This is a genomic window from Chitinophaga dinghuensis, from assembly GCF_003259435.1.
Lineage (GTDB): Bacteria > Bacteroidota > Bacteroidia > Chitinophagales > Chitinophagaceae > Chitinophaga > Chitinophaga dinghuensis.
Genome location: NZ_QLMA01000002.1, coordinates 807,402 through 865,072, shown reverse-complemented (window position 1 = coordinate 865,072; position 57,671 = coordinate 807,402). Strand labels below are relative to the sequence as shown.

50 protein-coding genes and 4 tRNA genes (2 of these 54 cut by a window edge) are annotated in these 57,671 nt (G+C 44.5%); 33 read left to right on the top strand and 21 right to left on the bottom strand.

Annotated elements, in window-relative coordinates:
- On the top strand, window positions 1-350 hold the final stretch of the coding sequence (locus CLV59_RS08955; protein ID WP_111591656.1) for a GAF domain-containing protein. It extends 1,999 nt beyond the left edge of the window; only the last 350 of its 2,349 coding nucleotides appear in the window; its start codon lies off the left edge, out of view; its stop codon occupies window positions 348-350.
- Here the strand turns inward: CLV59_RS08955 and CLV59_RS08950 are convergent.
- Entirely contained in the window at window positions 333-3,980 is a 3,648-nt protein-coding gene (locus tag CLV59_RS08950; RefSeq protein ID WP_111591655.1) for a BamA/TamA family outer membrane protein, read from the bottom strand. The genes CLV59_RS08955 and CLV59_RS08950 overlap by 18 nt on opposite strands.
- Window positions 3,977-4,828, bottom strand: coding sequence for an SdiA-regulated domain-containing protein (locus tag CLV59_RS08945; RefSeq protein ID WP_111591654.1), 852 nt, complete (start codon window positions 4,826-4,828; stop codon window positions 3,977-3,979). The genes CLV59_RS08950 and CLV59_RS08945 overlap by 4 nt, the downstream gene beginning before the upstream one ends.
- Before the next feature lie 71 nt (window positions 4,829-4,899).
- Here CLV59_RS08945 and CLV59_RS08940 point away from each other — a divergent pair, with 71 nt between their 5' ends.
- From CLV59_RS08940 to CLV59_RS08920, 5 genes are read left to right on the top strand one after another with little or no spacing between them, the layout of a single operon-like run.
- Window positions 4,900-6,147, top strand: coding sequence for a Pycsar system effector family protein (locus CLV59_RS08940; protein WP_111591653.1), 1,248 nt, complete (start codon window positions 4,900-4,902; stop codon window positions 6,145-6,147).
- Between the two features lie 6 nt (window positions 6,148-6,153).
- Window positions 6,154-8,133, top strand: a complete 1,980-nt coding sequence (gene ppk1 / locus CLV59_RS08935; protein WP_111591652.1) for a polyphosphate kinase 1 — start codon at window positions 6,154-6,156, stop codon at window positions 8,131-8,133.
- Window positions 8,134-8,157: 24 nt separating this feature from the next.
- Entirely contained in the window at window positions 8,158-8,661 is a 504-nt protein-coding gene (locus CLV59_RS08930; RefSeq protein ID WP_111591651.1) for a thioredoxin family protein, read from the top strand.
- Window positions 8,654-9,181: a DUF4442 domain-containing protein gene (locus CLV59_RS08925; protein ID WP_111591650.1), complete on the top strand. Its 528-nt coding sequence runs from the start codon at window positions 8,654-8,656 to the stop codon at window positions 9,179-9,181. Before CLV59_RS08930 ends, CLV59_RS08925 begins: the two co-directional genes overlap by 8 nt.
- 22 nt (window positions 9,182-9,203) lie before the next feature.
- On the top strand, window positions 9,204-10,607 hold the full coding sequence (locus CLV59_RS08920; RefSeq protein ID WP_111591649.1) for an MBL fold metallo-hydrolase RNA specificity domain-containing protein: 1,404 nt from the start codon (window positions 9,204-9,206) through the stop codon (window positions 10,605-10,607).
- A 36-nt stretch (window positions 10,608-10,643) separates the two neighbouring features.
- On the opposite strand, the gene CLV59_RS08915 is transcribed toward CLV59_RS08920, so the two are convergent.
- Window positions 10,644-13,817 (bottom strand): ligand-binding sensor domain-containing protein, encoded by a 3,174-nt coding sequence (locus CLV59_RS08915; protein ID WP_111591648.1) that lies wholly within the window; start codon window positions 13,815-13,817, stop codon window positions 10,644-10,646.
- A gap of 187 nt (window positions 13,818-14,004) precedes the next feature.
- Here CLV59_RS08915 and CLV59_RS08910 point away from each other — a divergent pair, with 187 nt between their 5' ends.
- Window positions 14,005-16,269 (top strand): patatin-like phospholipase family protein, encoded by a 2,265-nt coding sequence (locus CLV59_RS08910; protein WP_111591647.1) that lies wholly within the window; start codon window positions 14,005-14,007, stop codon window positions 16,267-16,269.
- 54 nt (window positions 16,270-16,323) lie between these two features.
- Here the strand turns inward: CLV59_RS08910 and CLV59_RS08905 are convergent.
- Window positions 16,324-16,395 (bottom strand) — tRNA-Glu (locus CLV59_RS08905).
- A gap of 136 nt (window positions 16,396-16,531) precedes the next feature.
- Complete coding sequence (locus tag CLV59_RS08900; RefSeq protein ID WP_111591646.1) at window positions 16,532-17,782, bottom strand: MFS transporter; 1,251 nt, start codon at window positions 17,780-17,782, stop codon at window positions 16,532-16,534.
- Window positions 17,783-18,021: 239 nt separating this feature from the next.
- Here CLV59_RS08900 and CLV59_RS08895 point away from each other — a divergent pair, with 239 nt between their 5' ends.
- On the top strand, window positions 18,022-18,597 hold the full coding sequence (locus CLV59_RS08895) for an ester cyclase (RefSeq protein WP_111591645.1): 576 nt from the start codon (window positions 18,022-18,024) through the stop codon (window positions 18,595-18,597).
- A 42-nt stretch (window positions 18,598-18,639) separates the two neighbouring features.
- On the opposite strand, the gene CLV59_RS08890 is transcribed toward CLV59_RS08895, so the two are convergent.
- Window positions 18,640-18,711: transfer RNA gene (locus CLV59_RS08890), tRNA-Glu, on the bottom strand.
- Between the two features lie 140 nt (window positions 18,712-18,851).
- Between CLV59_RS08890 and gap the strand changes: the two genes are divergently transcribed.
- From gap to CLV59_RS08875, 3 genes are all read left to right on the top strand, one after another.
- Window positions 18,852-19,868: a type I glyceraldehyde-3-phosphate dehydrogenase gene (gene gap / locus CLV59_RS08885; RefSeq protein ID WP_111591644.1), complete on the top strand. Its 1,017-nt coding sequence runs from the start codon at window positions 18,852-18,854 to the stop codon at window positions 19,866-19,868.
- A 165-nt stretch (window positions 19,869-20,033) separates the two neighbouring features.
- Window positions 20,034-21,227: a phosphoglycerate kinase gene (locus CLV59_RS08880; RefSeq protein WP_111591643.1), complete on the top strand. Its 1,194-nt coding sequence runs from the start codon at window positions 20,034-20,036 to the stop codon at window positions 21,225-21,227.
- 113 nt (window positions 21,228-21,340) lie between these two features.
- Entirely contained in the window at window positions 21,341-22,756 is a 1,416-nt protein-coding gene (locus CLV59_RS08875) for a cation:proton antiporter (RefSeq protein WP_111591642.1), read from the top strand.
- A gap of 82 nt (window positions 22,757-22,838) precedes the next feature.
- Here the strand turns inward: CLV59_RS08875 and CLV59_RS08870 are convergent, their stop codons facing one another.
- From CLV59_RS08870 to CLV59_RS08830, 9 genes are all read right to left on the bottom strand, one after another.
- Window positions 22,839-24,125: a lytic transglycosylase domain-containing protein gene (locus CLV59_RS08870; RefSeq protein WP_111591641.1), complete on the bottom strand. Its 1,287-nt coding sequence runs from the start codon at window positions 24,123-24,125 to the stop codon at window positions 22,839-22,841.
- Window positions 24,126-24,135: 10 nt separating this feature from the next.
- A complete protein-coding gene (gatA, locus tag CLV59_RS08865; RefSeq protein WP_111591640.1) occupies window positions 24,136-25,581 on the bottom strand; it encodes an Asp-tRNA(Asn)/Glu-tRNA(Gln) amidotransferase subunit GatA in 1,446 nt (481 codons plus the stop codon).
- Window positions 25,582-25,636: 55 nt separating this feature from the next.
- The gene (locus CLV59_RS08860) at window positions 25,637-25,894 is read right to left on the bottom strand and encodes a Sec-independent protein translocase subunit TatA/TatB (RefSeq protein WP_111591639.1); all 258 of its coding nucleotides are present in this window, start codon (window positions 25,892-25,894) and stop codon (window positions 25,637-25,639) included.
- A 157-nt stretch (window positions 25,895-26,051) separates the two neighbouring features.
- Window positions 26,052-26,399 (bottom strand): 50S ribosomal protein L19, encoded by a 348-nt coding sequence (gene rplS / locus CLV59_RS08855; RefSeq protein WP_111591638.1) that lies wholly within the window; start codon window positions 26,397-26,399, stop codon window positions 26,052-26,054.
- A 118-nt stretch (window positions 26,400-26,517) separates the two neighbouring features.
- Window positions 26,518-27,189: a tRNA (guanosine(37)-N1)-methyltransferase TrmD gene (gene trmD, locus CLV59_RS08850; protein ID WP_111591712.1), complete on the bottom strand. Its 672-nt coding sequence runs from the start codon at window positions 27,187-27,189 to the stop codon at window positions 26,518-26,520.
- A 47-nt stretch (window positions 27,190-27,236) separates the two neighbouring features.
- On the bottom strand, window positions 27,237-27,758 hold the full coding sequence (gene rimM, locus CLV59_RS08845) for a ribosome maturation factor RimM (protein ID WP_111591637.1): 522 nt from the start codon (window positions 27,756-27,758) through the stop codon (window positions 27,237-27,239).
- A gap of 74 nt (window positions 27,759-27,832) precedes the next feature.
- The gene (gene rpsP / locus CLV59_RS29425) at window positions 27,833-28,285 is read right to left on the bottom strand and encodes a 30S ribosomal protein S16 (protein WP_111591636.1); all 453 of its coding nucleotides are present in this window, start codon (window positions 28,283-28,285) and stop codon (window positions 27,833-27,835) included.
- Between the two features lie 104 nt (window positions 28,286-28,389).
- Window positions 28,390-29,718, bottom strand: coding sequence for a signal recognition particle protein (ffh, locus tag CLV59_RS08835; protein ID WP_111591635.1), 1,329 nt, complete (start codon window positions 29,716-29,718; stop codon window positions 28,390-28,392).
- A 459-nt stretch (window positions 29,719-30,177) separates the two neighbouring features.
- Entirely contained in the window at window positions 30,178-31,047 is an 870-nt protein-coding gene (locus CLV59_RS08830; protein ID WP_073083942.1) for a sigma-70 family RNA polymerase sigma factor, read from the bottom strand.
- A 363-nt stretch (window positions 31,048-31,410) separates the two neighbouring features.
- On the opposite strand from CLV59_RS08830, the gene CLV59_RS08825 reads away from it, so the two are divergent.
- Window positions 31,411-31,791 (top strand): START-like domain-containing protein, encoded by a 381-nt coding sequence (locus CLV59_RS08825; RefSeq protein WP_111591634.1) that lies wholly within the window; start codon window positions 31,411-31,413, stop codon window positions 31,789-31,791.
- On the opposite strand, the gene CLV59_RS08820 is transcribed toward CLV59_RS08825, so the two are convergent.
- The gene (locus tag CLV59_RS08820; protein WP_111591633.1) at window positions 31,792-32,403 is read right to left on the bottom strand and encodes a hypothetical protein; all 612 of its coding nucleotides are present in this window, start codon (window positions 32,401-32,403) and stop codon (window positions 31,792-31,794) included. It lies immediately after the preceding gene.
- 81 nt (window positions 32,404-32,484) lie between these two features.
- Here CLV59_RS08820 and CLV59_RS08815 point away from each other — a divergent pair, with 81 nt between their 5' ends.
- Genes CLV59_RS08815 through CLV59_RS08805 form a run of 3 tightly spaced genes read left to right on the top strand, consistent with a single transcriptional unit; the run spans window position 32,485 to window position 36,261 of the window.
- Window positions 32,485-33,924 (top strand): LptF/LptG family permease, encoded by a 1,440-nt coding sequence (locus tag CLV59_RS08815; protein ID WP_111591632.1) that lies wholly within the window; start codon window positions 32,485-32,487, stop codon window positions 33,922-33,924.
- An 11-nt stretch (window positions 33,925-33,935) separates the two neighbouring features.
- The gene (locus CLV59_RS08810) at window positions 33,936-34,610 is read left to right on the top strand and encodes a phosphatase PAP2 family protein (protein ID WP_111591631.1); all 675 of its coding nucleotides are present in this window, start codon (window positions 33,936-33,938) and stop codon (window positions 34,608-34,610) included.
- Between the two features lie 19 nt (window positions 34,611-34,629).
- Window positions 34,630-36,261, top strand: coding sequence for an ArnT family glycosyltransferase (locus tag CLV59_RS08805; protein WP_111591630.1), 1,632 nt, complete (start codon window positions 34,630-34,632; stop codon window positions 36,259-36,261).
- A 65-nt stretch (window positions 36,262-36,326) separates the two neighbouring features.
- Here the strand turns inward: CLV59_RS08805 and CLV59_RS08800 are convergent, their stop codons facing one another.
- Window positions 36,327-37,064 carry a superoxide dismutase gene (locus CLV59_RS08800; protein WP_111591711.1) on the bottom strand — a complete coding sequence of 246 codons (738 nt, stop codon included), beginning with the start codon at window positions 37,062-37,064 and terminating at the stop codon, window positions 36,327-36,329.
- 271 nt (window positions 37,065-37,335) lie between these two features.
- Between CLV59_RS08800 and CLV59_RS29295 the strand changes: the two genes are divergently transcribed.
- The 7 genes from CLV59_RS29295 (at window position 37,336) to CLV59_RS08770 (ending at window position 43,265) form a co-directional block, all read left to right on the top strand.
- The gene (locus tag CLV59_RS29295) at window positions 37,336-37,470 is read left to right on the top strand and encodes a hypothetical protein (protein WP_262511896.1); all 135 of its coding nucleotides are present in this window, start codon (window positions 37,336-37,338) and stop codon (window positions 37,468-37,470) included.
- A gap of 97 nt (window positions 37,471-37,567) precedes the next feature.
- Complete coding sequence (locus tag CLV59_RS08795; protein ID WP_111591629.1) at window positions 37,568-38,293, top strand: hypothetical protein; 726 nt, start codon at window positions 37,568-37,570, stop codon at window positions 38,291-38,293.
- 5 nt (window positions 38,294-38,298) lie between these two features.
- A complete protein-coding gene (locus CLV59_RS08790) occupies window positions 38,299-39,417 on the top strand; it encodes a ThiF family adenylyltransferase (RefSeq protein WP_111591628.1) in 1,119 nt (372 codons plus the stop codon).
- Between the two features lie 14 nt (window positions 39,418-39,431).
- Window positions 39,432-41,603: a sensor histidine kinase gene (locus CLV59_RS29290; protein ID WP_111591627.1), complete on the top strand. Its 2,172-nt coding sequence runs from the start codon at window positions 39,432-39,434 to the stop codon at window positions 41,601-41,603.
- A gap of 22 nt (window positions 41,604-41,625) precedes the next feature.
- The gene (locus CLV59_RS08780; RefSeq protein WP_111591626.1) at window positions 41,626-42,723 is read left to right on the top strand and encodes a sensor histidine kinase; all 1,098 of its coding nucleotides are present in this window, start codon (window positions 41,626-41,628) and stop codon (window positions 42,721-42,723) included.
- On the top strand, window positions 42,707-43,126 hold the full coding sequence (locus tag CLV59_RS08775; RefSeq protein WP_111591625.1) for a response regulator: 420 nt from the start codon (window positions 42,707-42,709) through the stop codon (window positions 43,124-43,126). Before CLV59_RS08780 ends, CLV59_RS08775 begins: the two co-directional genes overlap by 17 nt.
- Before the next feature lie 66 nt (window positions 43,127-43,192).
- Window positions 43,193-43,265: transfer RNA gene (locus CLV59_RS08770), tRNA-Ala, on the top strand.
- Window positions 43,266-43,306: 41 nt separating this feature from the next.
- Here CLV59_RS08770 and CLV59_RS08765 read toward each other — a convergent pair.
- Window positions 43,307-44,443, bottom strand: coding sequence for a hypothetical protein (locus CLV59_RS08765; protein ID WP_111591624.1), 1,137 nt, complete (start codon window positions 44,441-44,443; stop codon window positions 43,307-43,309).
- A 102-nt stretch (window positions 44,444-44,545) separates the two neighbouring features.
- On the opposite strand from CLV59_RS08765, the gene CLV59_RS08760 reads away from it, so the two are divergent.
- A complete protein-coding gene (locus CLV59_RS08760; RefSeq protein WP_111591623.1) occupies window positions 44,546-45,130 on the top strand; it encodes a YdeI/OmpD-associated family protein in 585 nt (194 codons plus the stop codon).
- 47 nt (window positions 45,131-45,177) lie between these two features.
- Here CLV59_RS08760 and CLV59_RS08755 read toward each other — a convergent pair whose 3' ends face one another.
- Both CLV59_RS08755 and CLV59_RS08750 read right to left on the bottom strand, forming a co-directional pair.
- On the bottom strand, window positions 45,178-45,597 hold the full coding sequence (locus CLV59_RS08755; RefSeq protein WP_111591622.1) for a VOC family protein: 420 nt from the start codon (window positions 45,595-45,597) through the stop codon (window positions 45,178-45,180).
- Between the two features lie 62 nt (window positions 45,598-45,659).
- Complete coding sequence (locus CLV59_RS08750) at window positions 45,660-46,883, bottom strand: ROK family protein (protein WP_111591621.1); 1,224 nt, start codon at window positions 46,881-46,883, stop codon at window positions 45,660-45,662.
- Between the two features lie 203 nt (window positions 46,884-47,086).
- Here CLV59_RS08750 and CLV59_RS08745 point away from each other — a divergent pair, with 203 nt between their 5' ends.
- The 7 genes from CLV59_RS08745 to CLV59_RS08715 all read left to right on the top strand — a co-directional run bounded on the left by CLV59_RS08745 (window position 47,087) and on the right by CLV59_RS08715 (window position 54,165).
- Entirely contained in the window at window positions 47,087-48,958 is a 1,872-nt protein-coding gene (locus tag CLV59_RS08745) for an FAD-dependent oxidoreductase (RefSeq protein ID WP_111591620.1), read from the top strand.
- A gap of 5 nt (window positions 48,959-48,963) precedes the next feature.
- Window positions 48,964-49,656 (top strand): GDSL-type esterase/lipase family protein, encoded by a 693-nt coding sequence (locus CLV59_RS08740; RefSeq protein WP_111591619.1) that lies wholly within the window; start codon window positions 48,964-48,966, stop codon window positions 49,654-49,656.
- 24 nt (window positions 49,657-49,680) lie between these two features.
- Window positions 49,681-50,613, top strand: coding sequence for a DUF4434 domain-containing protein (locus CLV59_RS08735; protein ID WP_111591618.1), 933 nt, complete (start codon window positions 49,681-49,683; stop codon window positions 50,611-50,613).
- Window positions 50,614-50,618: 5 nt separating this feature from the next.
- Window positions 50,619-51,818, top strand: coding sequence for an AGE family epimerase/isomerase (locus CLV59_RS08730; protein WP_111591617.1), 1,200 nt, complete (start codon window positions 50,619-50,621; stop codon window positions 51,816-51,818).
- Window positions 51,819-51,823: 5 nt separating this feature from the next.
- A complete protein-coding gene (locus CLV59_RS08725; protein ID WP_111591616.1) occupies window positions 51,824-53,050 on the top strand; it encodes a sugar MFS transporter in 1,227 nt (408 codons plus the stop codon).
- Window positions 53,047-53,940 (top strand): DUF1501 domain-containing protein, encoded by an 894-nt coding sequence (locus tag CLV59_RS08720; protein ID WP_111591615.1) that lies wholly within the window; start codon window positions 53,047-53,049, stop codon window positions 53,938-53,940. Before CLV59_RS08725 ends, CLV59_RS08720 begins: the two co-directional genes overlap by 4 nt.
- Before the next feature lie 143 nt (window positions 53,941-54,083).
- Window positions 54,084-54,165, top strand: a tRNA-Leu gene (locus CLV59_RS08715).
- A gap of 35 nt (window positions 54,166-54,200) precedes the next feature.
- Here the strand turns inward: CLV59_RS08715 and CLV59_RS08710 are convergent.
- On the bottom strand, window positions 54,201-54,647 hold the full coding sequence (locus CLV59_RS08710; RefSeq protein ID WP_146616150.1) for a hypothetical protein: 447 nt from the start codon (window positions 54,645-54,647) through the stop codon (window positions 54,201-54,203).
- Between the two features lie 436 nt (window positions 54,648-55,083).
- Between CLV59_RS08710 and tig the strand changes: the two genes are divergently transcribed.
- From tig to clpX, 3 genes are all read left to right on the top strand, one after another.
- Window positions 55,084-56,463 carry a trigger factor gene (gene tig, locus CLV59_RS08705; protein WP_111591613.1) on the top strand — a complete coding sequence of 460 codons (1,380 nt, stop codon included), beginning with the start codon at window positions 55,084-55,086 and terminating at the stop codon, window positions 56,461-56,463.
- On the top strand, window positions 56,453-57,154 hold the full coding sequence (clpP, locus tag CLV59_RS08700; RefSeq protein WP_111591612.1) for an ATP-dependent Clp endopeptidase proteolytic subunit ClpP: 702 nt from the start codon (window positions 56,453-56,455) through the stop codon (window positions 57,152-57,154). The genes tig and clpP overlap by 11 nt, the downstream gene beginning before the upstream one ends.
- Window positions 57,155-57,322: 168 nt before the next feature.
- Window positions 57,323-57,671: the 5' end (the start) of an ATP-dependent Clp protease ATP-binding subunit ClpX gene (clpX, locus tag CLV59_RS08695; RefSeq protein ID WP_111591611.1), read on the top strand. The gene runs 896 nt beyond the window's last position; the window shows 349 of its 1,245 coding nt (coding positions 1-349); its start codon is at window positions 57,323-57,325; its stop codon lies beyond the right edge, outside the window.

Here is a 57,671-nt window from a genome sequence, read left to right as displayed (position 1 = left end):
TCCTCATGCACAGCGCTCCTATCACCATCAGCTTCCGTAATGACGAACGTAGATTTGATGTGGAAGGCGCTTATAATATCCGTTATGAGATCATTAAAAAACGGATTGATAAGGTGCATGTGAAAGAAACCGGTGAAAGATTAACACAACCAGGAATGATTGCGATTGTGTATTCCAACGTGAGAGAGATGGAGGAATACAAGAAATATATATCCTTCTTACAGAGCAAAAATATTCTGCTGCCAGACCTGGAAATGCTAGATCTGGAAGAGCTTCAAGGCGTCAGCGGCCTCAAAGCTCTTCGTGTGAAAGTAAATTTAGAGGAACTGTCATCAGAACTTAAAGCCTAATGAAAAGTATGGCAGGGTGCCTTCATTGGAATGACCCAGTACAGCCGTAACAATAAGGGCATTTACTGGCGACAGGTACAATCCGCCACCATAGCCATCATGCCATACATGCGATTTTTCGCCGGAAGCCCATACACGGCCTACGTCGTTGAATAATAAAAGTCCTACGCTGGCAGGCAGGAGATAAGTTTTAACATCGAAGAGTTTTAAACGTACTTCGGTATTATTATAGGCTCCTGCCTCGCCTGCAAAGCGGTAGTTGCGGAATCCGCGCAGGTTCTGACTTCCTCCTACTGTATACGCCTGGAAGTAATCAAAGTTCCCCCAAACCTTTCCTCCGCCGAAACGACTCACCAATACAAAACGATCCGGATTACTAAAGCTGAGATAAATACTCAGGTCAGTTTGTAATGTAGCCGTGTTGTTACTGTAATTATTCAAACCGCCAGTACCGGTGAAAGTGGTGGTCCACAGTACTCCTCTGGTCGCAATCAGTTTGTTGTTCCTGGTATCCAGCTGGGCAACTATTTTACCGCCCAGATAACCTTTTTTGTTTACAATGCTGGCAGAGTCCAGTCCATTTTGTGCAAAGTCTGTGATAAAGCGTCCTTGATTCTCCTCCTGTTCAAAGGAATAAAATGAACCAGTCGGGCCATAAGCCACACTGAACTTATTACTCAGATTCGTTTTCAGCAACAGATCTGCACTGTACAATGCAAACCTGGCTCTGTAATACCGAATTTTGCCTGGCTTATCTTTATCATAGATGCTTTCATTGCCATAGCCAAAGAAATTGATGGTGTTGTTGGGCGCTTTGGCGGTGGCATGCACTTCGAGATCCGATTTCCCTATCACATCTGTAAACTCACCGATGTATCTGAAGTTCCACGCTTTGGTAGACAGTGCATGCGTGGCTGCAAAGATCTGTCTGGAAGCAAACGGTTCTTTTCTCCAGCCCTGGTGGAGGTATTGTCCTCCCAGTCCTAACAGGATACCATCATCTTTGTTGAAACCTGCTGCCAGCATAGGCAGGAACTTATCGTATTTATAGTAATTACGTTTATATGCTATATTTTCCGGGTCATCGGATAGTTTGAGAGACGCGTTTCCGTCTACATTAAAGGTGTCTTTGCCGCTTCGCTGATCGTATATGCGTATACGTTTGCCGCCGCTGGCACTTGAGCTATCGGTGTATGTATCTGCATCCGGGCCACCGATAAGGCGGATTCGTATAGGCGTGGCGTAATTTCCCTTTATCAGCCATTGGTCTTGTCCACCGAGACCATAAATATTCAGTTCCTTCGTTACCCTGGGATCAAAGGTTCTGCTGAAGATGTTTTGCTTTACTTCTCCTTTTTTGCTGATTTTATATATGTTGAGCGCAACGCCGCCATTTGCTTGTTTATCCAGTTCTATCAGTTCATTCTTTGCAGTAGCTGGCACGTATACCACTTTGGAGAGGAAGCGGTAATATTTCAACATCACATCTTCCATCACTGCCCTACGTGCTTTCAGCGTATTTAACATGTATGGATTTACCAGATGACGAATCGTATCTGGTAAAGCGTTTACTGATGCTTCGAGAACGCTGTCTGTCATACGATCTACAAACTTGCGGGTTTGTTTTCTCCATTCTGCCTCGTCGGGTTCAATGAGGAAAGTACGATCGAAGTAACGTGTGGAAAAGTTCCAGCCATTATACCAGGGTCCGGTACGACGGAAGCCATAAAATTGTGGCATAAAGGAAGGCGTAGCCACCACCCGGGGTAAAAATCCTTCATTTATAAAGAACGCCTGATCCCTGTCGCGGGGAACCGGATAGTAATATTCTACTCCTTTATGTTTTTCACGATACCATCTCCACTGGTCATCATGACGATCATAATCCGTAATATAAGTATCCAGTATTCTGGCACGCAGGACTGATTTCTGATCAACTACGTAGTCGTTATCACCTTGTGTTTTAGCCAGTACTTTCAGGGTATTATAGGATTTATCTTTATCTCCTGTTTCGGGTTCTCTCTCTTCAAACAGGTATACGTCTCCACCGAAATCATTGGCGTAGATACCCAGCATCGTGTCTTTAGGTAAATAAATAAAGGTTGGATTGGTATGAGGCACTTTTGCAGCTTCTGCCAATACGGCTACCGACAGTGTTGCATAAGGATTGGAAGCTGAAATCTGGTCCTGTACTACTTCGCGGGCAATTGTTTCGCGGAGAATAGGAGGAATAGCCGCCAGTGGGTATTTCTTCAGAGAGCGCATGGTGTACTCCGTTCCGGAGCTGTCGGCTACACGGAGGGAGCGTGTCTGCATACCACCGCCTCTCTGCAATATTTTTAATCCGCCTTTTGCAGTACGCAGGTCCAATACCGGGAAATTCAATGGGGTAGCCCATATCTGACGGTAGTTATTCCCCAGCAGCCATCGATGAAAGCGCCCGACATCATTGTATTGAGAATCGGGTACGAAACTGATTACTTTAGGTAAAGTGTCAGGTTGCTGGAAGGTTAACCCTTTTTCTTTGAATTCGGAGAAACGGAGCAGGTTATCAGTATAAGCAGGTTTCTCGAGACTGTCAGCCAGGAAAAATTGCACGCGCACGGTACTGTCGGCCATCAGTTCCAGCACGCTGAAACCGTTCTTACAGGTAGCATAACTGGATTTACTGCCCATTTTCACCCTGTTATTTTTAGCGCCGCTACCACTTACTACGTAGCTGTTGCCGTCATCTTTAATCAATTGCAAGGTATGATCATGGCCGGAAACGAATATAACCGGGCCATGTTGCTTAGTGGCAGCTTCCACGCCGCTCACCATATCTTTGTACAATGGATGTGGCAGATCTTCCGGCGTACCGAAAACCCCTCTTGTCAGTGGGTAAATAGATCCAATTACCGGCAATGGCAGGTACATCCAGGGTTTCATATCTGTCAGCGGGAAGATATGTTGCTTAATCGTGTAATAGCCGCCATGGATACCATAACTGCGGAAAGGATGGTGGGTAGCGAAGATGATGAGTTTATTGCGGTTTTTGGCTACTATCTCGGAGATCTTCACCAGCACTTCATCTTTTGTTTTGCAGTCACAATCGGATTCCACACCTGGCTTTTCATAGGGAAACAGCCACCACTCGCTATCCATGATAATCAGGGTTACATCCTTGGAAAGGTTTACTTCTTCCGGCCCAGGGCAACCTTCTTTAGGGAAAAAGGTCACATTAGGCAGATGTAAAGAATCCACATATGCTTGTTGATTACGGATCGTGGCCCAGCCATCGGGTTTACTTTTTTCCCAGTCGTGATTACCGGGAATAATAAATCCACGGGCATTGGTACCACGTACCAGGTTGATTTGGTAATCGAGGATCTGTCTGGCTACAGGATATCGTTTAGACAGCGAGTCGGGTAACCCCAGCGGATATACGTTATCTCCCAAGAAGAGCACGGTGTTTCGTTTATCCTGCATATCAAACCTGGAACGCACCGCATCGATCACAGGATTGCGGCCATTCTCATGTAACTCACCCGCATCGCCGATGAGGATAATTCGTTGTTTTACTTCCCCGGACTGAGCCAGTAACGTAAATGGTAACAACATCAATAGGATCGACAGATATCTTACGCTCATTTTTTCTTATAGGTAAATTTGAGAATATTAGCTACGCCATCGTAGCCGCCTTCATTGGAAATATACATATCGCCATTCGCGGTAAAAGAAATACCTTCTGGTTGACGGAATAGCCGATGCTTTAAGTTATGCGTTTCCTGCACATGTCCATCCAGATCTGCAATCACTAACAGTTGGTTAACAGATGCCACCATATACAATCGCTTTTCTAACGGATGAATAGCGGCGGCACTGGGCTTGAAAAATCGCATATCATTTCCTGCCAGCGCAGCTATTTCCTTAGCGCTGAACTGAAAGATAGGTTTATAATCAAATGCCATACTATCCAGACTAAACTGATAGGCACTAGTCAGTCCCACCTTTTTATCATCTTCACAATTCTTACAGATGATAATCACACTATGTCTGTTTTTATCGAAGTAAGCGGATTCAAATTCAACATCCTGTTCTGTATTAAACTTATAGTGAATCGCTTTAACAGAATCCTTGTCGAGGGCACGGACCTGATAAAGGCCGCCACTACTTTTCAGCACAAACCAGCCGCTATCTGTATGACAGATGTCTTCATAATCTCCATTCTTCGCAAATTTCCAACTGGGATAAGCCTTTGTGGCATTGACATCTACTTCATAAATTCTGCCTTCTTCATCGTTGACAGCAATGATACGATGTTCATCAGGATACATGACAATACCTGAAATTTCCTGCATAGACTCGCGTACGCGATACCTGACAGGCGAACTCAGATCATAACCTTCCGGAGACGTGTAGGTCTTCTGCGTTCGGTCAGGGAAATAATTGCAGGATATCAGAAAAAACAGGAAGAACATTAGGATACGTACATCCATAGCGATACTTTATACCTTAAATTTAACTCAAAAATACAGTAACTTCAGATTGGATTTAATCATCTTCGAATATGCAAAATTCAGCCCTCATAGATGCAGCCAGAGAATATGTACTGGCAAAGTACAGGGAACTTCCGAAACCGGCATTGGTTTATCATAATCTGACCCATACCGAGGGCGTTGTGGATGCTGTTGGTCAGATTTCCGCCCATTACCGCTTACAGGATGATGAACTGACGGCTGTTTACATCGCTGCCTGGTTTCACGATGAAGGCTATCTGCTGGGAGAAGGAAAGGTACATGAAGAAACCGGCGCTGCTGCCGCAGTTAGTTTCCTGCAGGAACATGGCGCCTCCGAAGCATTACAGCAAATGGTGAAAGGATGCATTCTTGCTACCAAAATGCCGCAGTCACCGAAAACCCTCATCGAACAAATAGTTTGCGATGCCGACCTGTTTCATCTCGGCACAAAGGAATATCCGGAAAGAAGTAAGCTACTCCGTCAGGAAATAGAAATGGTTACCCAGAAAGAGATAGACAGAATTGCCTGGTTACAAAGTAATATCCGCTTTCTGACCGAACATCACTACTGGACTGACTACGCGCAGACAAGACTCCGGCAACAGAAAGAAGAGAATATTCAACAGATGCAGAAAAAACTGGAAAAAAGACTCGCCGCCCAAACAGAAAACAACGAAACTCCCCCCGCGCCTGCCGCTCCAAATGACAGCACCCATTTGCTGGCCACGAGCAAAAAGAAAGAGAAAGAAAAGAAGGCCATCAAACCAGAGAGAGGTGTGGAGACAATGTTCCGCATTACCTCTACCAATCATATCCGCCTCAGTTCCATGGCCGACAGCAAGGCACATATCATGATTTCAGTGAATTCCATCATTTTGTCTATCATGTTGTCTGTGCTGCTTGGACGTTTGGAAGACTATCCCAATTTCATTATTCCATCGCTGATGTTCATCTTTACTTCGGTGACTACAGTGATTTTTGCGGTACTGGCTACCAGGCCCAATGTGACCAGTGGTACTTTTACCAAAGATGACATCGCCCGTAAAGATGCGAACCTACTGTTCTTCGGGAACTTCTACCGGATGAAACTGGACGAATATGAATGGGGTATGAAGCAAATGATGAATGATGCCGATTTCCTTTATGGCAGCATGACGAAGGATGTATATTCTCTTGGCGTGGTGTTGGGTCAGAAATACCGATTGCTCCGCATTTCTTATAATGTGTTTATGTTCGGACTGATTGCCTCCGTACTGGCTTTCATAATAGCAGCTATCTTCTTCCCAGTAAAAGCTTAAGCACATATGACCATTCCTTTGTTTAACCGGGATCTGAGCTGGCTGTCGTTCAATTATCGGGTACTTACCATGGCACAGGACCAACAGGTACCCCTATACGAAAGAATCAAATTTCTATCTATATATTCTTCCAATCTGGATGAATTTTTCAGGGTGAGAATGCCAGCCATCCTGGCTGTGAATAAACTGCTGGAAAAGGAACCTTATGCCGGTGGCGATGAAACCGTGAGCCCGGATACTCTCCGTCAGGTACTGACGGAAGTCAACCGCCAGCAGGAACACTATGGTCAGATACTCACCACAGATATACTACCCGCCTTACGCGAAAACGGGATACACCTCTGTTATAATGAGGCCTTTACCGCCTTTCAAAATGGTCTTACCCGCGAATATCTGCTCACTACTATTCTTACCTGGTTACAACCTTTATGGCTGAAGGATTCCGACAAACTTTACTTTCCGGAAAACAACGCCCTTTACCTGGCGGTGTCCCTTTCTTCAATGGAGCAACCAGATAAGCAGGAATATGCTATTCTGAACATTCCCTCTTCCCTGCCCCGTTTCCGGCAGTTGCCAGCAGAAAACGGCCTCGCCCAGATCGTACTCCTGGACGATATTATCCGCAATCACCTGGATTATATCTTCCCTGGATATACTGTCAACGGCAGCTACAGTTTCAAACTGACCCGCAATGCCGAAATGGACATGGACGAATTTAAAGGAGATATCCTGGAAGAAATAGAAACAGGTATACGCAAGCGGGAACTTGGCGTACCTACCAGGTTCCTCTATGATGCAGCAATGCCTTTACCATTGCGTCACCTGCTGGCTGCCCGTTTTAATCTCAGCAATGAGGAAATGGTAGCCGGAGGCAGATACCATAACCTTAAAGATCTGGCAGACCTTCCCATGCCAGTGGCTATCGCCAATGCCCTTTATCCGGCATATACTCCTACGGCCATTGCAGATGCTCCCGCTACAGATCATATACTGGACCTTATACAGCAAAAAGACCTGGTAGTGCATGTGCCCTATCAACGATATGATTACGTACTGCGCTTCTTTAACCAGGCAGCTACAGACCAGGATGTTGCAGAGATATACATCACTCTGTACCGCATCGCCTCCGGATCGCAAATAGCGCAGGCATTGATTACCGCCGCTAAGAACGGAAAACAGGTAACCGTATTCGTGGAACTGAAAGCCCGCTTCGATGAAGCCAATAATATCCGTTGGGCAAAACGTATGAAGGAAGCAGGCGTTAAAATCGTTTATAGTATTCCCGGCATGAAGGTACACGCAAAAACAGCCCTGGTAAAGCGGAAACGGGGATATCACTCCGATTATTCCGGATTGATCGCCACAGGGAATTTTAATGAGTCGACTGCCAGGTTCTATGGTGATCATGTGTTGTTTACCTCTCATGTGGGTATTACCCGCGAAATGGAACTACTTTTCCTCTACCTGCAAAGCAGAGAGCAGCCCGGCAATTATAACTTCCTGCAATTCCAGCACTTACTGGTAGCGCAATTCAATATGATGGATAAGTTCCTGGCATTAATAGACCGGGAAATTCAACATGCGAAAGCCGGTAAACCCGCGAAGATTACCATTAAGTTGAATAACCTCCAGGAGAAAGCCATGATCGCCAAGCTGTATGAAGCCAGTGAGGCCGGTATTCAGATAGACCTGATTGTGAGAAGCATCTGCTGCCTGATTCCAGGCACAAATATCCGCGTGATCAGAATAGTGGATAGATACCTGGAACATGCCAGGGTATTCATTTTCCACAATGCGGGCCAGGAGGAGGTATACATGGGTTCCGCCGACTGGATGAACAGAAACCTCTACAGGCGCATAGAAGTTTGTGTCCCGATATACAATCCTCAGATCCAGCAACAGTTGAAAGATATAGTAGCCCTGCAATTAGCTGATCCTACCAATGCACAGACAGCCATTACGGGGTATATTCAGAAAATAAAGTAAATTACAGATATAGATATATTATTTATGAAGAAGTATGTATGGACGCTGATTTTAAGCCTGGGATTCATTATTCCCGCTGCCAACGCTCAAACGCTGGATTTACAACACATCTATAATCCGGAAGCCAACGCTAAAAAAGATATTTCCGAAGCGATCGTCAAAGCCGCCAAAGAGAAAAAACATGTGCTGTTGCAGATTGGCGGTAACTGGTGTATCTGGTGCCGGCGCTTTTATAAATTCGTGGAAGATGATGCAGAGCTGAAAACCACCATGGACAAGAACTATGTGGTTTACCACCTCAATTACAGCAAGGAAAATAAAAACCTTCCTGTGTTAAAAGAACTGGGATATCCACAACGATTCGGGTTCCCGGTATTTGTTATCCTGGATGAAAAAGGAAATCGTATCCACACGCAGAACTCTGGCTTGCTGGAATCTGCCGACTCCTACGACAAAAAGAAAGTGATGGATATGCTGAAACAATGGAGTCCATCAGCCCTTCAGCCATCCAATTACATCAATGAATAGTAAGCCCATGGAAAACGGCGCCACTTATTTTAAAACGGATGCTGTGCAATCTTTCTTAAGATTTGCACAGCATCCGTTTAAGTTTTCAGCATTTACATTCTGGAAGTTGCCCGCCGCCTGGCTGGCTGGAGTTCGCCTGGTATCCGTATCAGAAGAACAATGCGTTGCCCAGGTTCCTTACCGTTGGTTATCACAGAATCCATTTCGCTCCACTTACTTTGCCTGTCTTGCAATGGCCGGAGAACTGAGTACAGGATTGCCGGCAATGATGTATGCACGCAGCGCTACCCGGAATGTATCCATGCTCGTTACCGGTATGCAGGCAACATTTGTGAAGAAAGCCACCGGCACTACTTACTTCACTTGTACGGACATCCCTGCAATGAAAGCAGCCATTACCAAAGCGTTGCAGGAGAATGAACCGACTTCCATCACCATGCGTTCAGAAGGTAGAAATAAAGAGGGCATAGTAATTGCCTCCTTCGACATTACCTGGTCTTTTAAAGCCAGGTCAGCTTAATCTTACTAAAATACCCTTAATTATGAAGATTGCATTTCATGGTGCTGCCCGCACAGTAACGGGATCTAAGCATCTGATCACTTTGAAGAACGGCAAGAAAATCCTGCTCGATTGTGGAATGTTCCAGGGTATGGGAAAAGACACGGACGCCCTCAACAGGGACTTCGGCTTTGATCCGAAAGAAGTTACCTACATGGTGCTTTCTCACGCACATATCGATCACACCGGACTGATTCCCCGTCTTATTAAAATGGGCTACCAAGGCCCGATTTACTGCACTCCGGCCACCCGGGATATGGCCGAAATCCTCCTGCTGGATTCTGCTGAAATCCAGGAAGATGATATCAAATTCTCCAATAAGAAAAGAGCACAAGAAGGACAACCTTATCTGCAACCCCTCTACACTGTCGAAGATGCCAAAAATGCGATCCGTTTCCTGAAGACAATGGGTTATAATACCTGGACTTCCATCGATCCGGATATTCAGGTAATGTTCACAGATGCCGGACATATAGTAGGCGCCGCCGCCATGCACCTTCGCATCACAGAGAATGGTAAAACAGAACAGATCACTTTCAGCGGCGATATCGGCCGTTACAATGATGAGATTCTCAAGTCGCCAGCCACCTTCCCTCAGGCAGATTACATCCTGATGGAATCCACCTACGGCAGCACGCTCCATGCCGACGCCAAACCTGCCGACGATGAACTTCTCAGATATATTACCCACACCTGCGTTGAAAAAAGAGGTAAGCTCATTATCCCCGCTTTCAGCGTTGGCCGCACACAGGAATTACTTTACTCTCTGAATAAAATGCAGCTGGATGGGAAACTGCCTAAAGTAGACATCTTCGTAGACAGTCCATTGTCTACCGAGGCTACACAGGTTACCAAAGCCCACCCGGAAGTCTTTAACCGCGCTGTTTCCGACCTGTTAAAAAGAGACAGCGATCCGTTTGATTTCCCAGGATTACGTTATGTGAAGTCCGTAGATGAATCCAAGAATCTCAACTTCCGTCAGGAACCATGTGTGATCATCTCCGCATCAGGCATGGCCGAAGCAGGAAGGGTTAAACACCACATTGCAAACAATATCGACGAAGCAAAAAATACCATTCTGATCGTGGGCTACTGCGAACCGGAATCCCTGGGCGGACGCCTGATGAATGGCGCTAAAGAAGTATCTATCTATGGTACCCGCTTCCAGGTAAATGCGGAAGTAGGAGTCATTCGTTCCATGAGTGCCCATGGCGATTATGAAGATCTAAGCCAGTGGCTCTCCTGCCAGGACCCGAAAGAGATCAAAAAACTCTTCTTGGTACATGGCGAATACGAAGTGCAGAAAATCTTCAAAGCATGGTTGTTCAAAAAAGGCTTCCTGGATATTGAAATTCCGGAAAGACATTACGAAATTGGATTATCCTGATAAAAATAGAGAGCCGGTAAATTTACCGGCTCTCTATTATTTATCCAGCTCCTGCGGAAACCAAAGGGTAACGCGCGTTCCCGCGGGACTACCATCTTCCTGATACAAATCTTCTATTTCAAATCCTGCTTCCACATGAAAGCGGCTGTTATAAATCACCAGTCTGTCGCGGGTGATCTGCAAGCCTCTGGATCGGTGTCTCTCCCCTTGCATTTGCTTTATGGCAGCAGATTTTTCTCTTCCTACTCCATTATCCTCTACTGTACATAAAATCCTTCCCGGCTCCTCCCAGAAACGAATAGTTAGTCGACCCTTTTCTTTCTTATGCACCAAACCATGCCAGATTGCATTTTCTACAAATGGTTGTACAATCATGGTGGGTATTTCCACCAAATCAGCTTCCAGTTGCGGATCTACGATGATACTGTATTCAAACTGGTCGGTAAAACGAAGTTTTTCCAGCTCCATATAATTCTCCAGCATACTCACTTCCTTCACTACAGAGATGTGATTTAACTGGGAGTTATCCAATACGTTTCGAATGAGCTTTGCAAACCGGCTCAGATAAGCCTGCGCTGATTCCGTTTCATTCTTCATCATGAAAATCTGGATAGAATTCAACGCATTGAAGATAAAATGCGGATTCATTTGCGCTCTCAGTGCCTTCATCTCCAGCTGCGCTATCTCTTGCTGAATGCTGGCCCGCTGACGCGCGTCTCTCCTAACAATCGATATACGTAACCTTACATAGAAATATATCAACGCTACCGCCAAAGCCAGCGCCAGTAAGCGGAACCAGCCGGTCTGCCAGAAGGCAGGACGGATATTGATTTTCAACATCGTGATATCATCCGAATAGGTACCAGTGGAGTTGGCCGACTTTACACGGAAGGTATAATTCCCCGGCGGCAGATTCGTGTATTTTGCTATCAGTGAAGCATCTGCAATGACCCATTTCTCATCTACGCCTTCCAACTGATAATAGTATTTAATTTTCTCCTGGTGGTATTGCAGACTTTTAAATTCTATGGAGATGAAATTCTGTCTGTGATGCAGCTCTACTGGCTTATTTTCAGCCATAGCGGCGCCTATTAATACCATGGAATCCATCACCCGCAGATTGAGAATAGTAACATCTGGTGGTGGCGGCGCTTTCTTCAGATCATGCGGATCCAGACTCAGCACATAATCCGAGGCCCCAATGAGCAACTGTCCGTTCTGTAACTGCAATACCTGCCGGCGTACCTTGCGGTTGTTATCAATGATATCATCTCCCTGGACAAAAGTTTCTAATAGCTGGTTATCCATGGATAATTTATAAAATCCATATTGGGTAGTCAACCAGATATCTTTCGTTTTATCTTTTTCCATACCCAGTACCCATTCGTTGAAAAGCTGGTTGTGATTGAGTATTGGATGGGATTTCCGGGTATGCAGATTAAATATCCAAAGCCCCTGATCAGTACCTGCCAGCAGTAATGAGTCGTTGTAACGTAGCAGACAGGTTACGTTTCCGGTTTTGCGGTTCTTCCATTTAAAGGTATAGCGTTCTGTCAGTTGATTATTATGGGGATTAAACAACAGCAATCCGGAAGTACTGGTTGCCAGCCATAGCAGCGAATCCTGATAGGGCACGATATCCATTACGCTGGTAGGCCGTTGCAGACTATCCAGCAACGCCTGGTATTGGGAGAAGCGGTTCGTAGCAGGATTCCAGCAGGCAAGTCCTTTCTTGTACAACCCAATCCACACAGTAGTATCGTATTGCGGCAATAATACCAGCGGTGTTTGCAGATGTAAGGCCGGATGCTGGAGATGTTTTTTAAACTTACGGGTAATAGGATCGAACAGGGAAAGATTGCCATTCTCCTGCCCAATAACGATTGTTCCATCGTGCAGCTCTGCGAAAGTCCATACCAGACTACGTTCCTCCGGAATACTGGAGTCTGGCGGCCCCGATTTATTATTAAATGTTCCCAGCAGGTCCATATTGGGAGAGAGACAGGCAAACCCTTTTCCCCAATAACCAATATATACGTAACCGTTAGAGCCCTGGAAAATCCCCGTTACCTCTGCAGAAGGGAGTCGGGCTTTACTTTGAGAGAACTTTGTTCGTTGATCCAGCACATGAAACGACTGGCTGTGTAAGCTCAGAATATTTACGCCGTGATCTGTACCTATCCATAAGTGACCTTCGCGGTCACTCATCATGCAGTTGGCTTCATAATCATAGTGAAGCGCCTGCGGGTCGGCATTGTCCGCTTGTATATTGAGATCGAATTTTTGCGCTTGTGGATTAAAACGGAATATACCATTCGTTTCCGTGGCTACCCATACTCTTCCTTCCGGCCCCGCACTAATATCGAAAATGGGGACACGATTCTCTTGTCCTTTGTTGGTGAAATAAAAGGAATCCAACCGCATAGTGGCAGGATCATATCTATAGGCATAGCCGCCACGGGCTGCCAGCCAGATATTATGTGCAGGGTCCGTGTAGAATCGTTTAAATGATCGTCGGATATTCAGCACTGGCAGATGTTCCGGGTTATTCCCATGATGGTAAAGCTGCTTTCTGTCTTTACTCAATATGAAAAGTCCGTCTTCCCCACTGAACCAGATATTCCCTTTTTCATCTTCCATTATAGCATCCTGAATCTGACTGCGATAGACTTCGGGTATCCGGATAGCCTTTCTAAAAGACTGTGTACTGGTATCATATTTCAGAAGACCGTCATCCGTTGATGCCCAGATGTCGCCCTGCTGATCTTCCAGAATATTGCTGCATTGCAGTCCTTCAGAGGTTGCACCACTATTGAGCGTTTTTACCACGCGCATGCGGGTGGTAACAGGATCGTATATACGAATATTGTCGGGTGTACCCATCCAGATCCGTCCTTTCTTGTCTTCACACAAACAAATATCATCGTAGTATATAGAACCCGGTATTCTGTCGAAACTCGCTACAGTAATCAGATTGGAGCCATCATAGCGTTGCAGGGCTGTGCTGGCTATCCAGATAAACCCTTTACGATCCTGTAAGATGGCGGAAACATGGTTACTGGCTAAGCCGTTGTTGATATCAAGATGAGTAAATTTATGTGCAAAGGGAGCTTGTGCTGCAACATTGGCGCAGTACAGCATACCATTTAAAATGGCCAGAGTAGCTGCTAATAAGCGGATTCGAAATAAATCAGCGAATAGTCGGATCATGGGATTCTTCAGGATTCTGACTGTAGGAATTTCCTGGTTTGGTACCCTAAAGATAACAAGGCGCAGGCAATAAAGGAAAAGCGGGAGAAATTAAGATATATTGTTAATTTTAGGTATATCGTATCGACCTATAGCAATCGCCAGCTCTATTGTTTAATTTTTATTCAGACTTCAAAGACCCCAAAAAATGAGCACAAGTACTTTCAAACTGAAAGCCATCGACTTTTTCCGGGAATTGCTTTCCTGTCTCTGGCTCTTCTTCCCCGGTGTGGTAACTATCATCGGATCTTTTTTCCTGTTTACGAAATTATCCATCGGGCAGGATATTATCATCCAGGTTTCTGAATATGCAGGCCCACGTTTCTTTTCGTTTATAGCCATTTGTTTCTGGGCATATGTCATTTGGTATAGTGCCCGGATTGTTAGCTATAAAAAAGGAAAAGACGCCACAAACAGCCTAAGAAATGCATTCCTGACACATGGACCCCGACTGATGGCATTCAACGCATTTGTGAGCATAGAAACGGCCATTCTGGGGCTCCCGGGATTACAGCAATTAATAGGAGTAACAGTGGGGAAAGCCTTGTATACCTGGGAACTGCTCTTATTTATCCTGGCGCAAAATCTTATCTACTTACTGATTAACCTGAGTTTCGGACCTGCGCATACGCATAGGAAACGAAATAAAATATGGTTGATCATACTCATCATTGCCATCATCTGTTTCTGGTCAGTGTTTATGTGTATCGGACTGCGATGTGACAGCAGCGCACCGGTATATCCGACTTACCTGAGTGGTTATGCGATATTCCTGTTTCTTTTGCAGTTATTGTTTACCTGGGCCTTCATCCGGCGGGAACAGGATATTCGAAAAGGAGATACAGACCATTCGGAAAAGCTAAAAGCGCTTAACCGGAAGATTACCAACAGCACCCATGGCGCCAATGAAGTAGGTTATTTCATCTGGTTTAATTTGTTATCGTTCATTGGCATCTCTATTTATTTTACCAGTATTCTCAGTATCCCTTTTGCCAATAGTATGGGGCCATTAGCCGTTGTATTGACAGCTTTCGGGTTTCTGATCGGACTGGCGGGTCTTATCAGCTTTTTTTCCATTCAGTACCGGTTAAATTTCTTTTTCATTTTACTGTTGGTGTTATTTATCAGTGGGAGTTTCTTTGATCCGTACAAAGTACGGACGCTGAATCAAAAGCCTGCCATTGATTATAACCAGCGTGATAAAGTTTGTACTTACTTCTATAAATGGTTGCATCATCCCGACAGAGCGGCGTTGATAGCAGCATCCAGTGCAGATCATCCTTATGATGTATACCTTGTAATGTCTGATGGTGGCGCTTCCCGCTCTGGTTACTGGGTATCGTCGATATTATCTGCAATGGAAGATTGCACCCGAAAAGATCCTGCCAGACGTTTTTCCAATCATCTGCTTTGTTTGTCCAGCGCCTCTGGCGGTTCTGTGGGTAACACCGCATACTACAGTATCATTCATCAAAATGAGTCGACCGAGTATACGCCTGCTGTTCAGAATTTTCTGCGCACAGATTTCCTCAGTTTTCTGATGGCCAGGTATTTTGGTCCGGATACATGGGGCCATTTTGCCGGCGCATTTCAGGACCGCGCCGCTGCCCTGGAACGCGTGATGGAAGGGGCAGCAGACAGCATGTATACCAATGCATTTAAATATCCCATAGATCATTTTATGGATACCACGGGGAGACTGCCAGTTCTCTTTATCAATACCACTGAAGTACAGCATGGGATGCCGAGTGTTGTGAGCACTGCGCAACTTGATTTCAGCAAACGTTATGATGTAGTGGAGATAGCCGACACAGCTTCCAAAAACCGTTATCATAATTTACGGCTAAGTACCGCCGCAGTATTGAGTTCCAGGTTCCCTTATATTTCTCCTGCCGGAGAACTGGGTGGCTATTATTTCGTGGACGGCGGTTACTTCGATAACTCCGGCGCGGGTGTAGTACAGGAAATGATGTTGCGGTTGGATTCATTGATGACCGCTGCCAAAGGAGAAGATTCCATGTTGTTTAGCAAATTGCGTTTCCGGTTGATTCATATTACCAATGGCTCCGATAGTTCAAAGCCTAAAGGGAGAATGAATGCATTTGTGAATACGCTGGCGGCGCCTATAGTAGCCGTGTTGGGCACTTATGGCTCCCAGACGGATGTGAATAATGATCGGTTGAATAAATATTTCACCAGCAAGAATTCGCCGAACTATGTAGTAGATGAGGAAATCAATTTATATCGGCCGCACGATACAGAGGAATATCCAATGAACTGGGTGATATCAAATTATAATCTGCGGAGAATGAATAACAGAGTGGGAGAAGTAATACAAAATTTTAAAACCACAGGGAGATACGGCCTGTTACCAACGGATACATTTCATTGCTATGATCTGAATAAGCCGTGATTTCGGGAAGTGATAAAATAAAAAAAGTCTCTACTAAGTAGAGACTTTTTCTTGTACCACGTACGGGAATCGAACCCGTGATTCCTCCGTGAAAGGGAGGCGTCTTAACCCCTTGACCAACGCGGCGTTTCCGTTTTGGGATTGCAAAGATAGGAAAACATTCATATCCGCCAAATTTATTTTCAAATTTTCTGAAAAAACTTTTTGAAGGCGTTGTTTTACTATCAAAGAACCGGGCTGCAAATATCGGAATTAAATTGAATTAACCATGCATTTCCTGCGGTTCTTCCTGCATTACAGCGATGGGTACTTCCCTTTTGTTGATGAGTCGGAGAGAATAACCGCCAACTACTAAAGTGAAGAGTCCTTGTATCAATACGGTATTCGGCGTTCCGATATATTGAGAGATAGTACCTACAAGTAATCCGCCTAATGGTTGTAGTCCAAAAAACACCATCGCATACAAACTAATGATGCGTCCTCTTACTGCCGGATCTACCGTTGTTTGAATAATCGTATTAGAAATCGTTACCTGCGACATCATACCAAAACCACAGAGCGTAGCAAACAACAATGCGATCGGATACCAGGTAGTATGAGAAAACAGCACGAGCCCCATTCCCAGAATGATGGTATTTATGGCGAGTACTTTACGCAGGTTGCGTCCCGGTTTCAATGAAGCGAGGTATAGACCACCGAACAATGCTCCCAATCCTATCGCGCTGTCGATGATACCGAAAGTAGACGCGGACCCTTTAAAGATATCTTTCGCATATACGGGAATGAGGGTTGTATAAGGCAGTACCAATAAACTCATCATCCCCAGGATGGTTAAGATCTGGGATATGGCAGGCGTATGTTTTACATATATCAAACCTTCTTTCAGTTCGCGTAATACGGCTTTGTGTTTTTTGGATGGTTGCCATGCGGGCAACTTCATGAAGAGCAGAGAGGCGATTACTGCAACAAAGCTGAAGGTATTGAGGGCAAAGCAGATGTCGTCTCCCAATTTCTCCAAAGCAATACCTGCAAGGCCGGGACCTATCAACCGTGATAAATTCACCATAGAAGAATTCAGTGCCAATGCGTTTGGTAAGTCGGCCTTATTATCCACCATTTCATACACGAGCGATTGCCTTGCCGGCACATCAAAGGCATTTATCACTCCTAATACCGCGCTAAGTCCGATTATATGCCAAACCGTATAATGTTTGAAGTACACCAGCAGTGTAAGTGCCAGCGCTTGCAGCATGGACGCGAATTGCGTGAGCAGCAGTAATTTATACCGATTGTACCTGTCGGATGCAATGCCTCCTAAAAAAGAAAACATGAATGAAGGAAACAGGCTGGCGAATATGGTCATTCCCAGCATGAATTTCGAATGCGTATGGGCATATACCACCCAGCTGACGGCTGTTTTCTGCATCCATGTTCCAATGAGAGATACAGACTGTCCGCTAAAATACAACCGGTAGTTCCGGCTCTTAAATGCACTAAATGTACTGATGTTCATACTCCACTCCGATTCCAGTACAAAAATAGTAAAGTAACTTTATTAATTTACTTTACTAACTTAAAGAATTATTAAAATCCGGACGATGGGGATGCATTGTCAAAACATTATATAACATCTCTCCCTCATCTCAACTCATGACCACTTTTCTATAACAAAAGCGGCCATAAGCCATTTTAAGCCGTTTTAAGGGCCAAAAACATTCCCGGAGCCATCCTGTTAAGACTAAAACATTCCTTATGAAAACAGGTATTAATTTGCTAATGGCGGCCATTGCCGGTTACGGACTGTTGACAGGTTGCGGAAACATGGGAAACAGGGGCTTGCAGGCAAAAGTGGATTCCCTGGAAACGGAACTGAAGCAATACAGGGCAGAGAAAGCTCTGACAGCTCAGCGGCTTCAACGATTCGACACCCTGGATTTCGACTTTTACTCCGGTCAGAAATGGGATTCGCTGGCCATCAGCCACGATGCAAATATTAAAGTGTACTATCCGGATGGCTCCACTTCCACTGGCTTATTTCCGCAACATATTGATATGCTGAAGCCCATGTTTGTATTTGCACCGGATACCAAAATAACTTCACACCCTGTAAGATTTGGAGAAGGAGACTGGACAGCAGTAATTGGGGAGATGAATGGTACTTTTTCCCGACCTATGCCTATCGGCGGTGGAAAAACGATTCCGCCTACAGGAAAACCGTTTAAGCTAAGTATGGTCACTATAGGCCACTGGAAAGATGGAAAAATGATGGAAGAATACCTGTTCTGGGATAATCAGTCCTTTATGAAACAAATTGGACTGGCAAAGTGATAAAATAAAAAAAGTCTCTACCTGAGTAGAGACTTTTTCTTGTACCACGTACGGGAATCGAACCCGTGATTCCTCCGTGAAAGGGAGGCGTCTTAACCCCTTGACCAACGCGGCGTATCGTTTTGGGATTGCAAAAGTAGGACCTTTTTTTATATTTCCAAAAAAAATTTTGATAACCTAAAAATCTATTGATTAATACGGGTATAGCTTGTAAATTCGCCTTCGATTTTTTCATATTCAAATCACGATGTAAAATGGGAACTACTCTCAAAATTGGTATTAATGGGTTCGGCCGTATTGGTCGTTTGGTATACCGCCAGATTTACAAAATGCCCGGTATTGATGTTGTTGCAATCAATGACCTCACCAGTCCTAAGCAACTGGCGCATTTGCTGAAATATGATTCAGCGCAGGGTAGGTTTGATGCAGAGGTTAAAAATTCTGACGACGCAATTAACGTAAATGGTGAAGATATCAAAATTTACGCTCAGAAAGACCCTTCTCAAATTCCATGGAAACAGCATGAAATTGATGTGGTAATCGAGTGTACTGGTTTCTTCGCTGATAAAGATAAAGCGGAAGCTCACATCACTGCCGGCGCTAAAAGAGTAGTGATCTCTGCTCCTGCTACCGGTGATCTGAAAACTATCGTATTCAACGTAAACCACGATATCCTGGACGGTTCTGAAACCGTTATCTCCTGCGCTTCCTGCACTACCAACTGTCTCGCTCCTATGGCGAAAGTACTGCAGGATACCTACGGTATCGTTACCGGTCTGATGACCACTGTTCACGCTTACACCAACGACCAGAACACCCTGGATGCTCCTCATCCAAAAGGTGACCTGCGCCGTGCACGCGCTGCTGCCGCGAACATCGTTCCTAACAGCACCGGCGCCGCTAAAGCAATCGGTCTGGTACTCCCAGCTCTGAAAGGTAAACTGGATGGCGGCGCTCAACGCGTTCCAACCATCACTGGTTCCCTCACTGAACTGACTACCATCCTCGGCAAAAAAGTAACTGCTGAAGAAATCAATGCAGCTATGAAAGCAGCTTCCAACGAATCTTTCGGTTATACTGAAGATGAAATTGTTAGCTCTGATATCATCGGTATCCACTACGGTTCCCTGTTCGATGCTACTCAAACCAAAGTAATCACTGTTGGTGAGCATCAAATGGTGAAAACCGTTTCCTGGTACGATAACGAAATGAGCTACGTATCTCAGCTGGTTCGTACTGTGAAGTACTTCGCCGGCCTGATCAGCAAATAATTAATACCAAACATAAAGCCCCCGCTTCGGCGCGGGCTTTGTTATAAATTCCGCGCAACTACACCATAACAGCAGCCAACCGGTCACACGGATGTAAATGCTTTGTGCTGTTGGTTCCGCGGTTTTTTTATGGAATTACCCTAATGTTATTTAAACTGATATCCGATGAGCAAGTTCTCCGATTATAACTTCAATGGCCAGAAAGCCTTGATCCGTGTTGATTTCAACGTGCCGTTGAACGACAATTTCCAAATCACTGACGATACCCGCATGCGCGCGGCTGTTCCTACCATCAAAAAAGTACTGAAAGATGGTGGCGCCGTTATCCTCATGTCCCACCTCGGTCGCCCGAAAGACGGCCCTACCGATAAATACTCTTTAAAACATCTCGTATATCACCTCATCACCCTGCTGGATGGCGTTACCGTGAAATTCGCCAACGACTGCGTAGGCCCCGTTGCTGAAAAAGCAGCCGCCGACCTCCAAATGGGCGAAGTTCTCCTCCTCGAAAACCTCCGCTTCCACAAAGCAGAAGAAAAAGGAGACCCCGCATTCGCAGAACAACTGGCCAAACTCGGTAATGTATACGTAAACGATGCTTTCGGTACCGCTCACCGCGCTCACGCCTCCACGGCTGTTGTCGCACAGTATTTCGATCCTTCCAACAGAATGTTCGGCTACCTGATGGAAGCAGAAGTAAGCAACGCGGAAAAAGTACTGAACAACGCTGAAGCACCTTTTACCGCCATTCTCGGCGGCGCAAAAGTTTCTGATAAAATCCTCATCATCGAAACCCTGATGGAACGTGCCAACAACATCATCATCGGTGGCGGTATGGCCTACACTTTCCTGAAAGCACAAGGCAAAGAAATCGGTAACTCCCTCGTGGAAAATGATAAACTGGATCTGGCAAATGAACTGCTGGAGAAAGCAAAAATCAACAACGTCAATTTCCTCCTGCCGCTGGACTCCATTGCTGCTGATAAATTCGCTGCCGATGCAGCTACCCAGCTGGTTTCCAACGATAATATCCCTGCCGGATGGATGGGCCTGGACATCGGTCCTAAATCGGTAGAACTCTTCTCTAAAACCATTCAGGCTTCTAAAACCATCCTCTGGAATGGTCCTATGGGCGTGTTTGAAATGGAAGCATTCCAGGGCGGTACTAAAGGCGTAGCTGATGCCATCGTTGCAGCTACCGCTGGTGGCGCTTTTTCTCTGGTAGGTGGTGGCGACAGCGTTGCTGCCGTTAATCAGTTCGGTTTCGCAGATAAAGTAAGCTATGTATCCACCGGTGGTGGCGCTATGCTGGAATTCTTCGAAGGAAAAGTACTGCCAGGTATCGCTGCGATCCAATAATAAATAATTATTAACAATAGTACTGTAATAGGAAAAGCGCCACCCCGGCGCTTTTCCTATTTATTAGCCTTGAAGAGAATTGATTATCTTTCCTACAGATTTAATCAACACTTATGAACAAACGCCTCATCTGGTACCCCGTTATCATCGGGATATTTGGTGCGCTTATATGGTTTGTACTGGACAAAGGACAGTCGCTTCCCGTAAAAACAGTTGCCCTGGCACATAGCGCCACCCCATCTGTACTGACTTCCAGCAACACCTGGATGCAGTACCTGGAAAATTTTAAACACCCTCTCAGTCTGTTACTACTACAGATTGTCGTGATCATGCTGGCCGCCCGCCTCTTTGGTAAACTGGCCAATCTGGTTCGTCAGCCGTCTGTTGTCGGCGAAATTATTGCAGGCGTGCTATTAGGCCCTTCCCTACTGGGTTGGATCACACCATCTTTCTCCGCATTTCTGTTTCCGCCAGATTCGTTGAAAAGTCTCCAATTCCTTAGCCAGATAGGATTAGCATTCTTCATGTTTATCGTAGGAATGGAACTGGATCTGAATAAAATCAAGAATAAAGCGCACGATGCAGTGATGATTAGTCACGCCAGCATTGTTGTTCCTTTTTTCCTGGGCGTAGGACTGGCTTATTTCATATTTGAATCCTTCGCTCCTGCTAATGTGAGTTTCCTTGCATTCGCGCTCTTTATGGGTATTGCGATGAGTATAACCGCTTTCCCGGTACTGGCAAGAATTGTACAGGAAAGAAAACTCACAGGTACGCCACTGGGCACCCTGGCTATTACCTGTGCCGCTGCCGATGATATCACAGCCTGGTGTATTCTGGCCATTGTGGTAGCCATTGCAAAAGCCTCTGGTTTGGCTACTGCCGCTATCACTATTGCATTAGCCGTTGTATTTGTAACATTAATGATAATGTTAGTGAGACCCTGGCTTAAGAGGGCAATTCAGTCTCAATTAGATAAGGGCCATGAAAAAAGTGCAGCGGGATTTGTATTCTTCACATTACTCCTTTCAGCATGGATGGCAGAAGTAATTGGAATCCACGCATTGTTCGGGGCATTCCTCGCCGGCGCAATCATGCCTGCACAGGAAACTATCCGTAAGATCTTCACCGATAAACTGGAAGATGTATCTGTATTGATCCTCCTCCCTATTTTCTTTGCTTTCACCGGTTTACGTACTCACATAGGCCTGCTTTCACAAGGACATCTATGGGCAGCTTTCGGTATGATCATGCTGGTTGCTGTAGGCGGAAAATTTGGCGGTAGCGCTGTCACTGCCCGTTTAATGGGACAAAACTGGCGTCAGTCGATGGCAATAGGCGCTTTGATGAATACCCGCGGATTGATGGAACTGGTAGTGCTGAATATTGGTTATGACCTCGGCATTCTTTCTCCTGAAATATTTGCCATGTTAGTATTGATGGCATTAGCCACCACCTTCATGACGGGCCCACTACTGGATTTAGTAGAGATGTCAGAAAAACGACAACATAAAACGGTTACTGCTTAGGTTACATCATATATAGTCGTAAAACGAAGAAGCCGTCTCTACTGAGTAGAGACGGCTTCTTCGTTTTTATCTTTTCAACTGCTTAGTGTTTGCGAGTTGATTTCTTTTTAGCGGTAGTTTTTTTAGCGCCGTAATGTTTTTTCTTGCTGTGGTGCGTTGCCGCTTTCTTAGCTGCAGGAGCTTTAGCAGGAGCTTCTTTTGTTTCCGGCATCTTTGCAGGAGCAGGGAATTTAGATTTATCCACACCTACTGCTTTATCATCCAGAGACATAGCAACTGACTCTTTCAGAATTTCTTCTTTCTCTGCCATGAACTGCTTCATCTTATCTTTTGGAATGCGCAGGTCATAAGCATTTGCCGGAGAAGCCATTGCTTTGGCAAATCCAGGATTCAGGCGATCCAGAGAAGGAACGTCTACATCCAGTGATTTAGCGATTGCTTCCAGTCTGTATTTACCGGTAACATTGATTTCAACAGTATTATAGATCTCTTCTTCTGTGAGCGGGCCTCTTGCAACGCCAACAATAGAAGGAGTATTATCTGCAGTGTTATTAACGGTTACTGCTTTGTTATCATCCATGCTTACACCGAAGAAGTTGTTGAATCGGTCGAGGATGTAACCGGTAGCAATAAATTTGTACACGTGGTTACGGGATTCAGCAGGCAGGAAATACTGCATGCCCCAGAAGTCTTCACGACCGCTGGCTTTCATTGCACGTTGTACACCGCCGGCGCCGCAGTTATATGCAGCTACTACCAGCAGCCAGTCGCCGAACTGATCATACAGTTGGTTCAGGTATTGTGCTGCGGCGAGGGTAGATTTATAGAAGTCTTTTCTTTCGTCTACTTTCTTACCTACGTTCAGACCGAATATGCGGGCGGTACCGGCCATAAACTGCCATGCACCTACGGCGCCTACTCTGGAGCGTGCGTTGGTATTAAAACTGGATTCGATTACCGCGAGGTATTTCATTTCCTCAGGGATACCGTGTTCACGGAAGATTTTCTCCACCATGGCGAAGTAGGGTTGACCTCTTTCGATCATGATTTGGAGATGCTGACTATACCGGGTTGCGTAGTTATTCACATAACCAGCTACCAGGTTGTTGTTAATTTGTTCGTACACTTTCGCGCTGCGAATAGTATTCGGCAAACTTTGGGCGGCTTTTTTCACCGCGACGGAAGTAGGAGTAGCGTGATCGGCCGTGTCTTTAGGCAACTTCACTTTCACCTTGGCGTGCGTCAATACACTGGTGTCGGCTACTGCAATAGCTGCAATGCCGCTCTCTTTAGGTATGCCGTTGCTACCTGCTCTCACTTTCCCAAAACTCAATGCTGGCAACAGCGTAAGTAAAAAGATTTTTCTCATACAATTTATTTTAAACAGTTGCTACCTGCTTGCGATCCATCAACTGATGGGCAATATTTAACAGGTTCGCCTCGTCAAACTTCTTTGTAATGATCTGCACACCAAATGGCATCCCGTTTGAATGCCTACCTATGGGGACGGATATGGCCGGAACCCCTACCAAATTCGCTAATACCGTATAAATGTCGGCTAGGTACATAGCTATAGGGTCATTTGATTTTTCCCCTAATTTAAATGCCGTTGAAGGCACAGTTGGCATTAGTATGGCGTCGTACTGATCTAATATTTGGTTCAATTTATCAGCAACCAAACGTCTAACTTGTTGAGCTTTAGTATAATAGGCGTCATAATAGCCTGAACTTAATACAAAAGACCCCAGTAAGATACGTCTTTTTACCTCCTTACCAAAACCTTCAGATCTACTTTTTTTGTAAAAATCTGTCAGTTCGAGGTTTTCTTGCTGCGTTCTGTGGCCATATTTCACACCATCATAACGCGACAGGTTGCTGGAAGCTTCGGCAGTTGTCAGGACATAATAGGCAGGCACAATGTAATCGATCAAGTCAAATCCACTGCCCTTAACAGTATGGTCCTGGTCTACCAATGATTCAAAGAAATCTATAAAAGCATCCTTCATTTCCGGATCAAGCCCATCATGGTACAACGCATCTCTTAAATACGTAAAATTCCAGGTTTTATTGTGTGCCGGACTTATTTGATAATCAGGAACTTCTTTTTGAGAAGCCGTACTATCGAACTCATCCGGACCGGCTATGATCTGTAGAATCGCTGCCACATCGGCAATATCCTTGCCAAAAACACCTATTTGGTCAAAAGATGACGCGTAGGCGATTAAACCGTATCGGGAGACTCTGCCGTAGGTTGGTTTAAGTCCTACAATCCCACAGAAATCAGCCGGTTGGCGAACGGAACCTCCGGTATCGGAGCCCAGACTAACCTGACAGAGATCTGCCTGCACTGCCACTGCGGAGCCTCCGGAAGAACCGCCTGGTACACGGGAATTATCCAGTGCATTCAGGGTAGGACCGAAAGCAGAGTTTTCATTGGTAGAACCCATGGCAAACTCATCACAGTTCAGATTACCGATAATAATGGCATCTGCCGCCAGCAGTCGTTCCACTGCAGTGGCAGAATATAATGACGTAAACCCTTCCAATATCCTGGAAGCGGCACTTACATTATGGCCTTTGTAGCAAATAACATCCTTAATACCTATTACCACTCCTGCCAGAGACCCTACTTTCTGACCGCTTTTAATGCGTTCATCCAGACGACGGGCTGTCTCCAGCGCTTCTTCTTCATAAACCTCTAAAAAGGCATTCAAGTGTTTTAGCTCCTGTATGCGATCCAGATACGAACGTACCTTTTCCACACAGGTAATGCTGCCGGCGTATAATGCTTTGTGAAAAGACGTTATACTGCTGAATTCAGACAAGGCTAAATCAGTTAAATAATATTATGATTGATAAGCTCGTAACGTGTACAACCCCTTACGCTTGTGCGCCGGTATCGGTTGTAGAGGATTGAGTTGGAGCGGCAGGTTTATCTCTCATGCCTTCCTCAATTTCCTGACGTACATTATTCTTGGCATCATTAAACTCACGGATACCTTTACCCAGGCCACGCATGAGTTCAGGTATTTTCTTACCGCCAAACAGCAGTAACACCACGATAGCAATCAGCAGCAATTCAGAACCGCCAACATCGGACAGGAATAAAAAGGTAGATTTAGCAAATACAGCAGTCATCTTTCTCGATTATTTAATTAAGTCTACAAAGATAAACCAAAAATCCGCTTTTTCACCCCCAGGGTTTGCTTCCCGGGGATATTTAAGAGCATTTTAATGAAATGAAAAAAGCGGAACCGGTAAGGCCCCGCTTATTACTAATTTCCCTGTATTTATACTAAACCCTTTTTTCTTTGATACGGGCTGCTTTACCAGCACGTTCGCGCAGGTAGTACAATCTCGCTCTTCTAACTTTACCCACTTTGTTTAACACGATAGAATCGATGTTAGGGGAGTAAAGTGGAAACAGCCTTTCCACACCGATACCGTCAGAAATTTTTCTAACAGTGAAAGAAGCGGTAAAACCTGTACCCTGGATTTTAACCACATCACCTTTAAAGGACTGAATCCTTTCTTTATTACCTTCCACGATTTTATAATTGACAGTGACGTTGTCGCCTGCTTTAAACTTCGGGTACTGTTTTTTTGCTGTCAGTTGCTCGTGAACAAACGAAATTGCGTTCATCTTTCAAATATTTATGGGAGTGCAAAAGTAAGTCAAGAAATAGCATTTACCAAATTAATGCTGAATAATTTCCGCAAAATGATCAAAATACCTTCTGACTAATATCTAATTACTTAATTTACAACAAATCAGGGCGTCTGGCTTTGGTTCGGTCCAATGCCTGCTGATGACGCCATTCATCAATTTTCCGGTGATCGCCGCTTAAAAGTATATCCGGCACTTTCCATCCGCGGAACTCTACCGGCCTCGTATATACCGGAGGCGCCAGCAGATTGTCCTGGAATGAGTCGAACAAAGCGCTGGTCTCATCATTCAAAACGCCAGGCAGTAATCGCCCGATAGCATCCACCAGTACGGCTGCTCCCAGCTCTCCGCCAGAAAGCACGTAATCCCCGATGGAAATCTCCTTCGTAATGAAATGATCCCGGATTCGCTGGTCTATCCCCTTGTAATGCCCGCAAAGAATGAGCAGATTTCCTTTCATAGACAGCTGGTTGGCCATCCGTTGGTTTAGTGTCTCCCCATCCGGTGTCATATAAATGATTTCATCATACTTCACCTTTGCCTGCAGAGATTCTATACAATTGACGATAGGTTCCAGCATCATCACCATACCCGCTCCGCCGCCAAACTGGTAATCATCCACCTGCTGATGCTTCAGAGAAGAATATTCCCGCAACGGATGCAGATGTACTTCCAGCAGCTCTTTGGCCTGTGCGCGCTTCATAATGCTGTGGGAAAGCGGACTTTCCAGCAGCTCAGGAAGCACCGTTATAATATCAATACGCATAATGCCGGTTTTGTGCCCTTTATCCAGTTGCACCCCTGGTTTAATACTCAACCAGTATATAATTCCACCAAGCCCTCTGGAAGGTCTACATATACTACCTGGTTCTTCTTATCCATTTTTACGAGTGACTGGTCATTGATAGGCAACAGGGCTTCTTTTCCGCTTATTTGCACTTTAACCAATACCTGCATCGGCATTTCAATCACCTCCTCAATCTGGCCTAAAGTACCATGATGGGCATCCTCTACCGTATATCCCAGCAAGGCTAAAGGTGCGGAAGAAGCGGTTTGCTCCTTGAAATCTGCTTCCTGGAGGTATACCTGGCCGGGAAGTAGCTTTTGTGCTGCTTCCTTGCTATCGATGCCATCCAGTTTCAGATAGAGATGATCGGCATTTTTTGCCTTCACCTCTTTAATGAAGTAAGGAATAAAGCTGTTCTTACGCTCTTCCAGGAATACCGCTTCTACCCCTTTGAGGGCGGAACGTTTACCCAGACTATGTTTCACAAGGATTTCCCCCTGTAACCCGTGAGCGGACAACAGTTTACCTATACTGAAGTAATTACTCATAATTGGAAATTAAAAAAGGAAATATTTGCGGGGCAAATATTTCCTTTTCAGGTATTTGTTAAAACGTTGCCGTTTTATGCTTCTGTACCTTCGCCTTCTGCAGTTGGAGCAGCAGGAGTATCTTCTACTTTTCTAACGATAGGAGCAGCAAGTTTAGACTTTCTGTGACCATCGCGGCGAGCAGAAACTTTCTGTTCGTGTTCAGCTTGCCATTGTGCGAACTTTTGGTAAGCAGTAGGTTCGTCGAACAGACCCAGGGTAACACCTCTTAACAGGTGTTTCAAATACAATACACCTTTGAAAGAGAGGATTCTTCTTACAGTATCGGTAGGCTGAGCACCTTTCTGTAACCAACGCAATGCTTTTTCAGTATCGATGTTGATTGAAGCAGGTACAGTCAGTGGATTGTAAGTACCGATTTTCTGGATGAATTTACCATCTCTTGGAGCGCGAGCGTCAGCTACTACGATAAAGTAGAAAGGTCTCTTCTTCGCGCCATGTCTTTGCAGTCTGATTTTTACTGGCATAAATAAGTCGAGTTATTTTTTGCGAGTTAGGAAATATTGTTTAATTAGGGATGCAAATGTAACCTTCTAAGTTGATATTTACAAAAATATTTTTATCCCCAGATTTATCTTTTCATCATTCCTTTCAGTCCTCTTCCACCAGCGCCGAATTTGTTCATCATTTTCATCATCTGACGCATTTGTTCGAACTGTTTCATGAACTGATTCACATCCTGGATATTTTTACCGCTACCGGCTGCAATACGCTTACGGCGGCTGCCATCGATCAGATCTGGATCTCCTCTTTCAGCGGGAGTCATGGAGTTAATCATGGCTTCAATGCCTTTGAAAGCATCATCGCTGATATCGATATCCTTGATCGCCTTACCAACCCCTGGAATCATCCCCATCAGGTCTTTCAGGTTACCCATTTTCTTGATTTGCTGGAGTTGTTCGCGGAAGTCATCGAAATCGAACTGATTCTGGCGAATTTTCTTTTCCAGTTTTTTAGCTTGTTCCTCGTCGAACTGTGCCTGCGCACGTTCTACCAGGGTGGTGATATCACCCATGCCGAGGATACGCTGTGCCATACGTTCAGGGTAGAAAACGTCGAGGGTATCGAGTTTTTCACCCATGCTGACAAACTTAATCGGTTTCTCAACAGTATACTTGATCGTTAAGGCAGCACCACCGCGGGTATCGCCATCCAGCTTGGTCAGTACCACACCGCTGAAGTCCAGGCGCTCATTGAACGCTTTGGCGGTATTCACGGCATCCTGACCGGTCATGGAATCCACTACGAAGAGGATTTCATTTGGTTTTACTGCGGCTTTTACGTTGGCTACCTCGGTCATCATCACTTCATCAATGGCCAGACGACCGGCAGTATCGATGATAATGACGTTATTTCCTTGTGCTTTCGCGTGTTTAACAGCGTTTTCAGCGATCTGAACAGCATTTTTGTTTTCAGGTTCACTGTAGACTTCCACCTCGATCTGTTCTCCCAGCACTTTCAGCTGGTCGATCGCTGCCGGACGGTAAATATCCGCCGCTACCAGGAGAGGTTTTTTACCTTTCTTGGTTTTGAGGTAGTTGGCCAGTTTACCAGAGAAGGTGGTTTTACCAGAACCCTGTAAACCTGCGATCAGAACGACAGTAGGATTATTCTTAATATCAAATTCAGCTTCGGTGCCGCCCATGAGTTCGGCGAGTTCGTCTTTAACGATTTTCACCATCAGCTGTCCTGGAGAGATAGCAGTAATTACTTTTTCTCCCAGTGCTTTATCTTTTACTTTATCGGTAAATTCCTTTGCTATCTTGAAGTTCACATCCGCATCCACCAGTGCACGGCGGATTTCCTTAACTGTGGATGCCACATTTATTTCTGAGATACGGCCTTCACCCTTAAGTTGTTTAAACGCGGAGTCGAGCCGCTCTGAAAGTGATTCAAACATTGTCGGTATTTTAAACGGTTGGCAAATGTAGTAAGTTTCTCGCAAAGGCGCAAAGGAGGTGGAGGGGGATGGAGCGGGTGTTTTTGCTCGCAGAGCAGCAGAGCAGCAAAGCAGCAAAGAAAATACGGATAAAAATTAAAATTATTTATTGATTACTAATCATTTACAAAATAAAATTAACATTATAAATTGATTTCCCTATTATTTTAAAAGCGAGATAATTGCGTTTTCAGGAGTCCAAAATTCAAAATAACCCCATCAAACATCCAAACATCCTATCTCCCTCTCCCCCATCTCCATCTCCCCACCATATCCAACTACTTATTTTTTGCTGCTTTGCTGCTCTGTTGCTCTGCGAGCAAAAAAACTCGCCTTTGCGCCCTTTGCGAGAAAAAACTCGCGAAAAAAAGACCCGTCTGGCAGTAGCCGGACGGGTCTGTAAGAAAAAGTTTATTTGGATCAGCTTCCCAGGTAGTTGCGGAGCAGTTTACTGCGGGAAGTGGTTCTCAGTTTAGTGATGGCTTTATCTTTGATCTGGCGTACGCGTTCGCGGGTCAGGCCAAATTTCTCTCCGATATCTTCGAGCGACATAGGATGTTCCACTGCGATACCGAAATACAGCATGATGACATCTTTTTGTCTGTCGGTCAAAGTAGAGAGGGAGCGTTCAATTTCACGACGCAGGGAGTCGTGGTGATCCAGCTCTTCATCAGCGCTTACAGCGTTTGGATTTTCCAGTACATCGAGGAGGGAGTTATCTTCACCATCGATGAAGGGCGCGTCCATGGATACGTGACGGGCAGCAACGCCGAGAGTGGCTTCTACTTCGTCTGTATTGATTTCCAGGATGGTGGCCAGTTCGTCGGGAGAAGGTTCTCTTTCGAATTCCTGTTCCAGTTGTGAATAGGCTTTGCTGATTTTGTTGCTCAGGCCCACTTTATTGAGGGGCAGACGCACGATTCTGGATTGTTCAGCCAAAGCCTGCAGGATGGATTGACGAATCCACCACACTGCGTAGGAGATGAATTTAAAACCGCGCGTTTCATCAAAACGTTGAGCAGCTTTAATTAACCCCAGGTTGCCCTCATTGATAAGATCACTGAGAGACAGGCCCTGATTCTGATACTGTTTAGCAACGGACACCACAAAACGGAGGTTTGCTTTGGTAAGCTTTTCCAACGCTCTCTGATCACCCTGCTTGATGCGGATAGCAAGATTAACCTCTTCCTCCGGCGTGATTAAATCCACTTTCCCAATCTCCTGCAGATACTTTTCCAGGGATTGTGACTCCCTGTTGGTAATGGATTTAGTGATTTTAAGTTGGCGCATTGACATAGAGTCGGAACAGTTACAGGTTAATAAAAAGTTAAGATTTGATGAATGCCTGACAAAAATAAGTTTTTTTAGATACCACCCAAAAAAATATTGTCGTTTTTAAATCATTTTCAAACAAAATCGATTGACGTTTAAGTGCTTGCAAATTTTCGAAAAATTTCGCACAGTATGGCCCTTGGCGAATATACATCCATATATCAAAAAATGATATTATTATAAATAATAATAAATAGATTTTATTTAACGTGACTAAACTTTTCTGGGAATAGTTAAAAAAAAACCGTAAATTATTTTGACAGAATAAATAATTTTCTATAATTGCAACCTGATGATATTGATTTACTAATAATTTGAGAGATGTCAAAGAAAGTGCTATACGAGCTGGAATTCCCGGTTAGATGCTCACCCGGTATATTGTACGAATTTCTATCTACGCCGGCTGGCTTACAGGAATGGTTCGCAGATAAAGTTGACTTCCGTGATAACGTTTTTTCATTCTCCTGGAACGGCACTGAAGAAGAAGCAGAAGTGCTGGAGCAAGAAGAGGATGAATTTATCCGCCTCCACTGGAAACATGCCCCGAAAGAAGAATATTTCGAATTCCGTATCCAGATTTCTGAAGTAACCAATGAAACTATTCTTGTAGTAAAAGATTTCGCGGAGAAAAAAGAGATCAAGGACCAGAGTCAATTGTGGGAATATCAAGTGAAAGATTTATTCCACAGAATAGGAAACTGATCAGCCTTTGTTGTCAAGTAATGCAAGGAGGGCTGCATACGCTGCCACTACTTCGTCTTTTACTTCACCCCATTGCGCCAGCGAATACGGCTTCGCTATCTTAAGGAAATCATGACGATCTGTAACCAACCTCCAGTCTGCTAAACTAATATTCCCGATGGGTTTATAATTCCCGCCTTCGAAATCATGTTCCCAGGGGTCATCTCCCAGGTAAACCTGAAAACCATTGCCGGCCAGTACTGACTGGTTGTCTGCAATCGTATCCAGAAAGCGTTCCTTTACCTTTCCTGCCAAATGAAGGGTACTAACGAAGTAATGCCCCCACCAGAACATGGTCCGGAAAGCAAAAACGTCTTTGCCCGAAAAATATCTCGGGAAATCCAGCATTACCCAGGGTAACTGCCGGTATTGTTCTCCTTTTGATATTTTGGCCGATTGCCGCAGCCATTCCGGCTCAAACGCAAAGGCATGGTGAGCCTGTGTCTCCCCTAATCCCCTATGTATCGCTCCCATTAACTCCACTACCTTTTCCATTACCCGGTTTTTGAGTAATAGCAGGTCGGCACTCATGGCCACCTCGGCCTCTGCTGCGGTTAATTCAAAATTTTCCATATAATTTAACGCGATTTTCAGGTGCAATTATCGCTCCTTTGTGAATTCGTACTAACTTTACGGTTTAATATAGCATTATCAGTGAAAAAACTCGACAAACTCATTATAAAAACATTTCTGGGACCTTTCATTGCCACTTTCTTTGTGACGTTGTTTGTACTGATTATGCAATTCCTCTGGAAGTACATTGATGACCTGGTGGGAAAAGGCCTCGATACTACTGTTATCATTCAGCTGATTGGCTATACCAGTGCTACCCTCGTACCGTTGGCACTTCCACTGGCCGTTCTGCTCTCTTCCATCATGACCTTCGGGAACCTGGGAGAAAGTTTTGAGCTGGTAGCCCTGAAATCTTCCGGTATTTCCCTGCTGCGCTTCATGCGCCCGCTGCTAATGATCGCCATTCTGGTGGCGTATGGCGCATTCCTGTTTGCCAACTATGTCATTCCCGTTGCCAATCTGCAGGCAAAATCCCTCCTTTGGGATATCACCAATGCAAGACCCGCCTTCAACATTAAAGCAGGCATTTTCTATAAAGATATTCCTGGATATACGATCAAAGTAGCCCAGAAAGACAAGGATAACCAAACAATCCACCAGGTATTGATTTTTGATCATACCACCGGTGGTAACGGAGATAAAATCATTGCTGCGGAAAAAGGTCAGATGGTATTAACCGCAGATAAACGCTTTCTCTATTTCATCCTGGAAAACGGATGGAGATATGAAGAACGTGGTAATCGTGGATTTACCGTACCACAGGACATGGTCCGACTGGGTTTCAAAAAGTACAGTAAAGCCTTTGACCTGAAAGCGTTTGCTTTTAACAGGCTCAATATGGATCTGTTCGCTTCCAACCAGCAAATGTTGAATATCCGCCAGCTGGATATTGCGATCGACTCTATCCAAAAATTGGAAAACGGTTATGGTAAAGCTATTAACTCCTATGTGACCAGTCGATATACTTTCTTTAAGTGGAAAGATTCAGCCTGGGCAGCTTCTGCTCCGCCGTTGAAAGTGAAGGATTTTGAAGACACGATCCCATTGGATCAGCGTCGGAATATCCTGGAAAGAGCAGAACAAACCACCCGGGATGCGCTCAGCTCCCTGGAAACGCCGGCAAAAGGCTATGAAGATCAACATGGTTCTATACTCATGTTCAAGGTGGAATGGCAGCGTAAGTTTACGCTGGCGGCAGCCTGTATTGTAATGTTCCTGATTGGAGCTCCACTGGGCTCTATTATCAGAAAAGGTGGATTGGGTACGCCACTGGTATTTGCGGTTATTTTCTTCGTAATTTTCAACGTATTCTTTATGATTGGAGAGAAAATGGCCAGAAGTGGCGTAATGCAGACCTGGTCAGGTATGTGGCTCTCTAATATTGTCTTGTTGCCAATCGCGGCTTTTTTAATCTATAAAGCCATGAATGATTCGCAGCTTTTCAATAAAGAATTCTATTTTCGCATTATTCAAAAAGTGAAAAAGTTCTTACAAAGATTTAAGAAGCAACCTACAAATTAAAACCTACAGAATTGAAAACGCTGTTAACACTGTTCAGAAAGAATGCCTACTTCTTTCTGCCATTCGTACTATGGGTTGTCATAGGCGGAATTTTACTCGCCAGCTACAGCCAACGTGAATTATTCCTCAGTATTAACGGGGTACATTCTAAATGGGCGGATTTGCTGGTAACAGGGCTTACCTATTTGGGTGATGGAATCATGTTTAGCGTGATTTTGATCCTGATGTTGGTAATGCAAAGATTCAGACTCTTTTTCATGGGTCTGGCGTCTTTCCTGCTGGCTGTACTTATTGTACAGGTAGCCAAACATTATTTCAGTGCGCCACGCCCCATTCTCTATTTCGGAGAAGAGGCCAGCACGCTGGTACACACCGTAAAATGGGTGACTGTGCACAGTAGTAACAGTTTCCCATCCGGCCATTCTGCCGGTGCATTTGGCATGTTCTGTTTCCTTGCACTCATTTCTCCGGAAAAGAGGTGGGGTTTCGGTTTCATTCTGCTTGCCCTGGTAGCAGCCTATACAAGAATCTACCTCGCGCAACATTTCTTTGCAGATGTTTACGTGGGTAGCATAGTTGGTACACTTAGCAGTGTTACCGTTTACAGCCTTTTCCGGTTAAGAAATAATACAGTAGCACCGGAACTCTGTCCGGAAGCTGTGCTAAATGCCAACGCACCTGCTTAGAAAAATTTAGTTTTTTATAATGAAATACCTGTTGATTGCTCTGTTTGCAGCTTTGCTGTTTATTCCTTTCCTGGGCGCGGTTCACTTGTTTGACTGGGATGAAATAAACTTCGCAGAGGCTGCACGGGAGATGATTGTAACGCACAACTTTAGTCAAGTACAGATTGATTTTCGTCCCTTCTGGGAAAAGCCACCTTTGTTTATTTGGATGCAGGTAGGTAGTATGATGATCTTCGGCGTGAATGATTTCGCAGCCCGTTTTCCCAATGCTATCGTAGGAATTGCCACCCTGTTGTCTCTCTATACCATCGGTAAAAAACATGGCGATGCTAAACTGGGCCTCTGGTGGGTACTCGTTTACGCAGGTTCCTGGCTGCCACACTTTTACTTTAAGTCTGGTATCATTGATCCAACGTTCAACCTGTTTATATTCCTGGCTATTTACTTTGCCTATCGCATAGCGCATTCGGACAAACCTTTCCGTATGGCTTCTCTCAGCGGTTTCATGCTGGGGCTGGCGGTACTTACAAAAGGACCGGTAGCTATTCTGGTAGCTATCCTCTGCCTGGTAGTTTATTGGCTGGTAAACAAGGGACGTATTGCTATCAAGCTCTGGCACATTGGTATGATTGCCTTGCTGGCTTGTTTTACCACACTGTTGTGGTTTGGCTATGAAATCCTGGCGCATGGATGGTGGTTTGTCAATGAATTTGTGAAATACCAAATTCGACTGTTGACTACGGAAGATGCCGGTCACGGCGGACCGTTTTTCTACCACTGGATAGTATTGCTGGTAGGCTGTTTCCCGGCAAGCGTTTTCTTGTTCACTTACTTACAGCGAGGCAAGAAAACATCCATTTACAACAGCGCTACCGCTCCTGCTCCTGAACTGAAAGATTTCAGAAAGTGGATGTGGGTATTATTCTGGGTAGTACTGATCCTTTTCTCGATTGTAAAAACCAAGATAGTTCACTATTCATCTCTCTGTTATTTCCCACTCTCCTTCCTGGCAGCAGTACAGGTTTACAAAGTGGCAGAAGGTAAAATCCGCTTCCGTGGGTGGAACCTGGCCATACTGGTATTCATTGGAGTTGTGTTGGGTATAGCCATTGGCGCTTTGCCACTGGTAGGCGTATATAAGGATCAGCTGATTCCTTATATCGGGGATAAATTTGCAGTGGCCAATCTGCAGGCAGATGTTCCCTGGTCGCTGGCAGAATGCGGCTACGGTATCGGCTATATGATAATGGTTATTATCAGTAGCATTTTGCTCGCAAGAAAGAAGATGCAGGAAGGCTTGATTACATTATTCGTTAGCACTATCCTCGCCATCCAGGTAACCGTAGTACATTTCGTACCGAAAGTAGAGGCTTATTCTCAGCGTGCGGCTATCGAGTTCTTCGAATCTTTCCAGGGTAAGGATGTGTATGTAAAAGCATTGAGCTATCATAGTTATGCACAGCATTATTATAGTCGCGAAATGCCGCACAGTAATCCGAACTATTACAATACAGAATGGTTGCTGAATGGCGCCATCGATAAGCCTGCTTACTTTATTTGCAGGATAACAGATGCGGAGCCTTATTTACAGCATCCGAACTTAGAGAAGATTGGTGAGAAGAACGGTTTTGTATTCTTCAAAAGAAAATAAACGATAAAAAGCGAAGGGGTTCCGAATCGGAACCCCTTCGCTTTTTATCGTAATACTACAACAGACTATGCCATTGCTGCGTTAAATCTCTTCTCCACTTCATTCCAGTTAATCACGTTCCAGAAAGCATTGATATAATCCGGACGTTTGTTCTGGTACTTCAGGTAATAAGCGTGTTCCCACACATCCAGGGCCAGGATAGGCGCGCCTGTTTCTTTCACAAGGTTCACCATCAGCGGGTTATCCTGGTTAGGCGTATTGAGGATCGCCAGTTTTTTTCCAGGCGTAACAATCAGCCAGGCCCAACCTGAACCAAATACTGTTTTCGCAGCATCATTGAATTTCTGCTGGAAGGCATCCCACGAACCGAAGTTAGCGGTGATAGCCGCTTTCAGTTTTTCCGAAGGAGTAGTTTTAGCAGGACTCAGCAGGGTCCAGAAGAGGGAGTGATTGTAATGGCCTCCGGCGTTATTGCGTATAGCCTTCTCAGTAGGAGCAGCGGTTACTTTTTTCAGAATCTGTTCCAGGGTCAGGGACGCAAATGGCGTATTAGGGAGGGCATCGTTCAAATTCTTCACATAAGCGGCGTGGTGCTTGTCGTGATGGATTTCCATGGTCATTTTGTCGATATTAGGCTCCAGCGCATCATAGCCGTAAGGCAGTGGGGGTAAAACGAAAGGAGCTTTAGGATCGGCGAAATTGGTTTTCACGGTGGCTGACGGTGCAGCCAGGCTGGCAAGCGGTCCGCTTAAAACAGCGGCCCCGGCGAGGCCGGTAAGCTTGATAAATTCTCTTTTGTTCATATGAAAAGATTGAATTTGTTTGTGACTGAGCAGATACAAATCTACTGGTTAGCAGGTTAAATATTTTATCAAATTTTGCACCAGATGATTACAATTCTAAATTCCTTAAACTATTTAAAGTCCTCTATCCTATTGAGAACCAGTACAACAGGTGATTATACCCCTTGCTTTCCGGAAAAATACGGGTTGACTTTATGGATAATTCTGGAAATAATACTATTTTACCATTACCTTCATGTGAAGATGAATCTATTTTAATTTTTTACAAATAATGATACTATTTATCCCAGGTGCTGCTAACTGTGGAGATAGAAATGTCACCCTTGCTACTATGGCCAACGTAAAAAATATTGAGCATACCCAATGCTGGATTGTTCCGTTGTTAGTAAGACCGTATCTGAGTTGAGAACTGAAATATGAAAACTATTCCGGTATCGTTCCGTTAGCAGCAGAACCAATCCGGCTTTTTCGGGTTATAAATAAATATAAAGCATCCCTGATCAATGCTTAAGGTTAGAGTATTCAAGGCGATAGAGTATCCTGAAGAGTGCCTGCAGTACATTGCAGGGCACAGGAAAGTTCTGGAAGCATATGGCGTTACCAAAGTAACTTCTGCGAACGTCGACTGGATGTACGAGCCTTATACTTATATCATAACTGTTAGTAATGATGACTATACCAAAATGTATGGTGGTTGCAGAATTCAGCTTGCGGGCGGAAGTGTTCCCCTGCCTATTGAATCCGCCATCAACACGATGGATCCAAGAATATTTGATATTGTAAAAAATCTGGCAGCCAGTGGCGGTACCGGCGAGTTTTGTGGGTTATGGAACTCAAGAGAGGTAGCCGGCTGGGGAATTGGTAGTATTGTGCTTTTTCGTGTAGTGAATGCCGTATTAAATCAGTTGCCGGTATCCACATTCCTTGGCTTCTGTGCACAAACTACTTTTCGCAACAGTATCCGGACAGGATACCAGATAATGACCAATATCGGCAATCAGGGTACCTTCTATTATCCCAAGGAAGATCTGATTGCTACCGCGCTCATCCTGCATGATCCTTTGGAATTAAAAAGTGCACATCCGGAAGACCGTGAAAGAATGATGAGTTTGCGTAATAACCCGGTACAGACAATAATCGAGAAAGGACCCAAAGGTGAAATGCAGGTGGACTACGATTTGAGAATCATGTCTGCAGCCACCAGCGATTTGCCGATGGTTAAACAGTAATAAAAATGAGCACAACTTTAGCACAGGCTTTATCAGCAGGCTGCCGGAGATTAAACGACAGACAGGTAGAATTTTATCGCTTAGAAGACCCCTCCCAGTCGGCCAGACTGGCATCTCTCTTACAACAACATCCTGAAATACAGGTTTTTGACGAATTACCCGCACAAATTTCCGAACTGATCAAACTCCGACATCCAACGGTACGACTGACAGACGCGGACATCCAAACTAAGGTTGCAGCCCATCTGGGAACAACTCCATCAGAGCATTATGGCGTTTGGGTATATTATCCCTGGTCTGCCAGATTAGTACATATCCTGGATGAAGCAGAGTTTATTGAATTACGCACTAGCCGCAACCTGCAAAAGATCACGGTGGCGGAAAGGGAACTCCTCAGCCAGAAAAAAATTGGCGTAATTGGATTATCGGTAGGTCAATCTGTAGCGCTCACACTGGCGATTGAAAGGCTCTGTGGGGAATTACGCATAGCGGATTTCGACCAGCTGGATCTAAGCAACATGAACCGCATCCGGACCGGCGTTCACAACGTTGGCGTTTTGAAAACCGTTATTGTGGCGCGGGAAATTGCGGAAATTGACCCATTTTTGCGTGTAATCTGTTTTGATGAGGGCATCACTGACAATAATATAGACCAATTTTTGACCGAAGGCGGAAAATTAGATATACTGGTAGAAGAATGCGACGGACTGGATATCAAAATACTGGCCCGCAAACATGCACGAGCGCTTCAGATTCCTGTATTAATGGATACCAGCGACAGAGGAATGGTGGATGTAGAAAGATTTGATCTGCAACCCGATTTACCTATCTTGCATGGAAGAGTTCCAGAAACGCTTACGCCTGCAGATGTGAGAAATATGCAGGGACCAGCAAGAATGGCGCTTGTGGATAGTATCGTCAATTTCAGCGCTTTATCGGCCAAAATGCAACTTTCCTTACAGGAAATAGGTAAAACTATTACTACCTGGCCGCAGCTCGCATCTGCGGTGATGTTGGGGGGTGCAGCAATAGGCCATGTGTGTCGGGAATTATGTTTGGGAGGCCATATTGAATCAGGCAGATACTACGTAGACCTGGAACAAATTTTCAAACAAACAAAGTGACCTCTATTTAGACAATGCAACATCTGATCCCACCGGTACTTAAAAAAATCGTATACCTGTTACTGTTAGTAACATTCTTTCATTTACCAGCCTGGGCAGATACTATCACTATCTCAAATAATGCTCCTATGCAGCTGGCCGAATACGGCCAGCTGGAATATTTTCTGGACCCCTCTGGCAAAGCAGACTTCAAAGAGGTGCTTCACCAGGGGAAATTCCAGAAGTTACAAAAACAGATCCCTAACTTCGGTCTTACCAAAGATGCCATCTGGCTTCGGTTTACAGTAACCAATAAAACCGGAGAGCATGAGCTCTTGTTTGATGTCACCTACCCTATACTGGACCTCATCGACCTCTATTATCCGGATGAGAAAGGTCATTTTCAGATGATCCCTGGCGGAGAGCTGCGGCCATGGGAGAAAAGACCTATCATTCATCAAAACTTCGTCTATAATATCAGGATACCTAACGGGACCGCACAAACGTTTTATCTGCGGATTCAAAGCAGAGAAGCGATACTGGTACCTATTTATATCGGAACCTCACGCGAGATTTATAACAAACTATATAACGATGACCTGCTGCTCTCTATCTACATCGGCATCATCCTGGTCATGATCTGTTATAATACCTTCATCTTTTTCTCTGTTAGAGACTGGAGTTACTTCTACTACATCATATATATCGCGTCGGTGGGATTGGCTCAAATATGTCTCCATGGCTTCGGCTATCGTTTCTTCTGGCATGACAATATGTTCATTACAGAACAAAGCGTACTATGGGCGGGCGCATTGTCGGGCATTTCGGTACTGGTGTTTGTACAGAACTTCCTCCATGTAAAGGAGAAAGCCCCCTGGGCCTACCGGATATTTACACTGTTTATCGTCGTTTACTCCAGCACACTGGTACTCAGTCTGCTGGGATATTTCTCTATAGCGTATGCGCTGATCGACTTCCTGGCGATCACCGGGGTAAGCTTCATCCTTTTGTTTGCGGTATCACAGGCCTTCCGACATTCCAAACCAGCCAGAATCTTTGTACTGGCATGGACCATCTTTATCCTGGCGGTTATCACCTTTGTACTGAAAGATGTGGGTATTATCCCTTACAACATCTTTACCAGCCACATTTTGGTGATAGGATCAGGTATGGAAGTCGTACTGCTGTCCTTTGCCCTGGCCGATAAGATCAATACTTTCAAGGCGGAAAAGGAAGCATCTCAGGCATTGGCACTGCAAATTTCCAAAGAGAACGAGCAACTGGTAAGAGAACAGAATATTATCTTGGAAGCTAAAGTACAGGAGAGAACAGAAGAATTACAGAATAGTAACAAAGATCTGAATGTGGCGTTGACCAACCTGAAAGATACCCAGACGCGACTGGTGGAGAAGGAGAAAATGGCGTCTTTGGGTCAGTTGACAGCCGGTATTGCCCATGAAATCAACAATCCGATCAACTTTGTTACTTCCAATATTAAGCCATTGAAACTGGATATAGCGGATCTTCGGGACGTACTGAATCGTTACGAGGCATTGGCGGAAGCTCCGGATATGAAAGAGGAACTGGCTAATATTGAACAATTTAAGCAGGAAATTGATATAGAATATATACATGAAGAAATTTCTTCCCTCATAAAAGGAATTGAAGATGGGGCCGCCAGAACCGCTGAAATTGTGAAAGGGCTGCGGACTTTCAGTCGCCTGGATGAGAGCGATGTGAAATCCATCGATATTCATGAAGGATTGGACTCTACATTGGTACTACTGAGAAATGGTATACCTGCCAATGTGAATATTATTAAGCATTATACAGAGTTACCGAAGATTGAATGTTATGCAGGTAAGGTAAACCAGGTATTTATGAATATCCTGAGTAATTCCCTGAATGCAATTAAGAGTAAGAAGGAACAACATGATGAGTCCATCACCATATCAACCAGAAGGGAAGATCCATATGTTGTAATAACTATCCGTGATACCGGCATTGGAATGACTGCCGAGGTAAAAGAAAAAATATTTGACCCGTTTTTTACTACAAAGGATGTAGGAGAAGGTACTGGTCTGGGACTGTCGATAGTCTTCAGTATCATTGAAAAGCATCAGGGTAAAATTATAGTTAATTCCGCTCCTGGAGAGGGTGCAGAATTTATTATATATTTACCGCTGGACCTTTCCAGTCACCTGTAGTATTTAACCATAACTACCATTGATGAAAGAGAACCGCATTAGAATACTTTACATTGATGATGAAATCCATAACCTGAACGCTTTTAAGGCGAGTTTTAGAAGGAGTTATGAGATTTACACTGCTACTTCCGCACAAGAAGGGAAGCAGCTCCTGAAGGAAATAATGGTGCATATCATCATTGCAGATCAGAAGATGCCCGTTTCTACCGGGGTGGAATTCTTTAACGAAATCAAGGATGTTCTCCCTGATCCGATACGTATTCTCCTCACTGGTTATACTGATGTAGATGATATTATCGATGCCATCAACAAAGGTCATATCTTCTCCTACATAAAGAAGCCCTGGGATGAGCATGAACTGCACCGGACCATCAATAACGCTTACGAGATATATTCCACCCGCCGTCAACTGAAAGAGAAGATTGCAGAACTGGAAAAAACCAATGATGAACTAAACAGATTCATTTATTCCACGTCTCACGATCTTCGTTCTCCGTTGATGTCTGTATTGGGCATTATCAATCTCTCCCGGCTGGACAATAGCGTAACAGATCCGAACGGCTATCTGAATATGGTCGAAACCTGTGTGCTGAAGCTGGATGGGTTTATCCAGAAGATCATTGAATACTACCGGAATTCCAGATTGGAAATAGAATATGAAAAGATAGATTTTAATAATCTGTTGAACGACTGTATTACCGTATTCCAACCACAGAACACGGATATACGTTTCCAGACCCAGGTAGACCAGGAACTGGAGTTCCGGGGAGATACTTTCCGCATCAGCGTTATCCTAAACAATCTGATTTCAAACGCTGTTAAATACCAAAAGCCGGACGAAACCAATCCCATGGTGCATTTGGCAGTAAAGGTAGAGCCACATAAAGCGACCATTTGCATTCGAGATAATGGTATCGGAATATTAAGCGAGCATTTGAATAATATCTTCAAGATGTTTTTCCGCTCCAAGAATAACAATAAACCAGGCAGCGGCATAGGTCTTTATATTGTAAAAGAAGCACTGAATAAGATTGGCGGTACTATCAACGTCGAGTCCAAATATGGTGAAGGCACCCAATTTGAAATAACTATTCCTAACAGAAATGAATTCGATACCTGATCTGAGAGTCATATTGATCGATGATAATGAAATAGATCTGATGCTGCATGAGAAATTAATCACTTTTCAGCAGATCAGCAGAACTGTATTATCATTTCTGAATCCCAACAAAGCGCTGGAATTCCTTTCCAGTAATATTTCCCTGCCACGTATCCCTCCTACTGTTATCCTGCTGGATATCCAGATGCCGGAGATGGATGGCTTCGAATTTCTACAGGCTTTTGATACCTACCCGCAGAAAATTAAGTCGCAATGCCATGTCATAATGGTGTCGTCCACCCTGGATTATGGAGATATTACCCGTACAAATGCCAATCCGCTGGTAGTAAGATTACTGCGAAAACCCTTACTGCTAAAGGAACTGAGAGAAACGGTGGAAGGAATTTTTAAAGATTTTGTTTAAATTGTTTGGATTTCCAGGAAAAAATATATTTTTGCATCCCGCAAGGGACTAAAGATAACTTGCAATGGGGGATTAGCTCATCTGGTAGAGCGCAAGCATGGCATGTTTGAGGTGAGCGGTTCGAGCCCGCTATCCTCCACCCAAAAGCAAAAAGCTGCTTCTTTCGAAGCAGCTTTTTTTTTATTTCTTCAATGTCGCTTTTATCTCTTTCACTTCTTCCTTCAGCGCTTTATTTTCTTTATCCAGCTGAATCAGATACAATGTCAGTTCCTCTACTTTTTGGAGTAACCTGGCATTGATGGTTTCCAGGTCTATGCCACTTTCTTTAATTTCCACAGCCGTGGGCATTTCAGGGAGATGTTTATGTGCATTGATATAAGTGGCTACTTCCTGCAAGGAGGGCAGCTGATAATCTTTCTCAAAAACAAAATCGGGCCAATTCTGCTGGTTCTTCACTACTATTTTTTCAGCGATAATATCTCCGCCAACAGCTAGTTTATGGCCTTTAGCATCATGCACACCAATTCCAATACTACCGCCATTAGGATTTAGGAAGATACTGCCATTTTCCAACGTTGGAGAAAAAGCCTGAAGGAATGCACTGTTGTTTTGACCAACAGAGATGCCCATCCCGCCCGTATAATTTGGAGAAACAAATTCAAGATGATGACCTCCTGCAAATAAATTCTCCACGGTAGATGGTGCTGAAATCTGCATGCCGCTGGTAGAAGTGTTTATAATGACTGCATTATTTTTATAAATATTAGGATTGGCGAGGGTGGCCAGCGTGCGGCCCGAATTATCCACTACCAGTGACTTGGGAATAGTAATTGGATCATAATCCTGGAAATCTTGCACATTGCTGACATCTGTTCCCATTACCAATTTAAGGGTGAACCATTCCACCCATCCTGTAAATGAGAAACCATATAATGAAGATGATTTGGCTATCTGTATGGCGAGGTATTTCGTTCCATTATAGTTTAGTGTAACCAGCTTAGCCGGTTCGTTATATGATACCAGGCTCCCTCTGTCAGAATTATATGAGGAAGAAGTATTTACCTCTACGGACCATTTGCGATTCCAGGATGCTTCCCCTCCACGAACCGCACTTATCCGTCCCATTACTGTCCATTGCCCCAATAGCACACCATTATAGGCCGGATGTAATAATATATAATCTTCTGCCCAGTCATCACGTGTCTGACCTGCAATTTCAATATTCGTGTAATAAGTACGTTGAGAAATAGCTGGTGTCTGGGCTAACAACTTTCCTCCGGTAATCATAATTACCAATAACAGTAACAGATGTTTCATAAGGTATAAGATAATTTTATGCTCTGCTGCAAATGAAAGATTTTTACTTTAATCAGGAGAATATAAATCCTGCATAGTAACTTTAGAATTAAACGATTATCTATGGAACCTACATTCTTCGCCACTCCCAAAGAATTCCGCAAGTGGCTGGAAAAAAATCACGAAAAAGAAAAGGAACTACTGGTAGGCTTCTATAAAGTGGGCAGTGGGAAACCCAGTATGACATGGTCCGAATCTGTAGACCAGGCTATCTGTTTCGGTTGGATAGACGCCGTTAGAAAATCACGGGATGAACACAGTTATACCATTCGCTTTACACATCGTAAGGTGGGAAGCATTTGGAGCGCTATTAATATTAAAAAAGTCGAAACCCTCCAGGCACAAGGCTTAATGCATCCAGCCGGACTGGCTATCTTCCAGAAACGCCAGGAACATAAATCCAAAGTATACTCCTTCGAGCAGGATAAGGCCAGTATCGTTTTAGACCCAGCCAGCGAAAAACAATTCAAGGCCAACAAGACTGCCTGGAAATTTCATAGTAATCTCGCTCCTTCTTATCAACGTGTCGCTATCTGGTACATCATCAGTGCCAAAAGAGAAGACACCCGGCAAAGACGGCTATTGGAGGTCATTTCATACAGTGAGAAAGGTATCAGAATTGATTATTTCAACAAGAAAAAAGCCTGACGTATATCCATTCACGTCAGGCTCATTTTATAATAGATTCGTTACCGTTATAAAGGCATCGGCTTATCTACATTAATCATCCAGTTAAGACCATACTTGTCTGTCAACATACCGAAACGTTTTGCGAAGAAAGTTTCGCCCATTGGCATCGTTATTTTCCCACCGGCCGACAGTCCATTAAAAATTTGATCTGCCTCATTCACATCGTCTGAACCAAGGGCCAGACTTACATTTGAACCGGTGGTAACTGGATCGCCATTCATAGCGTCGCTAGCCATCAGTTTCAAATCGCCTTTCTGCAAATAAGCATGCATCACTTGGTTGTGAAACGCTTCAGGCACCTGATCTTTCATAGGAGAATCTTTCACCGACATCACCTGAAGTTCGCCTCCAATGATATCCTTATAAAAATTCATCGCTTCGGCACAATTGCCGTTGAATGTGAGATACGCATTAAGAACTGACATAACAATATGATTTAGGATTACAGGAAGGAACTAAAGTTACCGAAAAACCCTATCCAATTATGTTAACTTATCAAGACTTTATTACGCACCAGCAAGCAGGCGCCTATGATTCCAGCACGCTCTCCCAAACGGGAAATCTTCAGCTTGGTATCGTTATTCACCAGACTCAGCGAATATTTATTGATAGCGCTTTTTATAGGCAGGCGGATATAGTCTTCCGTAGCGGCCAGACTTCCTCCTAAAATAACCAGCTCAGGGTTGAAAATATTAATCAGTAAGGCAATCCCACGTCCAAGGTTCTCTCCAATCCTGGCGATCAGCTCAATGGCCAATACGTCGTCATGATTGGCGGCATGGATAATATCCTGTAAACCTATTTCTGAAGGCTGCATATTTCGGCGACTAAGTAATGAAGAGGAACCCTCTTCCAACTTCTGGCGGAACATCCGTACCAGCGCCCATCCGGAAGCCTCTGTTTCCAGACAACCTTTCTTACCGCAATGACAAATAATCTCGTTATCAAACAATGGGATATGGCCAAACTCTCCGGAATAACCAGACTTACCATAATACAGCTTACCATCTATCAACACGCCCATCCCTATCCCGTGATCCAGGTTCAGAAATAATACATTCTTTTCCCCATGCACAGAATCGGAACAAAACTCCCCATACGCCATCGCCCGGGAATCATTCTCCAGGAATACGCGGATACCTATTTTGGCTTCAATGATCTTGCTCAGTGGCTCCTCATCAAAATGAAAGAAACTATAGCTGTAACCAGTGGCATAATTAATACGGCCACTCAGGTTAATCCCAATGCCCAATATTTTCTCTCTGGGTACGGGTAAATCAGTAATGAACTGATTGATATGGTGACAAAGTTGTTCCAGCGATTCTTTGTTGTTATCCAGCTTATAAGGCAAGTCTTCAACGGTGCGAATAAGGTTTTTCTGCAAATCGGATAGTCCCAGATTCAGGTGATTCTGCTTGATATCCACACCGATAAAAAAAGCAGAGTCTGGCACCAAACCATACAGATTAGGCTTTCTTCCTCCGGTGGATTCTACTTTTCCATAGTCCTTTACAAGTCCGTCCTGGATCAGGTCGTTCAACAGGGTGGTTACTTTAGGGGCGCTGAGGTTAAGCTCCTTGCACATATCCGCAATAGTCGCATTGCCAATATTGGCAAAATAGGCCAGGGCGGCCTTCTTCAGGTTGATGTTCTTGTACGCTACTCCGGTGACATTTTCACTGTTTAGCTCTTCAAAAAATGTTTTAGACATAACCGGTTTATTGCTTTTGCGTGTTTTTTGATCCAATTTAAGCCCCTGAATTTTAATTTTTATTAAAATATATTAAGCAAAAATCGAATAATTAATGAAAATTTCATCTTTTTGAAAATTATTTTCCTAATCCGGGTTAATAAAAAAATTATATTAAGTAGTTACTATAGTTTTTAAATTTATTTATTTACTTTAGTTCTACTATGAAACATTTATCAACCTTAATCCACGGAACACTGCTATCACTATGCCTATCCTGTACTACGGCCTATGCTCAGCAAACGCAAACAGACATCCTGATCATAGGCGGAGGCGCATCCGGAACAACAGCCGGTATACAAGCCGCAAGAATGGGCGTTAAAACCACCATCCTGGAAGAAAGTACCTGGCTGGGCGGAATGCTCACCGGCGCCGGCGTATCGGCCATTGATGGTAATAATAACCTTCCCTCCGGCCTTTGGGGCGAATTCAGAACCAGACTTAGTCAACACTATGGTAGCCTGGCCGCCATGTCCACCGGTTGGGTAAGTAATACGTTATTTGAACCCTCTGTTGGCGACAGTATTCTGAAAAGTATGGTCGCTGCCGAAAAATCACTGTCCGTCCTCTATGATGCTCACTGGACAAACGTCAAAAAAGAAAATAATAAATGGATCGTTACCTACACTAAAGGGAAACGCACTCAATCCATCATCGCTAATATACTGATAGATGCCACCGAACTCGGCGACATCATGGCAACAACAGGTACCGCTTACAAAACGGGGATGGATAGTCGCACCGAAACTAAAGAAGAGGTAGCGCCACTGGAAGCCAATAACTATATCCAGGCACTTACCTACGTTGTGACACTCAAAGATTATGGCACTGGCGCCGATAAAACCATTCCTAAACCAGCCGGATATGATCCGACGCCTTTTCTATGCTGCTGTAGTGCCTCCAATCCTTACGGCAATACCAACAATGGCAAAATTGACTGCAATAAAATGATGGAGTATGGCAAACTTCCCAATCATAAATATATGATAAACTGGCCGGGATGTGGTAACGACTATCCGCTGAATGTCATAGAAATGACGCGGGAGCAAAGAACAGAAGCCCTCAAAAAGGCCAAACTGCACACCATGCAATATCTCTATTACCTGCAGACAGCCCTGGGCTATAAACACCTCGGCATCGCAGATGACGAGTATCCGACACCAGACAAATTACCATTCATTCCTTATTACCGCGAATCACGTCGCTTAAAAGGTATTACTACACTTACAATTAACCATATCTCCAAACCATTCGATCAACAAGAAGCATTTTATCGTACAGGCATTGCCGTGGGCGACTATCCCATCGATCATCACCAAAGCAAAGATCCCGCTGTGCCCAAAATCGATTTCGGCAAAGCCAAAGTGCCTTCCTATAATATTCCACTGGGATCCCTCATCCCGGAACAGACCTCTTCTTTCATCGTGGCAGAAAAAAGCATCAGCGTTACCAATATCGTCAATGGCGCTACCAGGCTACAACCCGTGGTATTGCAGCTAGGACAGGCCGCAGGCGCATTAGCTGCTATCTGCATACATCATAATATCCAACCTAAGGATGTAAAAGTGAGAGAAATACAAGATACGCTCCTCCGCGCAGGCGTTTACCTGATGCCCTATATGGACGTGAAACCAGAAGATAAAAGCTTTGCCGCCATTCAACGTATAGGCGCTACCGGTATCATGCGCGGTACAGGCATCGCATATACATGGGCCAACCAAACCTGGTTCTATCCAAATCGAGCTATCAGTGAATACGAATATGTAGAAGGCCTGAAAACCTACTACCCTGCTGTAAAAAGATTAGATCCTACCGGCGAAGACCTGACACCAGAATTTATGGTGCAGGCTCTGAAAATTGCCGGCGTAAAAGATATTTCTATTAATAGCTTTCTGGAAAACTGGAACAGATTACAACCCGGAGCCATTTTCCAGGCACGGAAGGCTCTAAACCGGGAACAGACGGCCATCATGACCGATTACTTCCTGCATCCTTTTGACCAACAGGTAGATTTCAACGGACATCTCCTGAAATAATATCTATGAAAACACACCTTTCATTCATGGCCTGTGGCATTGTCTTGTCCACGTTATGCAATGCCCAGGTTCATGATACCGCCAAAGCGGCATTCGATTCCACGTATCACAACTATCTGTATGACTCCAGGCTGGCCTACTTCAAAGGATTGCCGGATACTAAGAACGAAATCATTTTCCTGGGAAACAGTATTACCCATTGGGGCGACTGGGCAGAGCTGACAGGAAATCCACATGTGCGTAACCGTGGTATCGCCGGCGATATCAGTTATGGCATACTCGCCAGAATGGATGAAGTATTGTCCTCCCAACCAGCAAAAATTTTTCTGATGATCGGCGTCAACGACATAGGACGGAAAATCCCGCTGGCACTGACGCTACAGAACTACCGACGCATTCTGGCGATCACCAGATCAGTTTCACCAACCACTAAAATCTATATCCAAAGCGTATTACCAATCAATGAATCCATCATCAACCGAGACTATTATACAGGTACCAATGAAGAAATAAGAACAATGAATGCAGCAGTGAAAGCACTGGCCGTTGAGCAACAGATCCCATTTATCAACCTATATGATCTGCTCGCAGATAAAGACGGCCAGATGCCCGCTGCATATACCTATGACGGGATACACCTGACCGCTGCTGCATACATCCGCTGGACCAACTATTTACGCCAGCATCATTATCTCTGATTGCTAACTGATAAAATTATTACCATGAAAATAACAGGCACCTTCCTCGATGAAATAAGTCATGATATCCCCCATCAGAACTGGGGACGCGCAGAATGGGATGCAGACTTCTCCCATATGAAAGCCATTGGCATCGATACCGTATTCCTTATCCGTAGTGGGTTTCAGCGTTGGCTCACCTATCCTTCCAAAGTTTTGATGAAGGAAGAATACTGCTATGAACCGCCTGTCGATCTGGTGAAAATGTTTCTCGAACTGGCAGACAAACACCATATGAAATTTTACTTCGGCCTCTATGATAGCGGCAAATACTGGTGGAACGGGGATTTCCAGAAAGAAGTAGACATCAACCTGAAAGTAATCGATGAAGTGTGGAAAACATATGGTCATCATAAATCTTTCCAGGGCTGGTATCTCACACAGGAAGTGAGTCGCAGAACAGGAAAAGTAATAGACCTGTATGCTAAACTGGGAAAGCATTGTAAAGATATTTCAGGGGGACTGCCAACCCTCATTTCTCCATGGATTGATGGAAAAAAGGCAGTGATGGCCGCTTCTGGTTCATTATCTAAAGAAGATGCCGTATCTCTCAAACAACACGAAGCCGAATGGAGCGAAATCTTCGACGGCATCAAAGGCGTAGTGGATGCATGCGCATTCCAGGACGGCCACATCGAATTCTACGAGTTGCCGGATTTCTTCGAAGTGAATAAGAAAATCGCAGATAAATACGGTATCCAATGCTGGACCAACGCCGAATCCTTTGACAGAGACATGCCCATCAAATTCTTTCCTATCAAATTTGAAAAACTGCGTATGAAGCTGGAAGCCGCTCGTAAAGCGGGTTACGACAAAGCAATCACCTTTGAGTTCTCCCATTTCATGAGCCCGCAATCCGCCTACCTTCAGGCCGGACACCTCTATAACCGCTATAAAGAATACATTAAAACCCTCTGAGAACAATGACTGCTGGATTCAAGGAATACGCTGACGTATATCGCAAAAATTTATTGGAAGACGTCATTCCCTTTTGGATGAAATATTCCCCAGACAAAGAGCAGGGCGGATACTTTACCTGCCTGGACCGCGCCGGAAATGTCTTCGATACAGATAAATTCATCTGGCTGCAATGCCGGGAAGTATGGTGTTTCAGTATGCTCTACAACAAAGTGGAACAACAACAGGAATGGCTGGATATGGCCATCCAGGGCGCTGATTTTCTCCGTAAACACGGGCGGGATAAAGATGGTAACTGGTACTTCTCACTGACGCGCAACGGCGCTCCTATCATAGAGGCATATAACATTTTCTCCGACTGCTTTGCTGCTATGGCCTTCGGTCAGCTATTCCAGGCTACTGGCAATCCCGAATACGGCCAAATAGCTACTGATACTTTCTTTAACATCCTGAAAAGACAAGGTAATCCGAAAGGCAGATTCAATAAGGTTTTCCCGGGTACCCGCCCTTTGCAGAACTTTGCCCTGCCAATGATTCTCTGCAACCTGGTACTGGAAATAGAACCACTACTGGATAAGCAACTCGTAGAAGACACCATCAGTCACGGTATCCATACTGTAATGGAAGTATTCTACCAGCAGGACACTGGCCTGATCCTGGAAAACACCACGCCGGAAGGTCAATTCTCCGACTCTTTCGACGGCCGTCTCATCAATCCTGGTCATGGACTGGAAGCCATGTGGTTTATCATGGACCTGGCTACCCGCACAAATGATCAATCTTTGATGCATAAAGCAAAAGATATTACACTGAATATCCTGGAATACGGATGGGACGAGGAACACGGCGGTATATTCTATTTCCTGGATATCAAAGGCGCGCCTCCTCAGCAACTGGAATGGGATCAGAAACTCTGGTGGGTACACATCGAAACAATTATCAGTCTGCTGAAAGGATACCTCCATACCGGCGATCCTAAGTGCCTGGAATGGTTCAAAAAAGTACATGATTATACATGGTCCAGATTCCCGGACCCTAAATATGGCGAATGGTTTGGTTATCTTAACAGGCAGGGACAACCGTTGTTACCACTGAAAGGCGGTAAATGGAAAGGTTGTTTCCACGTTCCGCGAGGGTTATATCAATGCTGGCAAACATTGGAAGCCATCGCAGCGAAATATGAAGTTTTATCACCACAATCGTAACTGCTATGCCAATCATTTCTAACAGTTTACAGGAACAACCTGTCGCGGATTCGCGACAGTCCTACACCCCAGCCCTTATCTCACTGGCCGTCCTATACTTCATGATGGGATTCATCACGTGCCTGAATGATACGCTGGTCCCGTTTTTCAAGAAAGGATTCACTTTAACCTATTCCCAATCCAGCCTGGTACAGTTTTACTTTTTCCTTACGTATGGCGTCATGTCAATACCTGCAGGAAGAATTGTGATGCAGACCGGTTACAAAAAAGGAATGGTATTGGGTTTCGGCATTGCGGCGGTTGGCGGATTATTGTTTTATCCCGCCTCTGTTTTTCATCAATATGCATTATTCCTTGCGGCATTATTTGTGGTAGCCATTGGCATCGTATTGTTGCAGGTGGCTGCAAACCCATACATCACCGTTTTAGGACCTTCCCGTACCGCTTCTGCACGATTAGCGCTGATCCAGGGAATTGGCTCTCTGGGTACCACCGCAGCGCCTTTGTTTGGAGCACATTTTATCTTGTCCAAATTGGAAGATGCCGGTTCTTCCAGTGAAGCAGTGCGATATCCTTATCTGGGAATCGCGTTACTACTGATGATGATTGCATTCATCGTATCGCGTTTATCCCTCCCCGTTATACCTGTTTCTGCCGGAGAAAAGGAAAGTAGTCGCGGTCTCTTTTCATACCGACAACTGAACTTAGGTATCATAGGCATTTTCATGTATGTGGGTGCGGAAGTGGCCGTAGGTACTTTCCTCACCAATTACATTGTAGACTTGTTGCATATTCCGGAGAAAGAAGCGAATAACTATGTAGCCTTGTACTGGGGATGTATGTTGGCAGGGCGTTTACTGGGAGCGGGTCTGTTGCGTTTTTTACGGCCAGGCATGTTATTGTCTGTTTGTGCCATCACAGCAGCCGCATTGATATTGATTTCCATCAACAGTACAGGTATGCTGGCCGTGCGTAGTATGATTGCGGTAGGATTGTGTAATTCCATCATGTTTGCCACTATCTTTTCTTTATCTGTGAATGGAGTTGGAAAACATACAACTGCCGCATCAGGACTGTTGTCTACCGCTATTTGCGGAGGCGCTGTCATCTCTTATCTGCAGGGCTACGTGAAGGATCATTATGATTGGCATACTGCATTTATGATACCCTTGATTTGCTATCTGTACATTTTATTTTACGGCCTGCATGGGCATAAACCTAAAGTTTCATGAAACGCAGAGCATTCTTAAAACAGGGAGGAATAGCAGCCGGCATAATGTTGTTGCCATCTTTTGTAAAGGCTGCGGTAGCAGGTAACCGGAGAAGGGTCATCTTTGTGCACTTGCAGGGTGGTAATGATGGGTTAAATACAGTAATACCGTATGGAGACGACAGATATTATAACTGGCGACCTACCCTTGCCGTACCGAAAGATCAACAGTTACGCATAAACGAAAAATGGGCCTTTCATCCAGGGTTGCAATCACTTGTACCACTATACGAAAAACAGCAGATGCGCGTAATGCACCAGGTGGGGTTTTCTGGTACGGAGCATTCGCATTACCATGCTGCCCGTATCTGGCAGACAGGATGTCTGGAAGGGCAGGCTTGTAATCACTGGCTGCCGGAAGATGTTACCATACAGGATTACACGACACTGGAGTATAGTGAAGCCTTGCAAAGAACTGCCAAAGATATCAGTGATGGCGTGTCTGCCAATATATTTTATACAGCGCTGGATGGCTTTGATACACATCAGTTTCAGCGGGTACATCATGACAGGTTACTGACTGAATTCAGCGAAGGAATCGCAGGACTGGTGGGTACATTAAAAGCCAGCGGACAGTTTCAGCAAACGCTGATTGTTGCCTGGTCGGAATTTGGACGTAGTGTAAAAGAGAATATCCGGAAAGGGACCGATCATGGTGGCGCAGGACAATTGTATATATTCGGCGCAAACCTGCAACAGGCAGGGATTGCAGACATAAAAGAATGTTACTGGCAGGAAGAGCCGGGAATTCAACATGATTTCCGGGGAATTTATGCCGGGATAGCAGGTTGGATGGGCGTTAGCAGCCGTCTGGCCAAAGTTGGCGATCTGACAACAGAACGCTTGGTTTAGAAAAAGATGACAGTCCCTGTTATGCCCGCATCGCATGGCAGGGATTTCATCTATAATAGATTTTGTTAATTGCTAAAAAAGAATACCTTTGCAGTCCTTTGTTTACCGCATAGGCTGAAAAGCTTACGTAGCGTACATCACCCGCGGATGTGGTGAAATTGGTAGACACGCCAGACTTAGGATCTGGTGCCGCGAGGCATGGGGGTTCGAGTCCCTTCATCCGCACTACACTAACAGCCAGCTATATGCTGGCTGTTTTTTTATTCTCCCAGATCTCGTCCGGTTACAAAGTATTTATCAAGACTTTTATTATTCCAGGCATAGACATATTTTTCCTTGTCGCCATACAGCCAGATAAAAGAACCTGCGTTGATAGAGCATTTCCATTCTTTACCGTTGATGACTATAATTCCTTCCATGCTTACAGGCAGTGTGTTATAGGAGGCATCGATTACATTCACCTCTACTGGTTTTGCGAGAGGCAGGAGTTTTAGTACGGTGGCGGCGTTTAAAGACCAGGTTTTGCATTTGGCGGTCAGTTCAGGCTCCACGGGATATTTATCCATGACAGATAATTTTGTCAGGGATTCCGCACGGAGTTCCGCTTTTTTCAGAGACGGGTGTGTTTTATCTGTTTGGGCGGATGCCTTGTGGGCATTCAGCAGGGAGCAAGCTGCAATCAGGCAGCACAAAAGGAATAATTTCATGGTCAGGTTACTGGACATTTTACTTATCAAAAATAATTATAAACCGTTCTGAATGAGGGTAAAATTTTAGCCTTTATTTGCCGGCAATCTTCGATAAACATACTATCTTCGCGCTCTGCTATATTGGGATAATTTTCACAATTTAGTGAAATTCAATATCTTAGGCCGAAAGAAAGAAGACAATCAGGACGGAAAGTGAATGAAAATCTGGCTGGCAACAGGAAAAGAAGAACAGGCATAGTGCCAATATGGCAACCTTATCCTGCTATAGGTCCCCTTTCTTTCTCAGTTGGGGTGTTCGGGTAAAGAATCAATCTCCACTTACCTTTGGTGGTATTCCGGATACAAAGTCCGGTTGATGCTGAATGACTTCATGGCAGAAAAATAAAACAGGAATTATTATTGCGTCTTAAAGAACATTTTATACAATTCAATTATGGCAACCGTTACCAGAGAAAACATTGGTTTATTGAACGATAAGATCACTGTGAAAGTGAGCAAGGAAGATTACCTTCCTAATTTTGACAAAGCAGTAAAGCAATTCAGCAAGAATGCAAATATCCCGGGCTTCCGTAAAGGTATGGTGCCTGCAGGCATGGTTAAGAAAATGCACGGTGCCGCAATTTTCAGCGACGAAGTGTTGAAAACTGTGGAAAAAGAACTGATGGGTTATATCCAGACTGAGAAACTGGAACTGTTTGGCCAGCCACTGTCTCTGGAAAAAGAGGCTAAAGACCTGGATCCTAATCAGCCAGCTGACTACACTTTCGATTTCGAAGTGGGCGTTAAACCAGCTTTCGATGTAACTCCACTGGAGAACAACAAAACTACGCTGACCAAATATAAAGTAACTGTTACCGACGAAATGGTACAGGAAGAAATCGAGCGTTTACAGCTGAAAGGCGGTAAAATGACCGAGCCTGAAACAATTGATTCTGAAGATAACGTTATAAACGTTAAATTCGAAGAATCAGATGCTTCCGGTAATGTGGTAGCAGGTGGTATCGAAAAAGAGAACGCACTGCTGGTTAAATACTTCACTCCTGCTATTCAGGAACAACTGAAAGGCAAGAAAGCAGAAGACAGCATTGTATTCCAACTGGCTACTTCCTTCGACGAACAGCGTCTGGGCTGGATCCTGAAAGATCTGGGCTTCGCTGCTGACGATAAAGAAGCTGCACAGAAATTCTTCAAACTGACCATCACCAAAGTAGGTCTGATTGAAAAAAGAGAACTGAATGAAGAATTCTTCAAAGAAGTTTACCCTACAGACAGCATCGCTACTGAAGCTGACTTCCGTGCTAAACTGAAAGAAGAAATCGGAAAATACTGGAATTCCGAAGCGAAAAACCACATGCACAACGATCTGTTTGAAGTGCTGGTTCATGAAACGCCAATCGAATTACCTAAAGATTTCCTGAAACGCTGGCTGCAAGTAGGTGGTGAAAAACCTAAATCTGCAGAAGAAGCGGAAAAAGAATACCCTGGCTTCGACCATCAGCTGCGCTGGACTTTGATCAGTGATAAACTGATTCGCGATAATAAACTGGAAGTTTCTTTCGAAGAACTGAAAGAAAACGCTAAACAAAAAGTGTTGGGCTACTACGGTGGTGCTGCTGTTGACGGTGCTGAGTGGCTGGATAGCTACCTGGATCGTCTGTTACAGGATGAGAAATTCGTAGACCAGACTTACCGCGAAATGATTACCCAGAAACTGTTCGACTGGGCTGAAGCAAAGGTGACTATTAAAGAAGAGGAAATCAAAGCAGAAGATTTTGTTAATTTACCTCATAAACATCACCATCATGAACATTAATAACGAATTCAGAAAATATGCGATCAAGCATCATGGGATCAGCAGCCTGGTAGTGGATAGCTATGCAAAAAGCCACCAGATCAACAGTCTGACTCCGTACATTCTCGAGGAACGCCAGATGAACATGACTCAAATGGACGTTTTCTCCCGATTGATGGCTGACCGTATTATTTTCCTGGGTGATCCAGTTAACGACTACGTGGCAAACGTAATTACCGCGCAGCTGTTGTTCCTGGAATCTTCCGATCGCAACCGTGACATTCAGATGTATATCAATAGTCCTGGCGGCTCCGTTTATGCCGGCCTGGGTATTTATGATACTATGCAGATTATTTCTCCGGAAGTAGCTACTATCTGCACCGGTATGGCTGCCTCTTTCGGCGCTGTATTGCTGGTAGCTGGTACCAAAGGAAAACGTACTGCTCTGAAACACGCCCGCGTAATGATTCACCAGCCTCACGGCGGCGCTGAGGGCCAGACTTCAGATATCGAAATCACTGCTCGTGAGTTCGTTAAACTGAAGAAAGAACTCAACGAAATCATTGCTGGCCACTGCGGTCAACCAGTGAAAAAAGTGGAAAAAGATTCTGATCGTGACTATTGGATGACTGCTGACGAAGCAAAAGAATACGGCATCATCGATGACGTACTCCAGAAAAATCCGAAAAAACAACTGGATACTCCACAGTAAAATTTAATATCATATCAGGGTTTCCCTGATTTAGATTATTTTAACAGTCTCTACTAAGTAGAGACTGTTTTTATTTGATCAGGGCCCGTTTTTTTAGTGTAAATTTGTAATCCCTGTATAATAATCACAGGTCTAGCCCGGATTCGTCGAAAAATAATTTATTCCGAAATGAAAGAATCGAAAATTCGTTGTTCCTTCTGCAACCGCTCCAAAGAAGAAGTCCAGATACTGATCGCCGGCGCCGAAGGACACATCTGTGAAAACTGTGTGGCCAACGCGCAGGAAATTATTGACCAGGAGCTCTTCGCTCCAGGCAAAAAACCCGTTGCTCCACCAGCTTCTCACTTCGCTCCAAAAGTTTCCAAACCAATGGAAATTAAGAAGTTCCTGGACGACTATGTTATCGGTCAGGACGACGCTAAGAAAATACTTGCCGTAGCTGTATATAACCACTATAAACGTTTGAACCAGCAAATCGATGAAGATGAAGTGGAAATCGAAAAATCCAACATCATCA

Bases quoted from the DNA above. Each gene is read 5' to 3' on its own strand.
- CLV59_RS08950 (WP_111591655.1), bottom strand. From the start codon at position 3,980: ATGAGCGTAAGATATCTGTCGATCCTATTGATGTTGTTACCATTTACG.
- CLV59_RS08945 (WP_111591654.1), bottom strand. From the start codon at position 4,828: ATGGATGTACGTATCCTAATGTTCTTCCTGTTTTTTCTGATATCCTGC.
- CLV59_RS08940 (WP_111591653.1), top strand. From the start codon at position 4,900: ATGCAAAATTCAGCCCTCATAGATGCAGCCAGAGAATATGTACTGGCA.
- ppk1 (WP_111591652.1), top strand. From the start codon at position 6,154: ATGACCATTCCTTTGTTTAACCGGGATCTGAGCTGGCTGTCGTTCAAT.
- CLV59_RS08930 (WP_111591651.1), top strand. From the start codon at position 8,158: ATGAAGAAGTATGTATGGACGCTGATTTTAAGCCTGGGATTCATTATT.
- CLV59_RS08925 (WP_111591650.1), top strand. From the start codon at position 8,654: ATGAATAGTAAGCCCATGGAAAACGGCGCCACTTATTTTAAAACGGAT.
- CLV59_RS08920 (WP_111591649.1), top strand. From the start codon at position 9,204: ATGAAGATTGCATTTCATGGTGCTGCCCGCACAGTAACGGGATCTAAG.
- CLV59_RS08915 (WP_111591648.1), bottom strand. From the start codon at position 13,817: ATGATCCGACTATTCGCTGATTTATTTCGAATCCGCTTATTAGCAGCT.
- CLV59_RS08910 (WP_111591647.1), top strand. From the start codon at position 14,005: ATGAGCACAAGTACTTTCAAACTGAAAGCCATCGACTTTTTCCGGGAA.
- CLV59_RS08900 (WP_111591646.1), bottom strand. From the start codon at position 17,782: ATGAACATCAGTACATTTAGTGCATTTAAGAGCCGGAACTACCGGTTG.
- CLV59_RS08895 (WP_111591645.1), top strand. From the start codon at position 18,022: ATGAAAACAGGTATTAATTTGCTAATGGCGGCCATTGCCGGTTACGGA.
- gap (WP_111591644.1), top strand. From the start codon at position 18,852: ATGGGAACTACTCTCAAAATTGGTATTAATGGGTTCGGCCGTATTGGT.
- CLV59_RS08880 (WP_111591643.1), top strand. From the start codon at position 20,034: ATGAGCAAGTTCTCCGATTATAACTTCAATGGCCAGAAAGCCTTGATC.
- CLV59_RS08875 (WP_111591642.1), top strand. From the start codon at position 21,341: ATGAACAAACGCCTCATCTGGTACCCCGTTATCATCGGGATATTTGGT.
- CLV59_RS08870 (WP_111591641.1), bottom strand. From the start codon at position 24,125: ATGAGAAAAATCTTTTTACTTACGCTGTTGCCAGCATTGAGTTTTGGG.
- CLV59_RS08860 (WP_111591639.1), bottom strand. From the start codon at position 25,894: ATGACTGCTGTATTTGCTAAATCTACCTTTTTATTCCTGTCCGATGTT.
- rplS (WP_111591638.1), bottom strand. From the start codon at position 26,399: ATGAACGCAATTTCGTTTGTTCACGAGCAACTGACAGCAAAAAAACAG.
- trmD (WP_111591712.1), bottom strand. From the start codon at position 27,189: ATGCGTATTGATATTATAACGGTGCTTCCTGAGCTGCTGGAAAGTCCG.
- rimM (WP_111591637.1), bottom strand. From the start codon at position 27,758: ATGAGTAATTACTTCAGTATAGGTAAACTGTTGTCCGCTCACGGGTTA.
- rpsP (WP_111591636.1), bottom strand. From the start codon at position 28,285: ATGCCAGTAAAAATCAGACTGCAAAGACATGGCGCGAAGAAGAGACCT.
- ffh (WP_111591635.1), bottom strand. From the start codon at position 29,718: ATGTTTGAATCACTTTCAGAGCGGCTCGACTCCGCGTTTAAACAACTT.
- CLV59_RS08830 (WP_073083942.1), bottom strand. From the start codon at position 31,047: ATGCGCCAACTTAAAATCACTAAATCCATTACCAACAGGGAGTCACAA.
- CLV59_RS08825 (WP_111591634.1), top strand. From the start codon at position 31,411: ATGTCAAAGAAAGTGCTATACGAGCTGGAATTCCCGGTTAGATGCTCA.
- CLV59_RS08820 (WP_111591633.1), bottom strand. From the start codon at position 32,403: ATGGAAAATTTTGAATTAACCGCAGCAGAGGCCGAGGTGGCCATGAGT.
- CLV59_RS08805 (WP_111591630.1), top strand. From the start codon at position 34,630: ATGAAATACCTGTTGATTGCTCTGTTTGCAGCTTTGCTGTTTATTCCT.
- CLV59_RS08800 (WP_111591711.1), bottom strand. From the start codon at position 37,064: ATGAACAAAAGAGAATTTATCAAGCTTACCGGCCTCGCCGGGGCCGCT.
- CLV59_RS29295 (WP_262511896.1), top strand. From the start codon at position 37,336: ATGATACTATTTATCCCAGGTGCTGCTAACTGTGGAGATAGAAATGTC.
- CLV59_RS08795 (WP_111591629.1), top strand. From the start codon at position 37,568: ATGCTTAAGGTTAGAGTATTCAAGGCGATAGAGTATCCTGAAGAGTGC.
- CLV59_RS08790 (WP_111591628.1), top strand. From the start codon at position 38,299: ATGAGCACAACTTTAGCACAGGCTTTATCAGCAGGCTGCCGGAGATTA.
- CLV59_RS29290 (WP_111591627.1), top strand. From the start codon at position 39,432: ATGCAACATCTGATCCCACCGGTACTTAAAAAAATCGTATACCTGTTA.
- CLV59_RS08780 (WP_111591626.1), top strand. From the start codon at position 41,626: ATGAAAGAGAACCGCATTAGAATACTTTACATTGATGATGAAATCCAT.
- CLV59_RS08775 (WP_111591625.1), top strand. From the start codon at position 42,707: ATGAATTCGATACCTGATCTGAGAGTCATATTGATCGATGATAATGAA.
- CLV59_RS08765 (WP_111591624.1), bottom strand. From the start codon at position 44,443: ATGAAACATCTGTTACTGTTATTGGTAATTATGATTACCGGAGGAAAG.
- CLV59_RS08760 (WP_111591623.1), top strand. From the start codon at position 44,546: ATGGAACCTACATTCTTCGCCACTCCCAAAGAATTCCGCAAGTGGCTG.
- CLV59_RS08755 (WP_111591622.1), bottom strand. From the start codon at position 45,597: ATGTCAGTTCTTAATGCGTATCTCACATTCAACGGCAATTGTGCCGAA.
- CLV59_RS08750 (WP_111591621.1), bottom strand. From the start codon at position 46,883: ATGTCTAAAACATTTTTTGAAGAGCTAAACAGTGAAAATGTCACCGGA.
- CLV59_RS08745 (WP_111591620.1), top strand. From the start codon at position 47,087: ATGAAACATTTATCAACCTTAATCCACGGAACACTGCTATCACTATGC.
- CLV59_RS08740 (WP_111591619.1), top strand. From the start codon at position 48,964: ATGAAAACACACCTTTCATTCATGGCCTGTGGCATTGTCTTGTCCACG.
- CLV59_RS08735 (WP_111591618.1), top strand. From the start codon at position 49,681: ATGAAAATAACAGGCACCTTCCTCGATGAAATAAGTCATGATATCCCC.
- CLV59_RS08730 (WP_111591617.1), top strand. From the start codon at position 50,619: ATGACTGCTGGATTCAAGGAATACGCTGACGTATATCGCAAAAATTTA.
- CLV59_RS08725 (WP_111591616.1), top strand. From the start codon at position 51,824: ATGCCAATCATTTCTAACAGTTTACAGGAACAACCTGTCGCGGATTCG.
- CLV59_RS08720 (WP_111591615.1), top strand. From the start codon at position 53,047: ATGAAACGCAGAGCATTCTTAAAACAGGGAGGAATAGCAGCCGGCATA.
- CLV59_RS08710 (WP_146616150.1), bottom strand. From the start codon at position 54,647: ATGAAATTATTCCTTTTGTGCTGCCTGATTGCAGCTTGCTCCCTGCTG.
- tig (WP_111591613.1), top strand. From the start codon at position 55,084: ATGGCAACCGTTACCAGAGAAAACATTGGTTTATTGAACGATAAGATC.
- clpP (WP_111591612.1), top strand. From the start codon at position 56,453: ATGAACATTAATAACGAATTCAGAAAATATGCGATCAAGCATCATGGG.